The 56,911-nt window shown below is 67.2% G+C and carries 52 protein-coding genes and 2 pseudogenes (2 of these 54 only partly in view); 24 read left to right on the forward strand and 30 right to left on the reverse strand.

Features of this window, described 5'->3' with window-relative positions; translation table 11 throughout:
• Nucleotides 1-1,207 carry the 5' portion of a hydantoinase/oxoprolinase family protein gene (locus ACQY4Y_RS08755; RefSeq protein ID WP_428490162.1) on the reverse strand. Its footprint begins 818 nt before the window's first position, so 1,207 of the gene's 2,025 nt are visible here — the first part of the coding sequence; it begins with the start codon at nt 1,205-1,207; its stop codon lies off the left edge, out of view.
• A gap of 385 nt (nt 1,208-1,592) precedes the next feature.
• On the opposite strand from ACQY4Y_RS08755, the gene ACQY4Y_RS08760 reads away from it, so the two are divergent.
• From ACQY4Y_RS08760 to ACQY4Y_RS08810, 11 genes are all read left to right on the forward strand, one after another.
• A complete protein-coding gene (locus ACQY4Y_RS08760; RefSeq protein ID WP_428490163.1) occupies nt 1,593-2,807 on the forward strand; it encodes an ABC transporter substrate-binding protein in 1,215 nt (404 codons plus the stop codon).
• A 65-nt stretch (nt 2,808-2,872) separates the two neighbouring features.
• Complete coding sequence (locus ACQY4Y_RS08765) at nt 2,873-3,607, forward strand: ABC transporter ATP-binding protein (protein ID WP_428490164.1); 735 nt, start codon at nt 2,873-2,875, stop codon at nt 3,605-3,607.
• Entirely contained in the window at nt 3,604-4,368 is a 765-nt protein-coding gene (locus ACQY4Y_RS08770; protein ID WP_428490165.1) for an ABC transporter ATP-binding protein, read from the forward strand. Before ACQY4Y_RS08765 ends, ACQY4Y_RS08770 begins: the two co-directional genes overlap by 4 nt.
• Nucleotides 4,365-5,279 carry a branched-chain amino acid ABC transporter permease gene (locus ACQY4Y_RS08775; RefSeq protein WP_428490166.1) on the forward strand — a complete coding sequence of 305 codons (915 nt, stop codon included), beginning with the start codon at nt 4,365-4,367 and terminating at the stop codon, nt 5,277-5,279. Before ACQY4Y_RS08770 ends, ACQY4Y_RS08775 begins: the two co-directional genes overlap by 4 nt.
• Complete coding sequence (locus tag ACQY4Y_RS08780; RefSeq protein WP_428490167.1) at nt 5,276-6,355, forward strand: branched-chain amino acid ABC transporter permease; 1,080 nt, start codon at nt 5,276-5,278, stop codon at nt 6,353-6,355. The genes ACQY4Y_RS08775 and ACQY4Y_RS08780 overlap by 4 nt, the downstream gene beginning before the upstream one ends.
• Before the next feature lie 5 nt (nt 6,356-6,360).
• Nucleotides 6,361-7,293 carry an aminotransferase class IV gene (locus ACQY4Y_RS08785; protein ID WP_428490168.1) on the forward strand — a complete coding sequence of 311 codons (933 nt, stop codon included), beginning with the start codon at nt 6,361-6,363 and terminating at the stop codon, nt 7,291-7,293.
• A complete protein-coding gene (locus ACQY4Y_RS08790) occupies nt 7,290-9,311 on the forward strand; it encodes a hydantoinase/oxoprolinase family protein (RefSeq protein ID WP_428490169.1) in 2,022 nt (673 codons plus the stop codon). Before ACQY4Y_RS08785 ends, ACQY4Y_RS08790 begins: the two co-directional genes overlap by 4 nt.
• Nucleotides 9,312-9,332: 21 nt before the next feature.
• Nucleotides 9,333-11,030, forward strand: coding sequence for a hydantoinase B/oxoprolinase family protein (locus ACQY4Y_RS08795; protein ID WP_428490170.1), 1,698 nt, complete (start codon nt 9,333-9,335; stop codon nt 11,028-11,030).
• A 638-nt stretch (nt 11,031-11,668) separates the two neighbouring features.
• Complete coding sequence (locus ACQY4Y_RS08800; RefSeq protein ID WP_428490171.1) at nt 11,669-12,886, forward strand: hypothetical protein; 1,218 nt, start codon at nt 11,669-11,671, stop codon at nt 12,884-12,886.
• Between the two features lie 127 nt (nt 12,887-13,013).
• Nucleotides 13,014-13,238 (forward strand): hypothetical protein, encoded by a 225-nt coding sequence (locus ACQY4Y_RS08805; RefSeq protein WP_428490172.1) that lies wholly within the window; start codon nt 13,014-13,016, stop codon nt 13,236-13,238.
• A 465-nt stretch (nt 13,239-13,703) separates the two neighbouring features.
• Nucleotides 13,704-13,973 (forward strand): HU family DNA-binding protein, encoded by a 270-nt coding sequence (locus tag ACQY4Y_RS08810; RefSeq protein WP_428490173.1) that lies wholly within the window; start codon nt 13,704-13,706, stop codon nt 13,971-13,973.
• Between the two features lie 280 nt (nt 13,974-14,253).
• Here ACQY4Y_RS08810 and ACQY4Y_RS08815 read toward each other — a convergent pair whose 3' ends face one another.
• From ACQY4Y_RS08815 to ACQY4Y_RS08835, 5 genes are all read right to left on the reverse strand, one after another.
• A complete protein-coding gene (locus ACQY4Y_RS08815; RefSeq protein WP_428490174.1) occupies nt 14,254-14,583 on the reverse strand; it encodes a hypothetical protein in 330 nt (109 codons plus the stop codon).
• Nucleotides 14,584-14,681: 98 nt separating this feature from the next.
• Nucleotides 14,682-15,434, reverse strand: coding sequence for a TlyA family RNA methyltransferase (locus ACQY4Y_RS08820; protein ID WP_428490765.1), 753 nt, complete (start codon nt 15,432-15,434; stop codon nt 14,682-14,684).
• Nucleotides 15,431-15,640, reverse strand: coding sequence for an exodeoxyribonuclease VII small subunit (gene xseB, locus ACQY4Y_RS08825; RefSeq protein WP_428490766.1), 210 nt, complete (start codon nt 15,638-15,640; stop codon nt 15,431-15,433). The genes ACQY4Y_RS08820 and xseB overlap by 4 nt, the downstream gene beginning before the upstream one ends.
• A gap of 95 nt (nt 15,641-15,735) precedes the next feature.
• Nucleotides 15,736-16,668 (reverse strand): histone deacetylase family protein, encoded by a 933-nt coding sequence (locus ACQY4Y_RS08830; RefSeq protein ID WP_428490175.1) that lies wholly within the window; start codon nt 16,666-16,668, stop codon nt 15,736-15,738.
• Between the two features lies 1 nt (nt 16,669).
• Entirely contained in the window at nt 16,670-16,921 is a 252-nt protein-coding gene (locus ACQY4Y_RS08835) for a sulfurtransferase TusA family protein (protein ID WP_428490176.1), read from the reverse strand.
• Between the two features lie 138 nt (nt 16,922-17,059).
• On the opposite strand from ACQY4Y_RS08835, the gene ACQY4Y_RS08840 reads away from it, so the two are divergent.
• The 4 genes from ACQY4Y_RS08840 to ACQY4Y_RS08855 all read left to right on the forward strand — a co-directional run bounded on the left by ACQY4Y_RS08840 (nt 17,060) and on the right by ACQY4Y_RS08855 (nt 21,215).
• Nucleotides 17,060-17,959 carry an ROK family protein gene (locus ACQY4Y_RS08840; RefSeq protein WP_428490177.1) on the forward strand — a complete coding sequence of 300 codons (900 nt, stop codon included), beginning with the start codon at nt 17,060-17,062 and terminating at the stop codon, nt 17,957-17,959.
• 1 nt (nt 17,960) lies between these two features.
• Nucleotides 17,961-19,229, forward strand: a complete 1,269-nt coding sequence (locus tag ACQY4Y_RS08845; RefSeq protein ID WP_428490178.1) for a DNA polymerase IV — start codon at nt 17,961-17,963, stop codon at nt 19,227-19,229.
• 588 nt (nt 19,230-19,817) lie between these two features.
• Complete coding sequence (locus ACQY4Y_RS08850) at nt 19,818-20,228, forward strand: MarR family transcriptional regulator (RefSeq protein WP_428490179.1); 411 nt, start codon at nt 19,818-19,820, stop codon at nt 20,226-20,228.
• Nucleotides 20,229-20,891: 663 nt separating this feature from the next.
• Complete coding sequence (locus ACQY4Y_RS08855; protein WP_428490180.1) at nt 20,892-21,215, forward strand: NIPSNAP family protein; 324 nt, start codon at nt 20,892-20,894, stop codon at nt 21,213-21,215.
• A gap of 21 nt (nt 21,216-21,236) precedes the next feature.
• Here the strand turns inward: ACQY4Y_RS08855 and ACQY4Y_RS08860 are convergent, their stop codons facing one another.
• The 8 genes from ACQY4Y_RS08860 to ACQY4Y_RS08895 form a co-directional block, all read right to left on the reverse strand.
• The gene (locus tag ACQY4Y_RS08860) at nt 21,237-21,899 is read right to left on the reverse strand and encodes a YggS family pyridoxal phosphate-dependent enzyme (protein ID WP_428490181.1); all 663 of its coding nucleotides are present in this window, start codon (nt 21,897-21,899) and stop codon (nt 21,237-21,239) included.
• Nucleotides 21,892-22,335, reverse strand: a complete 444-nt coding sequence (locus ACQY4Y_RS08865; RefSeq protein WP_428490182.1) for a DUF6165 family protein — start codon at nt 22,333-22,335, stop codon at nt 21,892-21,894. Before ACQY4Y_RS08865 ends, ACQY4Y_RS08860 begins: the two co-directional genes overlap by 8 nt.
• Nucleotides 22,332-23,909 carry a tetratricopeptide repeat protein gene (locus tag ACQY4Y_RS08870; protein WP_428490183.1) on the reverse strand — a complete coding sequence of 526 codons (1,578 nt, stop codon included), beginning with the start codon at nt 23,907-23,909 and terminating at the stop codon, nt 22,332-22,334. The genes ACQY4Y_RS08865 and ACQY4Y_RS08870 overlap by 4 nt, the downstream gene beginning before the upstream one ends.
• Before the next feature lie 742 nt (nt 23,910-24,651).
• Nucleotides 24,652-26,553, reverse strand: a complete 1,902-nt coding sequence (locus ACQY4Y_RS08875) for a ribonucleoside-diphosphate reductase subunit alpha (protein ID WP_428490184.1) — start codon at nt 26,551-26,553, stop codon at nt 24,652-24,654.
• Nucleotides 26,554-26,960: 407 nt separating this feature from the next.
• The gene (locus ACQY4Y_RS08880; protein ID WP_428490185.1) at nt 26,961-27,641 is read right to left on the reverse strand and encodes a nitroreductase; all 681 of its coding nucleotides are present in this window, start codon (nt 27,639-27,641) and stop codon (nt 26,961-26,963) included.
• A 57-nt stretch (nt 27,642-27,698) separates the two neighbouring features.
• Nucleotides 27,699-28,271 carry a DUF1801 domain-containing protein gene (locus ACQY4Y_RS08885; protein WP_428490186.1) on the reverse strand — a complete coding sequence of 191 codons (573 nt, stop codon included), beginning with the start codon at nt 28,269-28,271 and terminating at the stop codon, nt 27,699-27,701.
• Nucleotides 28,268-28,903 (reverse strand): class I SAM-dependent methyltransferase, encoded by a 636-nt coding sequence (locus ACQY4Y_RS08890; protein WP_428490187.1) that lies wholly within the window; start codon nt 28,901-28,903, stop codon nt 28,268-28,270. Before ACQY4Y_RS08890 ends, ACQY4Y_RS08885 begins: the two co-directional genes overlap by 4 nt.
• A 69-nt stretch (nt 28,904-28,972) precedes the next feature.
• Entirely contained in the window at nt 28,973-30,013 is a 1,041-nt protein-coding gene (locus ACQY4Y_RS08895) for an alpha/beta fold hydrolase (protein ID WP_428490188.1), read from the reverse strand.
• 130 nt (nt 30,014-30,143) lie between these two features.
• On the opposite strand from ACQY4Y_RS08895, the gene ACQY4Y_RS08900 reads away from it, so the two are divergent.
• The 3 genes from ACQY4Y_RS08900 (at nt 30,144) to ACQY4Y_RS08910 (ending at nt 33,566) form a co-directional block, all read left to right on the forward strand.
• On the forward strand, nt 30,144-30,845 hold the full coding sequence (locus ACQY4Y_RS08900) for a M48 family metallopeptidase (protein WP_428490189.1): 702 nt from the start codon (nt 30,144-30,146) through the stop codon (nt 30,843-30,845).
• Nucleotides 30,846-31,022: 177 nt separating this feature from the next.
• A complete protein-coding gene (locus ACQY4Y_RS08905; RefSeq protein WP_428490190.1) occupies nt 31,023-33,119 on the forward strand; it encodes a molybdopterin oxidoreductase family protein in 2,097 nt (698 codons plus the stop codon).
• 165 nt (nt 33,120-33,284) lie between these two features.
• Complete coding sequence (locus ACQY4Y_RS08910) at nt 33,285-33,566, forward strand: DUF427 domain-containing protein (RefSeq protein ID WP_428490191.1); 282 nt, start codon at nt 33,285-33,287, stop codon at nt 33,564-33,566.
• A 175-nt stretch (nt 33,567-33,741) separates the two neighbouring features.
• Here ACQY4Y_RS08910 and ACQY4Y_RS08915 read toward each other — a convergent pair whose 3' ends face one another.
• Nucleotides 33,742-35,631, reverse strand: a complete 1,890-nt coding sequence (locus ACQY4Y_RS08915) for a chloride channel protein (RefSeq protein ID WP_428490192.1) — start codon at nt 35,629-35,631, stop codon at nt 33,742-33,744.
• A 239-nt stretch (nt 35,632-35,870) separates the two neighbouring features.
• Here ACQY4Y_RS08915 and ACQY4Y_RS08920 point away from each other — a divergent pair, with 239 nt between their 5' ends.
• Entirely contained in the window at nt 35,871-36,263 is a 393-nt protein-coding gene (locus ACQY4Y_RS08920; protein WP_428490193.1) for an ester cyclase, read from the forward strand.
• A 142-nt stretch (nt 36,264-36,405) separates the two neighbouring features.
• Here ACQY4Y_RS08920 and ACQY4Y_RS08925 read toward each other — a convergent pair whose 3' ends face one another.
• The 7 genes and pseudogenes from ACQY4Y_RS08925 to ACQY4Y_RS08955 all read right to left on the reverse strand — a co-directional run bounded on the left by ACQY4Y_RS08925 (nt 36,406) and on the right by ACQY4Y_RS08955 (nt 44,538).
• Nucleotides 36,406-38,031 carry a phosphoenolpyruvate carboxykinase gene (locus ACQY4Y_RS08925; RefSeq protein ID WP_428490194.1) on the reverse strand — a complete coding sequence of 542 codons (1,626 nt, stop codon included), beginning with the start codon at nt 38,029-38,031 and terminating at the stop codon, nt 36,406-36,408.
• Between the two features lie 275 nt (nt 38,032-38,306).
• Nucleotides 38,307-39,743, reverse strand: coding sequence for an amidohydrolase family protein (locus ACQY4Y_RS08930; protein ID WP_428490195.1), 1,437 nt, complete (start codon nt 39,741-39,743; stop codon nt 38,307-38,309).
• Nucleotides 39,744-40,196: 453 nt separating this feature from the next.
• Complete coding sequence (locus ACQY4Y_RS08935) at nt 40,197-41,279, reverse strand: hypothetical protein (protein WP_428490196.1); 1,083 nt, start codon at nt 41,277-41,279, stop codon at nt 40,197-40,199.
• Nucleotides 41,280-41,512: 233 nt separating this feature from the next.
• Nucleotides 41,513-43,426 (reverse strand): gamma-glutamyltransferase, encoded by a 1,914-nt coding sequence (ggt, locus tag ACQY4Y_RS08940; protein WP_428490197.1) that lies wholly within the window; start codon nt 43,424-43,426, stop codon nt 41,513-41,515.
• 7 nt (nt 43,427-43,433) lie between these two features.
• On the reverse strand, nt 43,434-43,727 hold the full coding sequence (locus ACQY4Y_RS08945; RefSeq protein ID WP_428490767.1) for a DUF29 family protein: 294 nt from the start codon (nt 43,725-43,727) through the stop codon (nt 43,434-43,436).
• Between the two features lie 16 nt (nt 43,728-43,743).
• A pseudogene (locus ACQY4Y_RS08950) lies at nt 43,744-43,938 on the reverse strand (DUF29 family protein); the annotation flags it as partial.
• Between the two features lie 72 nt (nt 43,939-44,010).
• A complete protein-coding gene (locus tag ACQY4Y_RS08955) occupies nt 44,011-44,538 on the reverse strand; it encodes a phosphate-starvation-inducible PsiE family protein (protein WP_428490198.1) in 528 nt (175 codons plus the stop codon).
• A 217-nt stretch (nt 44,539-44,755) separates the two neighbouring features.
• Between ACQY4Y_RS08955 and ACQY4Y_RS08960 the strand changes: the two genes are divergently transcribed.
• Entirely contained in the window at nt 44,756-45,025 is a 270-nt protein-coding gene (locus tag ACQY4Y_RS08960; protein WP_428490199.1) for a hypothetical protein, read from the forward strand.
• A gap of 12 nt (nt 45,026-45,037) precedes the next feature.
• Nucleotides 45,038-45,424: pseudogene (locus ACQY4Y_RS08965) on the forward strand (redoxin domain-containing protein); the annotation flags it as partial.
• Nucleotides 45,425-45,481: 57 nt separating this feature from the next.
• Here the strand turns inward: ACQY4Y_RS08965 and ACQY4Y_RS08970 are convergent.
• The 6 genes from ACQY4Y_RS08970 to ACQY4Y_RS08995 form a co-directional block, all read right to left on the reverse strand.
• A complete protein-coding gene (locus tag ACQY4Y_RS08970; RefSeq protein WP_428490200.1) occupies nt 45,482-46,843 on the reverse strand; it encodes an aspartate aminotransferase family protein in 1,362 nt (453 codons plus the stop codon).
• A 130-nt stretch (nt 46,844-46,973) separates the two neighbouring features.
• On the reverse strand, nt 46,974-47,258 hold the full coding sequence (locus ACQY4Y_RS08975; RefSeq protein WP_428490201.1) for an RES family NAD+ phosphorylase: 285 nt from the start codon (nt 47,256-47,258) through the stop codon (nt 46,974-46,976).
• 75 nt (nt 47,259-47,333) lie between these two features.
• Complete coding sequence (locus tag ACQY4Y_RS08980; protein ID WP_428490202.1) at nt 47,334-48,740, reverse strand: DUF2252 domain-containing protein; 1,407 nt, start codon at nt 48,738-48,740, stop codon at nt 47,334-47,336.
• A gap of 129 nt (nt 48,741-48,869) precedes the next feature.
• Nucleotides 48,870-49,334, reverse strand: a complete 465-nt coding sequence (locus ACQY4Y_RS08985) for a phosphatidylglycerophosphatase A family protein (RefSeq protein ID WP_428490203.1) — start codon at nt 49,332-49,334, stop codon at nt 48,870-48,872.
• A 173-nt stretch (nt 49,335-49,507) separates the two neighbouring features.
• Nucleotides 49,508-50,485, reverse strand: a complete 978-nt coding sequence (locus ACQY4Y_RS08990; protein WP_428490204.1) for an alpha/beta fold hydrolase — start codon at nt 50,483-50,485, stop codon at nt 49,508-49,510.
• The gene (locus tag ACQY4Y_RS08995) at nt 50,473-52,446 is read right to left on the reverse strand and encodes a transglycosylase SLT domain-containing protein (protein WP_428490205.1); all 1,974 of its coding nucleotides are present in this window, start codon (nt 52,444-52,446) and stop codon (nt 50,473-50,475) included. The genes ACQY4Y_RS08990 and ACQY4Y_RS08995 overlap by 13 nt, the downstream gene beginning before the upstream one ends.
• An 83-nt stretch (nt 52,447-52,529) precedes the next feature.
• Here ACQY4Y_RS08995 and dapA point away from each other — a divergent pair, with 83 nt between their 5' ends.
• Both dapA and smpB read left to right on the forward strand, forming a co-directional pair.
• A complete protein-coding gene (gene dapA / locus ACQY4Y_RS09000; protein WP_428490206.1) occupies nt 52,530-53,408 on the forward strand; it encodes a 4-hydroxy-tetrahydrodipicolinate synthase in 879 nt (292 codons plus the stop codon).
• A gap of 24 nt (nt 53,409-53,432) precedes the next feature.
• On the forward strand, nt 53,433-53,915 hold the full coding sequence (smpB, locus tag ACQY4Y_RS09005; RefSeq protein WP_428490207.1) for an SsrA-binding protein SmpB: 483 nt from the start codon (nt 53,433-53,435) through the stop codon (nt 53,913-53,915).
• Between the two features lie 49 nt (nt 53,916-53,964).
• On the opposite strand, the gene ACQY4Y_RS09010 is transcribed toward smpB, so the two are convergent.
• On the reverse strand, nt 53,965-54,657 hold the full coding sequence (locus ACQY4Y_RS09010; RefSeq protein WP_428490208.1) for an RES family NAD+ phosphorylase: 693 nt from the start codon (nt 54,655-54,657) through the stop codon (nt 53,965-53,967).
• 3 nt (nt 54,658-54,660) lie between these two features.
• Nucleotides 54,661-55,059 (reverse strand): MbcA/ParS/Xre antitoxin family protein, encoded by a 399-nt coding sequence (locus ACQY4Y_RS09015; protein ID WP_428490209.1) that lies wholly within the window; start codon nt 55,057-55,059, stop codon nt 54,661-54,663.
• 304 nt (nt 55,060-55,363) lie between these two features.
• Between ACQY4Y_RS09015 and ACQY4Y_RS09020 the strand changes: the two genes are divergently transcribed.
• On the forward strand, nt 55,364-56,911 hold the 5' portion of the coding sequence (locus ACQY4Y_RS09020; RefSeq protein WP_428490210.1) for a hydantoinase/oxoprolinase family protein. The gene runs 546 nt beyond the window's last position; 1,548 of the gene's 2,094 nt are visible here — the first part of the coding sequence; the start codon lies at nt 55,364-55,366; the stop codon falls past the right edge of the window.

Below are 56,911 nucleotides of genomic sequence, written 5' to 3' on the forward strand. Positions count from 1 at the left end.
CACCGAGTTGGTCGGCGACGCCGGTACGCACGGCCTGCTCGGCCAGTTTCGCATCTAGCTTAATGCTGCCACCCGCCAGGCCGGTTCCCAGCCGACCCAGCACGATATTGGCATCCGTGTTGGTCGGCACGGTATTGCCGCCACCGTAGCAAGCCGGACCCGGATGGGCGCCAGCGGATTGCGGGCCGTTCTTCAGCGCCCCGTCCTCGATGCGGGCCAGCGACCCACCGCCGGCGCCGATGGTCAGCACCTCGATACTGGGAAAGCGGATCGGGTAGCCGAACTCAATCCCCCAGTCCTTGGTCACGCGTGACTGGCCTTCATAGGCCAGTGACACGTCGCAACTGGTGCCGCCCATATCCAGGCCGATCGAGTTGGCGAAGCCGCACAGCCCGGCGATGTGGCGCGAGGCAATGGCTCCCGCCGCGATGCCGGACCCGGCAATCCTGGCGGCGAAGTCGCGCACGCTCGAGGGCGTCATGACGCCGCCGCCGCTGTGCAGCAGCAGCAGGTCGGAGGCATATCCGCCGGCCCGCAGGCGATCGCTCAGGCGCTCGACATAGGCCCCGGCAACCGGACTGAGCACGGCATTGACGACAGTAGTGGAAAACCGCTCGTGTTCGAAGATTTCTGGTAGCACTTCCGAAGAAATCGATATCGGAACGCCGGGCAGTTCGCGCAGCAGGATGTCGCGCATGGCGCGTTCGTGCGCACCGTTCATGAATGCGTTCATGAAGCAAACGGCGACCGCGGCAACCTGCCTTTTGCGCAATATGCGGGCCAGTTCCAGCGCTTCCGCCTGATCCAGCTTGGTCACGACGACGCCGGCCGCATCGATCCGTTCGGAAATCGGCAGGCGGTCGCGGCGTGGAATATAAGGCCGCGCGACATCCTTGTAGGCGTCCCACAGATCTTCCTTGTTGGCTCGACGAATTTCGATGACGTCGCGAAACCCGCGGGTGCAGATCATGGCGACGCGCGGCAGCCGGCGGGTGATCAGCGCGTTGGTCGCCACCGTGGTGCCGTGCGACAACAGTGCAATGTCGCGCAGTTGCACGCCGGCTTCGCTCAGTCCGGTCATGAAGCCGTCGATCGGATCCGGCGTGGTTGGGGTTTTCGCAACGTGCATCCTGCCGCTGACTTCGTCCAAGGCACAGACATCGGTGAAAGTTCCGCCAATATCGATTGCCACACGTAGGCTGCCCATCCGGTCCGCTCCTCCGCTGCCAAGCACTCTGCTTTAGCGCGATGCATTTGTATTGAAGGCGCGCAAACGGTCAACCGTCCCGTCCGAGCGACCCCGGCTGCTTACAACGACGGCAACTGCTTCAGCGACAAGCGCGCAAATGCCGCCAGGCGGTGCAGCATCGAAAGTCGCGTTTTCATAACGTATTGGTTGCGAAAACACGGCCGGCGCGGCTGCTTCGTCCTGGCGGCTGTTTGCACCCGCGACAAAACCATCCGGCAAACTTCGCCGGCCTGGCGGCCGCCGGCCGCCTGCATGGCACAGCCCTTGCAGCCCGTTTGATCAGGGAAGTGGCCTCCGCTGAAGCGCACCGCAACTTCTCAAAGACGTGTTGTAGGAGTTTGGCGTGAAACTATCACCGGTCCGCTGGGCAATGGCGATTGTTACTGGATCGATACTTGCGGGTTTGCCGGCCCGCCTGCACGCGGCGGATAATGATATCGTCCTCGGCTTCGCGGTTGCGCAGTCCGGCGGGATGGAGGCCTACGACGGCGACGCCACCAGAATGGCGGGGCTGTGGATCGACCAGACGAACGCCAAAGGCGGCCTGCTCGGAAAACAGCTGAAGGCGGTCTACGCCGACACCAAGAGTGACCGGGTCGAGGGCACGCGGGCCGGCCAGGAAATGGTGCATGACGGGGCAAAGGTGGTGTTTGTCACCGCCGATTATGACTACGGCGCGCCGGCCGCCCTGCAGGCCCAAAAGGCCGGTGTGATCTCGGTATTCCTGGGCGCATCCGACCCCAAGGCCGGCGTGATCGGGGTTGGCCCGTACTCCTTCACGGCGGAGAAGGCCGGACAGCTCGAAGGGGCCACGGTCGCGGAGTGGGGATACGAAAAGAAGGGTTACCGCACCGCCTACGTACTGCTGGATGATGCCATCGAATATGACAAGTCGGTCTGCGCCGGCTTCGACTGGGCGTTCGCAAAGGAAGGCGGCAAGATCGTCGGCCACGACACCTTCAAGAACGCCGATCCGTCCATCGGCTCGCAGGTGACACGGCTGTCCAACGCGATCCGGGACCACAAGGTGGATGCCCTGATGCTGTGCACCTACCAGCCCGGTGGCGCCAGCGCGGTGCGGCAATTGCGCTCCGCCGGCATCAACCTGCCGATCCTGAACGGCTCGTCGATGGACGGAACCTACTGGATCAGCGCGGTCCCCGGGCTGAAAGACTTCTATGTGCCCGTGCAGGCGCTGGCGAATGGCGATCCGCGGCCAGCGGTGGCGCAGTTGACGAAGGATTACACCGCGAAATACGGCAAGCCACCGACCACGCAGTATGCCTACCCGATTTATGCCTGGCTGCAGCTCTGGGCCAAGGCGGTGACCGAGGCGAAAACCACGGACGCCAAGCCGGTGGTGGCAATCATGGAAAAATTCCAAAACGAGCCGACCGTGCTTGGACCCCGCACCTTCACACCGAAGCTGCACATCCAGACCCGCATTCCGCTGACCATCACCGACACCGCCAACGGCAAGCAGGTTCCGGTGCAAGACTGGCGCATCAAGGAAGACATACCCCCGGCCGTACTGTACCGGTTGAAGAAGGCCTCCTGATCCTGGAAGACGGAACAACGACGCAGGATGCTTCGCTCAGCCTGCTGACCGACCGTCCCGACGTCGTGGGGCAACCCCAGGCGGCGGAGCTGACAGCGGAAAAGCTGGAAGTCCGTTTCGGCGGCGTGGCCGCGGTCTCCGACGTTACGTTGACGGTCAGGCGGCACGAGGTGTTCGGGCTGATCGGCCCGAACGGCGCCGGCAAAACCACGCTGGTCAACTGCCTGACCGGCTTCCAGCGCCCGACCGCCGGCCGGGTTCTGCTCGGTGGCGATCCGACCGACGGCTGGTCGCCGGACAAGTTCCGCAAGCAAGGCGTGGCCCGCAGCTTCCAGGCGGGCCGCCTGTTCCGCGACATGAGCGTACTGGAAAACATCGAAGTCACCGCCGTCGGCCTGGGTCTCAGCCGGCGCAGCGCGGCGGAGCGGGCGATGGCGATGCTCGACTGGATCGGCCTGGCCGAGCAGGCGCACCGTATCGCCGGAACCCTGGCCTACACCGATGAACGCCGGGTCGGCATCGCCCGAGCGCTGATCCTGTCCCCGGCGTTCATTCTGCTGGACGAGCCGGCGGCCGGCATGTCGGACGCCGAATGCGAAGGTCTGGCCGAGTGGGTCGCCACCATCCCGCGCCGCTTCGACTGCGGCGTCCTGCTGATCGAGCACAACATGCACGTCATCATGGGCGTGTGCGACCGCATCCACGTGCTCGACGGCGGCCGCACCCTGGCCGAAGGCCGGCCCACCGAGATCCAGGACAACCCCGAGGTGATCGCCGCCTATCTGGGGATGGAGCCATGAGCGCGATGCTGGACCTGCACGACGTGGAGGTGCGCTACGGCCGGCTGGTGGCACTGCGCGGCCTGACCATGGAGGTGCGCCAGGGCGAGGTCGTCTGTCTGATCGGGCCGAACGGCGCCGGCAAGTCCACCACCCTGGCGGCCATCGCCGGCGGTGTCGCCCGAACCACCGGGTCGATCCGCTTTCACGGCACCGAATTGCCGGCGCGCAAGCCGGAGCGGATTGCCAGGTTGGGTCTGTCGCTGGTGCCGGAAGGACGCCATGTCTTCGGCACCCTGAGCGTCGAGGAGAACCTGCGGATCGGCGGCTACATGCGGCCCAGCGCAAAGCAGGCCTCTGCCGCGCTGGAGCGGATAGCCAACTATTTTCCGCAACTGAAGGAGCGCTGGCGCTCGCCCGCAGCGCGGCTGTCGGGCGGCGAGCAGCAGATGCTGTCGATCGGCCGCGCCCTGATGACCGGGCCAAAGCTGATGATGGTGGACGAGCCTTCGCTCGGCCTGGCGCCGCGCATTGTCGATAGCGTTTACGAGATCCTGCTGGAACTGCGACGCCAGGAGGGACTGACCCTGCTGATCAACGAGCAGAGCTCGCATCGCATCCTGCGCTTCGCCGACCGCATCTACGTCATTCGCAACGGTGGCATCAAGCTGCACGGCGCTGCCTCGGCGCTGCAGGACGGGGAAGCCATCAAGTCGGCCTATTTCGGCTTTGGTGTGGCCCCGACGCCGGTTGGTGCCAGCGAAGAGGAAGCGACGGCTTGATCGACTTCGTGCAGAACCTGATCGACGCATTGAGCCTGGGCAGCCTGTATGCGCTGGTGGCACTGGGGATCGGACTGCTGTTCGGCATTCTGCGGCTGGTGAATTTCGCGCATGGCGATTTCATCACGCTGGGCGCCTATGCACTGATCATCCCATCGTCGAATGTGGTGGCAAAGATGTTCATCGGCGCCTGGAATTGGGCTTTGCTGATCCCCGCGGTCTGCGCCATCGTTGTTCTTGTGGCGTTGTTGACCGACGTGCTGGTGTTCCGGCCGTTGCGACGCACCAGCGCGCCGACGTTGATGATCGCATCATTCGCGGTCAGCTACATGATCCAGAACGGCGTGCTGATGGCCTATGGCGCCCGACCCAAATCGGCCAACCTGTGGCCCGGGCTGACAGCGCAAATCATGATGGCTGGCCTGCGGGTGCCGCTGCTGCAGGTGGTGACGATCATCACGACACTTGTCCTGATGGGACTGCTGACATTGTTCCTCTACCGCACGCGCTGGGGGGTGCAGATGCGCGCGGCGGCGGAGGATTTCCGCATGGCCCAATACCTTGGCGTACGCGGCAATTTCGTCATCGGGCTGGCGTTCGCGGTCAGCGGCGTGCTGGCGGCGGCTGTGTCGCTGCTGTTCCTGGCTCAGACCGGGTCGCTCAGCAACGTCATGGGCGTGCCGCTGGCGCTGTTCGCCTTCGTGGCCGTCGTCGTGGGCGGCATGGGCAGCCTGCCGGGCGCGGTGGCGGGTGGCTTCCTGGTGGGATTCGTCATCATCATGCTGCAGGCCTACCTGCCGTCCGATCTGCGGGTGTTTCGCGACGCCTTCGCGTTTGCCTTCGTCATCCTGGTGCTGTTGCTGCGGCCGTCCGGCCTGATCCCGTCCCGCACCCTCGTGGAGCGGGTGTGAGAGGCGTCCTGCGCGGGCTGGCGACGCCGCTGCTGCTGATTGCGGCGGTCGCCGTGGTGACCCTCATTGGCGTGCTCGGTGGCGACCAGATCCAGACCTCGTTGGTCGAGATGCTGATCCGCATGGTCGTCGTGGTTGGCATGTGGGTGTTCATCGGCAACTCCGGGGTGATCTCGTTTGGCCATATCGGCTTCATGTGCATCGGCGCCTATGCCGCGGCGTGGGCGACAGTGGACCCGAACTGGAAGAGCATCATGCTGACCGGGCTGCCGGATGCGCTGCAGAACAACCAGTATCCGATTCCGGTCGGCATCGCCGGCGCTGCCGTATTGGCTGCCGTCGTGGCGTTGCTGCTGGGGGCGGCGATCATGCGGCTGTCCGGCATCGCCGCCTCGATTGCCACCTTTGCATTCCTGATGATCATCAACAGCGTCTACTCGAACTGGGATTCGGTGACCGCCGGCACCAGCTCGATCATCGGCATTCCAACAGTGGTCGGACCGTGGCTGGCATTCGGCTTCGCCGCCGCCGCGATCCTGGTGGCGCATCTGTTCGCGGTTTCCAGGATCGGGCTGATGCTGCGAGCCTCCCGCGACGACGAGGTTGCGGCCAAGGCTTCGGCGGTGAACGTCCTGCGCGTCCGGCTGCTGGCGTTTGTGCTGAGTGCCGCCATCGTTGGCGCAGGCGGGGCGATCTGGGGGCATTTCCTGGGTATTCTGACCGCCGACACGTTCTATCTGAGCCTGTCCTTCATTACCTTGGCGATGCTGGTCGTGGGAGGGCTGGGGAGCCTGAGCGGCGCCGTCCTGGGTGTGGTTTTGGTTACCGTCGTGGTGGAAGTCCTGCGCCGGCTCGAGCAGGGTGTGCCGATCGGGTCCGCCACCTTCGTGCTGCCGGAGGGCAGCCAGGAATTGGGGCTGGGTCTGGTGCTGGCGCTGATCATGATTTTCCGCCCCAACGGAATAGCCGCGGGTCGGGATCTGGTCTGGCCGCGCCGCTGGACACGCGCCGGGCGTGTCAAGCCGCGGGTCGTGCCGGAAAGGCGAACGGCCGAAATAGAAGCGAGCGGGCATTGATCGCGATGGCGCAATCGCGGTTCGCCAGTGGGGTGGCTTATGTGGATGGCCGGGTCACGCCGCTGGCCGAGGCCTGCATTCCGCTGACCGACTACGGCTACCGGCGGTCCGACGCGACCTATGATGTTGTCAGCGTCTGCAACGGCGCGTTCTTCCGGCTGGACGACCACCTTGCGCGGTTTCGCGCCTCGATGCAGGCGCTGCGGCTCGATCCCGAACTGAGTGACGGCGATATTCGCGCCATCCTGATCCGGCTGGTGCGGCTGTCAGCCCTGCGCGAGGCCTATGTCGCGATGGACTGCCTGCGCGGTGCGCCAAAGACCGGATTGCCGCCGCATCCGTTGAACTGCCGGAACTACCTGGCGGCATTCGCCCGCCCCTATGTGTCGGTTATCTCGCCGGAGGCGCAGGCGCGGGGCGCGCATCTGATCGTCGCCGAGGTGCCGCGGATACCGGAGGCCTCGATCGACCCGACGGTGAAGAATTTCCACTGGGGCGACCTCACCCAGGCATTGTTCCAGGCGCATGATTGTGGCGCGGACACCGCCGTGCTGGCGGACTCGGCCGGAATGGTCACCGAGGGTCCGGGCTTCAACGTGTTCAGCGTCACCGACAACGTCGTTTCTACACCGGATCGTGGTGCGCTCGCGGGCATTACCCGAATGTCGGTCATCGAGCTATGCGCCGAGCTTGGGCTGCGCTGCGAGGTTCGGCCGGTGGCGGTGGCTGAATTGCGCGCCGCCGATGAGCTGTTGATCTGCACCACGGCGGGCGGCGTGATGCCGGTATCGCGGCTGGATGGTCGTATCATGGGCAACGATCGTCCCGGCCCGATCTCGGCCACGCTGCGGGAACGCTACTGGAAGCGCCGAACCGAGGGCTGGCACGCCACGCCCGTCGATTACACGCCAGCCGATTATCAGGAGGCAGCGTCATGATGCGGCTGGGAATCGATGTCGGCGGCACCTTCACCGACTTCGTTGCTTACGACAGCACCACGTGCACATTGCGGGCCTGGAAGAACATGTCCACGCCGGCCGATCCGACCGAGGGCATCCTGACTGGTCTGAGCGATGCCCGGTCCGAGCAGCTGTCCGAGCTACGGCTGGGCACCACGGTGGTGACCAATGCTTTACTGGAGCGCAAGGGTGCGGTGGTCGGCTATGTCACGACCGAAGGCTTCCGCGATATTCCGTTCATCGGACGCGGCAACCGGCGCCATCACTATGACCTGGCCTGGGTCAAGCCGAAGCCTTTCCTGAAGCGCCGCCACGCCTATGAGGTCGCCGAACGCATCGGCGCCAACGGCGCGGTGCTGACGCCGCTGAACGAGGACAGCGTGCGGGCCCTGGCGCGGCGGATGCGCGACGAGAATGAGGTCCAGGCGGTGGCGGTGATGCTGATGCACTCCTACATCGAACCGGCGCACGAGCGGCGCATCCGCGATATCTTCGCCGCCGAGATGGCAGACGTGCCGGTGTCGATCTCCTATGACGTGCTGCCGAAATGGAAGGAGCATTTCCGCTCCTCGACCACGCTGTGCGACGCCTACGTGAAGCCGATCGTTCGCCAACAGTTGGGATCCTTGCGGGCTCGGCTGGATGGTGCCGGGATCGCGGCGCCGATCGTGGTCATGCGGTCCAACGGCGGGGAGATGACGTTGGACGCGGCAGCCGCCTCGCCGATCCAGATGGCGGTGTCGGGGCCGACCGGCGGGGTCATCGCGGCGAAGCGGGTGGCCGGGCTGCTGGGGATCGAGAACGTGGTCACCTTGGACATGGGCGGCACGTCTACCGACGTCTCGACCATTGTCGGCGGGCAAGAGCGGTTCACCACCGATTTCGAGATCGAATGGGGCCGTCCGGTGCAGATCCCGATGATCGATATCCGCACCATCGGCGCCGGCGGCGGGTCGCTGGCCAGGGTCGATACCGGCGGGATGCTGGTGGTGGGGCCGCAAAGCGCCGGCGCGCGGCCCGGGCCGGCCTGCTATGGGCGCGGCGGCACCGAACCAACGGTGACCGACGCCAATGTCGTGCTGGGGCGAATCGCGGCGGACAATTTCCTCGGCGGCAGCATGAAGCTCGATCCGGCCGCGGCACGTGACGCTGTCGCCGGGCTGGCGGCGCAGGTGGGCATGGGCGTGGAGCAGACCGCGCTGGCGATCGTGCGCATAGCCAACAACACCATGGTGGGGGCGCTGCATACCTCGCTGACCGAGCAGGGGCTGGACCCGCGGGATTTTACCATCATGCCGTTCGGTGGAGCAGGGCCGCTGCATGTCTGCGACCTGATGCAGGAGGCCTCGGTCCGGCGCGCGGTAGTGCCGAACTTCCCCGGCCAGTTCTCCGCTTTCGGCTTCATCCTGGCGGACGCTCGGGTTGACCGGCACCGCACCGTGCAACTGTCGTCACGCGCCTTCGACGAGGCTCGTGCCGAGGCGGCGATGACGGACCTGGTGGCGGAGTGCCTGGACGACCTGCGCATGCAAGGACATGGCGATGACGTGACGATCCTGCGCAGCGTGGACATGCGTTATGCCGGGCAGAACTACGAGTTGAGCGTGCCGGTGAATGCCGGCAGTTTTCACCAGGACGACCGGGCGGCGTTGTGGGAGGCGTTCCACTCCCAGCATGCCGCGCGGTTCGGGTTCCGGCTGGGTGACGCGGTGGAAATCATAACCTTCATCGTCACCGCCACCGTTGCCACCGGCGCGGTCGAATTGCCGACCATCGCGAAGGCTTCGGCAGCGCCGGCGCAGGGGCAGCGGCGCAATGTCTGGTTCGAGGCGGGCTGGATCGAAACCCCGGTTTATGACCGAGGCAGCCTGCTGCACGGGCATGAACTGTCCGGACCGGGACTGGTCGAGGAGACCGCTTCGGTAACCGTGGTCGGGCCGGGTCATCGGCTTACCGTGGATGCCTACGGCAACCTGCACATTCTTGATGCTCGCTGATACTGGCAAGAGGTTCCTGGCATGGATATGGTCGCGCTGAACATCGCCGGCGGCATTCTGGTTTCGATCTGCCGCGATATGGGGGTGACGCTGATGCGCACGTCCTATTCGACCATTTTCAGTGAATCGCTGGACTTCACCTGTGGGCTGGCGCTACCGACCGGGGAGCTGATCGCGACCGGGGATTTCTGCCCGTCGATGATCGGCGGCCTGCCGCTGCTGCTGCGCTCCTGCGTGCAGGAGATTCCGCTGGATACGCTGCGACCGGGCGATGTGCTGGTGCACAACGATCCGTATCGCGGCGGGCTGCATACGCCGGAGCACACGTTCTTCAAGCCGGTCTTCGTCGACGGCGAGATCATGGGGTTCGCGGTATCCATCGGCCATGTCTGTGAAATCGGCGGCATGGCCCCCGCCGGCTTTGCCGGTGAGGCGACGGAGGTTTTCCACGAGGGATTGCGGGTGCCTCCGGTAAAGCTGATCCGCGAAGGCGTGGACGAGCCGGATATCTGGCGGCTGCTGCTGGCGAATGTGCGCACGCCCCGCTACAATTACGGCGATTTCCGCGCCTTGATCGCGGCCACCGATCTGGGCGAGCGGCGGATGGCGGACCTGGTGCGCAAGCACGGCAAAGCGCGGTTCGTCGAGCTCGGTCGCGAGTTGATGGCCTACTCCGAACGACGGATGCGGGCCGAGATCAGCAAGATTCCCGATGGCAAGTACGTGTTCGAAGACTTCATGGAGGATGACGGCATCGAAGACCGCGCCTATCGCATCCGTGCCACGGTTTTCGTGCAGGGTGACGAGCTGATCGTCGACTACAGCGGTAGTGACAAGCAGGCGAAGGGACCGATCAACGCGACGCTGGGGGTCGCGTGGGGTGCGTCCTACAATGCGGTATTGCAACTGACGGATTCGACGATCCCGAAGAATTCCGGCTGCTTTCGTCCGATCCGCGTGCTGGCCCCAGCCGGTACGATCGTCAATGTCAATTTCCCCGGGCCTTCGGTGGGTGGCAACACCGAGACACACTGCCGGATTGCCAATGTGGTGATGGGCGCGCTGGCGCCGGCGATGAAGGACCGTTCGGCGGCAACCGATGGGGCCAGCCACAGCAACTTCCTGTTCGGCGGCAACGATCCGGACACCGACGAGTTCTTCTGCTGCTACGACCTGACTCCGGTCGGCTGGGGCGGGCGCAGCTTCGCCGACGGCAACGACGCGGTGGGTGGTATCAACGGTAACTGCCCGCATACCCCGGTTGAGGTGTTCGAATACCGCTATCCCTGGCATGTCGAGGAATTCCGGCTGGTGGACGATTCCGGCGGGGCCGGCACGTTCCGCGGCGGTCTGGCACTGACCAAGACGGTGCGCGCAACGACCGCGCCGATGACGTTCTCCTACATGAGCGACCGGCAGAAGCTGAGTCCCTGGGGGCTGCATGGCGGACTGCCGGGGGCGAAAGCGGAGCTGCTGATGGCGCGCGACGGCAGCGAGGCGTGGCTGACGGTGACCCAGGCCTTCAACAAGACGTCACCGAGCAAGTTCGCGAATGTGCCGATCCGGCCGGGGGATCGGATCCGTATTGTCTCGCCCGCCGGGGGCGGCTGGGGGCCGCCGGAACACCGGGACCCGGCACGGGTGCTGGAGGATGTCCGGGAAGGATATGTCTCGGCCCAGCAAGCCCAAGCGGTTTATGGCGTGACGGTGGGCGATTAGCGCGCGATCGCTTTTGGTGGTACCACCAAAAGCGTGAATCGCCCGCTAAAACAATCGTTTGCTGGGCATTAGCGGTTCAACCTGAAGCGATAATGCCCAAGGGGGCGGCAGGATGCGATTTTCGCCGGAAGGGTATTATGTTGAACGTTACGTTAAATGTATGAATTGCGGGCTGTTGATCTACGACCAGGGCGTTCATGGGGCCGCCGGGAAGGGGCTGTTCTGCTCGGCATGGTGTGTGGCGTGGGATGAACAACGCCAGGCTGGGGTTGAGCATCCCATGCTGAAACTGCCGACAGACTGATTTCGGCGCGGTCCGCGACCTGATCTGGCCTTTTTTGGTCATGCGGCTCGCCGCCCGTCGCTAGGCTGGCGGGTAGCTGGGCTGGCGGGTCGCGCTGGAAATTCGGCGCGGTGGCTGGCGGCTGCTGCCGGCGGGTGCTCTGATCGCCGGGGCAACGGCCCCGCAGTCATCCCTGGAACACCCAATCCGCGACTGGATCCAGACCTGGAATTGGAAAACCCAACACAAGCGCTGACCTCTCGCACGCGTGATGCCGCACTGCGCAAATACCCAGCTTGACGGTCGGCTATAATACGGGGTGAATAACTTCCCTGTTATTGAGTTTCGATCTGAAATGGCCGCGCGCCCCGCTGACCCGGACTATCCCCCACTGAACGGTTTCCTGGCGCTGCTGGGCGGTCGAAGGTGGCAGGCGCGATTGACCGAGATCCGCGACCTCGCGGCGTCGGGCCGGCGGGCTGGTCAAGCGGTGCGCCAGCGGCACGCGGTGGAGCTCAGCCTGGAAAAGGTGCGCCGCCAGCCGGACGCCCCGCGATCCGCCGCTGAGTTGCTGCTGACCCGGATTGGTGCCGAACTCGCCGACATCGCCGCCGACCTGACGCCGCGCGGGCGCGATCGGCTGATCGAGCGGCTGCAGTTGGGGTTGTGCGGCGAGAATACGCTGATCCCGGTGTTCCACCTGGCGCGCACCGCGATGCTGCAGCGGTCGCGCGGGTTCAGCGTCAGCTTTCCGGGCCTGGACGAGGACGCGCCGCACGATCTGCTGATCCGGCGTGACGCGGTCGAGGCCGAGGTGGCGTGCGACGTTGTCACCGCCGAGGACGGCCGCGAGGTGCATCGCGGCGCCTGGTTCCGGCTGGCCGATCGAGTGGATCCCGATCTGCAGACCTGGCTTGCCGCCCATCCCGGCCGCTATCTGCTGAAGATGACGCTGCCGCTTGGCCTGCGCGGCGGTCTGCAGGACGGCCAGCCCGACGGCGAGGCACTGGGGCGGCTGCACCAGCGCATCCGCACCATGCTGACGACCCAGGCGCGGCAGGATCATGACGCGGCGATCGTGTTGCGGCTGGATCCGCTGCTGCTGGCCGGCGCCCAGGCCGAGGACATCGGCCTGGTGTCCTCGTTGCGCCAGGAGTTCGGACCCGAGGCGCACCTTTCGGTGACCACCGCGGGGACCGGGATCTTCGTGATGGCGGCGCGCGCCGGCCGGGAGAACGAGGTCGCGATCGCCATCCGCCGACGTTTGGCGGCGTTGTCGCCCACCCGGCTGACCGGCACCCGTCCCGGCATTCTGTCGGTGTTCGTGGAAGACACCGATCGATCCGAATGGCGCGGCCTGCGCGAACGGCTTGAACTGGAGGGGGAGGCCAGGCAGTTCTTGGTCAATCCCGAGGGGCGTCCAGTGGTCGCGGTCAGCTTCGTGTCCCGGCTGGAACTGTTCGGCGTCGGCGAACCCGACGCCGCGCCGGGCGGGGAGTTGCGGTTTCGCAATCCGGCCCACCCCGCGGCCGGGGTGGCGGCGCTGGCGCCGGCGGTGTTGTCGTCAGTGTGATCGGTCAAGCGATACGGAACGCCCCATGCCGCCTCATATCCCAGATAGCGCCCCGGTTGCGCCAGGATTGGAGTGATGATTGGCCTCGAGGCGCTGCGCGGTTAAGCGGGTTTTGACAGAGGTGAGCATGTCCAGTGCGGAATACAGCCAGAAACTCGACGAGCTGGACCGACTGTTGAATGACCCCGACGTGCCGATGCAGCCGGACCGGATCTGGTCCTTGCTGGCCGACGTATCCCGGCCCGAGACGACGGCGGTGACGGCGGTGGGCGGGTCCGCGATGGGCGAACCGGCGGATCGCTTGTTTCGTTCGCGCCGGCTCGATAAGCCATCTGAGCGAAATCTGACCTAAGCTTCCTCATTCCTTCAGCATGATGGCCGCTTGAGCGGAACGTTGTCCGCCGGGTGCGTCATGCGACAGGCAAACGGCCAGGCTTGGCCGGTGATCGCGCGCCCTGGTCCGTGGCGCCGGGACATCCGTGGCGACGGCCGCCGCAATGAGCCGCTGGCGCCGGGGCGCCGTACAGCGGTCTTGGTGACGCCGCGATTCCGGCCCATGCGCGCGCCAACGCCCGGTAGCCCATGGGCCGGCCGGTGCTGCAAAAAGCACTGCTGGCGACGCGGCGTTTTAGCATCGATGGGGTTTGGATAAGAGCCGGTCTGCGAAAAGATCACGATCTCGGAAATTTGCACACAAAATCCCAGATAAATTCGTTGTTCACGTGTAAATTTGTTGACCGATCGGCTAGTTCATTGCGAAAAACGATCCTTAGACAGATCAACGTCAGGTTTGATCTCGCACTCATAAGGAACGTGGATGTCAAAGGCATTTATCGCCAAGGTGCTTCAGCAATCGACCGAAGTGACCGGTGCGGCGGCCAATCGCGCGACCAATGATCTGATCCGCGAAATCGTCGGGCAATTGAAACGGACCGGGAAATTCACCCTTCCCAGCTTCGGCACGTTCACCGTGCGCAAGACCAAGGCGCGCAAGGCGCTCAACCCGCGGACCGGTGAATCGATCAGGGTCAAGGCCGGCAAGACGGTCCGGTTCAAGGCCTCGCCAGTGCTGAAGCGGGCGGTTTGACCATCGGGTCGTTGCATGCTGCGTTTGCTACCGGGTTGTTTGCCACCAGGACGGTGACACGCCCGCCGCAACCACGACTTGGTGTTTCATCGCTAGTAAGTAACGAGTCTGACTTTGTGCGCTAGCCCCGACATCGGCGTTGCCGAGGCGCCGCCAAGCAAGGCTTCCCCCAGGTGGGCATTGGCATTTCACAAAAGCCCGCTGTGCCACCGCATCCTTCTCGGGCGGCGGCTGCAATCAATCTCACGGCTCGTGCCGCTTGCCGCATCGGCAGGCCCCGTCACGGCGGCTCAAGCATCTCGTCGCCGATGATCAGCGGTCGCCGCTGCCGCAGAAATTCCGGCAATCCTGGAATATCCGAATAGGGCGGGTTCTGCCAGCGATGCGCCGCCCGCAGGCTCCCGACAACCTGGCAGAGCTGTATTTCGTACCCGGCTTCGTCCGCAACGCCCGCCCCCCGCAGCAGCGCGGCCAACTCGCCCGATGCTCTCTCATAAGCCTGATCCCCGTCTCCCCGTTGCCCGGTGACATGGCAATCAAGCAGCACCGCCCAAGCCTCGATCACGCGCTCCTGCGCAGCACGGAACCGCATCATCAGCTCTTCGCTCATGGTCCACCTCCACCATCACCGAGAGCATCACGGAAGACAGCGCAGCGCCAGGATTGACCGCCAACAGGAGGCTTTGGGACGACGACCCAAGGGGCGCGCTACCCCGACCCAACGACACCGAACCGAGCCCCCAGCAGGAATTCCTTGTTGCCCTCCGGTCCGGTGATCGGACTCTCGACGATCCCGGCGACCGACCAACCCGCCAGCCCGGACCACCATCGCAGCAGGCGCTCGCAGACCGCCCGATGCACCACCGGGTCGCGCACCACACCCTTGCCGCCAACGGATGCGGCGCCAGCCTCGAATTGCGGCTTGATCAGCACGATCGCCCAGGCACCGTCCGCGCACAGACCCAACGGGGCCGGCAGCAGCGTGGCGAGGCCGATGAAACTGGCATCGCACACCAGCGCCCCGATCGGGTCGGCCACTGCCGAACGGTCCAGATACCGGGCGTTGGTCTTCTCGTGCACCACCACCCGATCATCGCCGCGCAACTTCCAGGCAAGCTGCCCATGGCCGACATCGACCGCGTGCACTCGGGCCGCCCCGTTCGCCAGCAGAACGTCGGTGAACCCCCCGGTCGAGGCGCCGATGTCGAGGCAGGTCCGCCCCGCCGGCGAGAACCCGAAATGGGCCAGCCCGTGCGCCAGTTTCAGCCCGCCGCGCGACACCCAGGGATGATCCTGCCCGCGCACCCGCAGCGGATCGTGTTCGCCCAGCAGGTCACCGGCCTTGCCGACCCGCTGCTCGCCGCGAAACACCTTGCCGGCCAGGATCAGCGCCTGCGCGCGGGTGCGACTCTCCGCCAGGCCGCGCAGCACCAGCAACTGATCGGCGCGCTGCTTCACTATTCCAGCGGCCGGGTCCCCAGCGATCCGTCCGACCGCTGCACCAGCGCCTCCACCCTGGCCTCGACCTCGGCCAGCTTGGCCTCGCAATGCCGGCGCAGCCTGACGCCGCGCTCGAACGCCTGCACCGCGGCCTCCAGCTTCAGGCTGCCGCCCTCCAGGCCGCGCACGATCTGGTCGAGCTCGGCCAGTGCATCCTCAAACGACAACTGGCTGACATCGTCTTGCGGCCTGTTCGGCCCGCCTTCCGGAGCATGATCCCGGCCGGACGGAACGTTCGAGGCGCGTGCGTCATGCGACAAAGCTAGATCCTCATCAGGCCCCGGACATGCACCCTGACCGAGGCAGCCAACGCACCCAGGTCATAGCCGCCTTCCAGCACCGAGACCAGACGTCCGCCGCAATGCTTGTCGGCCACGCCCACCAGTTGTTCGGTGATCCAGGCGAAGTCGGCGGTCTCCAGCCGCAGCTCCGCCAGCGGGTCGGCGACATGGGCGTCAAACCCGGCGGAGATGATCAACAGACCCGGCGCGAACGCGTCCAGCGCCGGCAGGATGACGTTCGACCAGGCGGCCCGGAACGCCGCACTGCCGTCGCGCGGCCGCAGCGGGGCATTGACGATGTTGTCGGCGACACCGTGCTCCCACGCCTCGCCGGTGCCCGGATAGCAGGGACTTTGATGCGAGGATGCATAGAACAGCTCGGGATCGGCGGCGAACATCGCCTGCGTGCCGTTGCCGTGGTGGACGTCGAAATCGACCACGGCGACGCGGCGCACGCCCCAGCGGGCGCGGGCGTGCAGCGCCGCAACCGCCACGCTGTTGAACAGGCAGAAGCCCATAGGACGAGCCGGTTCGGCGTGGTGGCCAGGCGGCCGGACTGCTGCGAACGCGGCACGCGCCCAACCTTCCATGACCGCATCGACCGCCATGCAGGCGGCGCCGGCGGCGCGCGAGGCGGCCTCGGCGCTGCCGCTGCTCATCAGCGTGTCGGCGTCGAGCCGCACGGTTTCGCCAGCGTCGGGACGGATCGACAGGATAGTGTCGACATAGTTCGCCGGATGCGCCCGCGCGAGCTGCTCGACCGTGGCCAGCGGCGCCGATTCGCGCAGCAGTTCGGCGAATTCCGGCGCCTCCAGCGCAGCCAGAACCGCGCGCAAGCGGTCCGCGGTTTCCGGATGGTACGGCCCGGTGTCATGCTCCAGGCAGGCTTGGTGGGTGATCAGCGCGGTGGTCACGTCAGCCGGCCTTCTGTTCGGGATCGTCCGCACGGCGGCGAATCACGAAGCTGAATACGCCGGCTTCCTCGCTCCAGGCCAGCAAAGGGTGACCGGTTTCGCGGCAGAATGCATGGAAATCGCCGACCGCGGCGCGATCGGTCGCCAGCACCCGCAGCCGCTGTCCCGCCGCCATCGCGCGCAGCGCTCGGTTGGCCTTCAGCACCGGCAGCGGACAGTTCATGCCTTTGACGTCGAGCAAGGTCTCGTTCATGGCGGCAACATGCGCACGACCCGGTCATTGGGCAAGTCGGGCGGTTGGACAAGCCGGGCCATGTGGCGAGCCGGGCCATTTGGCAAGCCGGGCTTGAGTTGGCCCGACCGCCGGCGCCATGATGGTGCGACGGAGCCCATGACCCATCATCGCATCGGCATCGACCTGGGCGGCAGCAAGATCGAGATCGCGGTGCTGGCACCCGATGGCGGCGAGGCATGGCGCCAGCGCGCGGCCACCCCGTCCGGCTACCAGGACACCGTGGCGACGATCGCCGAGCTGGTGCGCGGCTGCGAATCCCGCCTGGGCACCAGCGGCAGTGTCGGGATCGGCATCCCCGGCGTGATCAGCCCGGCCACCGGCCTGGTCAAGAACGCCAACTCGATCGCGCTGAACGGCCACCGCTTCGACCACGACGTCAGCCAGGCGCTGGGCCGCGAGGTCCGGGTCGAGAACGACGCCAACTGCTTCGCCCTGAGCGAGGCGGCCGATGGCGCCGGCGCCGGGTTCGGCGTGGTGTTCGGGGTGATCCTGGGCACCGGCTGCGGTGGCGGCATCGTGGTGGATGGCCGGCTGCAGCCGGGCCCGCACCGGGTCGCCGGCGAGTGGGGCCACACCCCGCTGCCCTGGCCGCGCGGACCGGAAGTGCCCGGCAACCTGTGCTGGTGCGGCAAATATGGCTGCCTGGAAACCTATGTCGCCGGCCCCGCTTTGGCGCGCGACTGCGACGGACCCGGCGCGCACGACGCTAGCCCGCTGCCCGACCGCGCCGCCGCCGGCGAGCCGCAGGCCACCGCGGCGATCGCACGTCACGCCGACCGTCTGGCGCGCGGACTGGCGGTGGTGATCAACTTGCTGGACCCCGACGTCATCGTGTTGGGCGGCGGACTGTCCAACATGGACCATCTCTACGCTGAATTGCCCCGGCTGATCCCCGGGCATGCGTTCAGCGACGTGATCGCCACGCCGATCCTGCGCAACCGGCACGGCGATTCCTCGGGCGTGCGCGGCGCCGCCCGGCTGTGGCCGGTGGCCTGAGATGACCGATCCGGTGGTGGCGACGATGTGCCGGGATTGCACTTTTGTCGCCGAGGCGATGGCGTCGCGCTGCCCGCGCTGCGGCGGCGCCCGGCTGGCGCGCCACCGTTCGCTGCTGCGCCTGGGCATCGCTCATGTCGATTGTGACGCGTTCTACGCCAGCGTCGAAAAGCGCGACCGCCCGGAACTGCGCTCGCGCCCGGTGATCGTCGGCGGCGGCACCAGGGGTGTGGTCACCGCGGCCTGCTACGTCGCGCGCATCCACGGCGTGCGCAGTGCCATGCCGATGTTCAAGGCGCTCAAGGCCTGCCCCGACGCGGTCGTCATCAAGCCCAACTTCGAAAAATACACCGCCGCCTCGCGCCAGGTGCGCGCGCTGATGAACGAATTGACACCGCTGGTGCAGCCGCTGTCGATCGATGAGGCGGTGCTCGACCTGGCCGGCACCGAGGCGCTGCACGGCGCCCCCCCGGCGGTGGTGCTGGCGCGCTTCGCCGAGGCGGTGGAGCGCCAGGTCGGCGTCACCGTCTCGATCGGTCTGGCGGCCAACCGGCTGATGGCCAAGATCGCCGCCGGTCGCGGCAAGCCGCGCGGCTTCACCGTGATCGACGCCGAGGAGGCCGTCGCCCTGCTGGCCCCGGAACCGGTTCGCCTGCTGCCCGGGGTCGGCGCGGCGCTGGCGCGGCGACTGGAAATCCTGGGCATCACCCGGCTTGGCCAGTTGCAGGCGCTGGCCGACCGCGACGCGCGCAGCCGGCTTGGCGACGACGGGCCTGCCTGGGTGCGTCGCGCCCGCGGCGAGGACGCCCGCATCGTCGATCCGTCGCGCGAGGCCAAATCGATCAGCGCCGAGAGCACGTTCGATGCCGACCTGTCGGCCGTCGCCGATCTGGAACGCCCGCTCTGGCGGCTGTGCGAGAAGTTGGCGCGGCGTCTGAAGCAGCAGGGACTGGCCGCTGGCGGCGTGGTGCTGAAACTGAAGACCACCGATTTCGCCTCGCGCACCCGATCGGGCCGGCTGTCCGGCCCGACGGTGCTGCCGGACCGGTTGTTCGACCTGGCGCGTTCGCTGCTGGTGAAGGAAGCGACCGGGCCGGCGTTTCGCCTGATCGGCATCGGCGCCCATCCGCTGGTCGACGGATCGGGCGCCGATCTTGGCGATCTGGCCGACATCGTCACGCCGCGGCGGGCGGCGGCGCAGGCGGCGATCGACGCGCTGCGCGGCCGGTTCGGCGAGGCCGCGATCGGCCGTGGCCGTTCGCTGCGCTAAGTAACCGTTCCGGATTCCGTAGCGGGCCGAGCGAAACGATCGGCTGAGGACCGGGACCCGTCGCTGTTCGGCAATCTCGTTCGCCAGAGCCGGGCTCAGAAACCGCGACAACCTCTTAGTCCGTGTTTTAATTGATAAATTACCCTTCATTCGCGGGATACGTATTAGCAATAGTAACGACTTTATGGCGCAATCGTTCGACCGATCGCTGCCGGCGCGCGGATCAGGACCAGCGTTTTGCACCGGCCGCCCAAGATCGCGGCAGCATGGCGGGGATCGGTCCCGGATTCCTTGGTCCGCGAACAAAATGGATGCAGTAGCAGTAACCGGCGTGCTCGGCTGGATCGAGCGGCGCGGTCTGGCGAACCCCGACCGGTGCGGCGCAAGAGCCAGTGGCCGGAGGACTTAATGCATCGACGCACTATATCAATCGAGGGTATTATTGCGGAACTACAATTTAATCACCGGAACAAATACGTTTGGTACACCGCTTCGTTACGCGACAGGATTTCGGCCGCATGACAACTATCGACTGGCGGCCGTCGCCTGATCCGGGACGACCGCCGTTGACATGAAAGGTGTAGGGGTATGATCACAAACGAGGTCAGCGACGGTCTGGCCGGCATCCTGCGAACCGCGATCGTGGAACTGGTCCGCCGTGACGGTCCCGATCTGTCGGCTCGCCAACTTGGCGTGTTCCTGACTTGCTATCTGGAAACCGAGGCACAGACCGTGCGCGGCCTGGCGGCGAAACTGGGTGTGTCGAAACCGGCGATCACCCGGGCGCTGGACCGGCTGTCGGAGTTCGACCTGGTGCGCCGCAAGACCGATCCGCTGGATCGCCGCAGTGTCCTGGTGCAACGCACCGCGACCGGGATGGCGTTCTTGCGGGAGATGCGGACAATTCTTCGCGATGCCGCCTCGACACTGCGGATCACCGCCGAACCGGCCCAGGCCCGCGGACGCACCGGCAGCGAACCGGTCAGAGCCGCGCACTAAGCACCGGGCCGCACGTTCGCGGCCCGGCCGTAGCCAGGTGCTGGGCCCCCGGGTAGTGGGCCCCAAATCGTGGGCCCCATCACTGGCCGGCCTCTAAGTCGCTCGGAAATATTGACCCTGGGGCGTTTCGTTTCTCCGGGGTGTTTTGGCGTGCGATCGAGACGACCCAGATGTAGTATTATCGGTAGCGAAACGATTACTACCGAGATCGAATCTCCGGCGAGGCTCTTCCAGGGCCTCTGAATGAATGCGCGCCCGGCGAATCGCGTCGCTGGCATGGGCCTGAGTGCCGCCGGCGGATGGCGGTCGCCCGATCCTGGCGGGCGCTCGATTCCAGCGGGCGCTAATCTGAGCGGGGGCCCGATCCCGGCGGGCCGCGGCAGCTCCGGCAACCCGGTTCACCTGCGCCTTGGTCCGGAACCCCAACAACCGGAACCCCGACAACCGGAACCCCGACAGCCGGAACCTCGAAAGCCGGAACCTGGACAGCCGGAACCTGGACAGCCGGAACCTGGACAGCCGGTCGGCGGAGCGCTTGGATACACCGCTCCGGCCATCCGTGAAGGCTCGCCGGCTGCCAGACGCCACGCAATCCCGCGTCTCCTGCGGCTCGTCTAGTCCGCGCCGCATCCATCAGCCACATCCATCAGGGGGACACCAAAGATGCTCGTCGATCACCGCACCTATACCGTCAGGCCCGGCACCATGACCCGGCAGATGGCGCTGTACCAGGAATACGGTCTGACCCCGCAGAAGCGCCATCTCGGAGAGCCGCTGGCCTACCTGATTACTGAATCCGGGGAGGTCAACAGCTTCGTCCATATCTGGGTTTACCAAGACGCCGCCGATCGCGCCGCCAGGCGGGCGGCGATGAGCGCGGACCCGGAATGGCAGGGTTATTTGCGGAAAACCGCCGAGGCCGGCTATTTGGTCGGCCAAAGAAACAACCTGATGATCCCGGCGGAATTCGCCCCGATCAACCGATAGGACGCCCGGCCGGTCCGGCCGTCAGCGCGATCCGAAGATCGCGCTGCCCACCCTGACCCAGGTGGCGCCGCAGGCGATGGCGGCCTCGAAATCGGCAGACATGCCCATCGAGACCGTCGCCAGACCATGCCGCGCCGCTCGGTCGGCCAGCCAGGTGAAATGCGGCCGCGGGTCCTGGCCTTGCGGTGGAACGCACATCAACCCTTTCAGTGCGTTTCCGAAACGCCCTTTGCAGTCGGCGATGAAGCCATCGGCATCATCGCGCGCGATGCCCGATTTCTGCGGCTCCGACCCGGTGTTGACCTCGATCAGCAGCTCAGGCGTGCGGCCTTCCCCGGCGATCGCCGTGGCAATCGCGTCCGCCAGCCGGGGGCGATCCAGCGCTTCGATCACGTCGGCGATGCGCACCGCATCGCGCGCCTTGTTGGTCTGCAGGCCGCCGATCAGGTGCAGGCTCAGCGTATGCGCGGCGCGCAGCGGCGGGAACTTGGCGGCGGCTTCCTGCACGCGGTTCTCACCGAACACCGCCTGGCCGGCGGCGAGGGCGGCGGCAACCGAACCGATCGGCTTGGTCTTCGACACCGCCACCAGGGTGATGGCCTCGGGCTGGCGGCCGGCCGCGATCGCGGCGCCGGCAATGCGGTCCTGGACACGGCGGAGGTTGTCGGTGATCGAATCAGTCATGGGGTGTCTTCCGCGGTTCGGCCGGGATCGCGCCGGCCAGGGTCGCGCCGGTCGGGCGTTGATACGCCGAATACTGCTTCTGTTCCACCAGCGCCGAACCCAGCCGCCGGTTCAGCGCCTGCTTGATCCGCCCGCGCTCGTCGTTCTCGCGATACACCGCCCTGGCCAGCGCAACGAATTCGGGTCCGAAGTCAGCGGCGGCGTCCCTGGCCCTGATCAGATCCTCGATCCGCCACAGCCGCAGGTTTACCGCATCGAGCCCGGCAATCAGCTCCGCGACCCTCGCCGGCGCGGCCGCGGCCCGGCGTAGCAGGTCCAGTTCCCGCGCCGCGTCGGCACGGGCGGCAGGCCCGTCCAGCCGGCGCGTCTTGATCCGAAGGATGGCGATCTTGTCGAGCAACTCACCCCACGACACCGGTATGTGGGGGATCGTCATGGCGGATCGCCAACCCAACCGGCGAGCGCGGCGCCAGCCGACGCGCCGGCCAGCGCCTCGGCTATCGCTGCGAACACCGAGCCCCAGTCGCCATCGCGGCTCTGGCGGAACAGCCGCATCGTCGGATACCAGGGACTGTCGGTGCGATCCAGCATCCAGCGCCAGTCCGGCACCCGCCGCAGCGCTACCCAGACCGGGCGGCCGAGTGCGCCGGCCAGATGCGCGATCGCGGTGTCGGAGGTGATGACCAGGTCCAGCGCCGCCATCACCGCCGCGGTGTCGAGAAACCCATCCGGCCCGTCATCCAGACCATCCAACGTCCGCAGCACAAAGCCGGCCGTCGCCACCTGGTCCTCGCCGTCGCCCTTTTGCAGGCTGATCAGGCGCACGCCACGGACCTCAGCCAGGCGTCGGAACAGCGTCAGCGGGAACGACCGGCCGCGGTCTTCAAGCCGGCCGCGAAAGCCCTGCCAGTTGATGCCGACGCGGAAACCGTCGCCGCCGATCCGCTTGGCCCAGGCAGCGACTCGGTCGGGTTCGGCGAACAGATAGGGCGGGTCGGCGGGCACCAGGTCGGTGCGCGCCGGCAGGCTCATCAGCGGCGCCACGGTATCGGTCAGCAGCGGTGCCGCGTCGGCGGCGACCATCGGCGGCATTGCCTGGTTGCCGGACAGCAGGCGGATCAGCCGCGCCGGCGCCTCGAAGCGGACCGGACCGCCGATCCTCGGGCCGCGCAGCGCCGGCAGATAGCGGGCGAACTGGATGACGTCTCCGAGGCCCTGTTCGGTATGGATCAGCAGGCTGCGTCCGCCCAGCGGTTCGCCCTGCCATTGCGGCTGGGTGAACGGGCGCGAGGGGGTGGCGCCGGCACGGAAGCGATGCTCCCAGCCGGGCCAGGCTTCGGCGGGACGGCCCAGCAGCAGCATCAGCAGCGACCAGTTGTAGAGCAGCGCGGCGTCGGCTGGGGCGATCCGCAAGGCTTGGCGCAGGGTCGCCTCGGCCTCGGCGAAGGCGCCGCGTTCCTTCTGCACGCTGGACAGGTTGACCAGCGCCTCGGGCTCCGGCGGGGCCTGGCGCAATTCTGCTTCCGCCTCGGCCAGCCGGCTCGCCTGGCGCAGGGCCATGCCTAGGTTGTTGCGGATGTCGGGTAGCTCGGGTTGCAGCCCGAGCGCGGTGCGGTAGGCGGCGATGGCGGGTTCCGGCTGGCCGGCGTCGCTGAGCGCGTGACCCAGAACCTGGTGCGCCGGGGCGCTGCGTGGACGCGCGCGCAGCACGAGGCGTGCGGTCTCGGCGGCCTGTTCCGGCCGGCGCAGTGCCAGCAGCGCGTGGGCCCGGGTGAACTGGAAGTCGGCGGCGGGCTTCTGTGCGATCGCCTCGGTGACCATGCGGTTGGCGAATTCGGCGTTGCCGCACTGCAGGGCCAGCGCGCCGATCGCGTGCAGCGCCTCGGCGTGTCGGGGCATCGCGAGAAGCACCTGGCGGTAGGTGTTCTCGGCTTCTGCCAGGCGGCCGGCACGGTGTAGGTGCTGGCCTTGGCGGAACAGTGCCTCGATCTGTTGCGACCGCTTGCTCATGCGGGCGGGATTAGCGCCGGGTGGGCGGGGGGCGCAATGACCGCACCGCTCGGCTGCTGATGAACCTGGTCCTTATCCGGGGCGGTTACCCGCCAGTCGCTGTGCGACCTCAGGCCAGGGCCGATCTTGCGTTCAATGTAATCACATATGCGCGGCGGTATATTCGTCAAACATTTGCCCACTTTCTCAAGCTCGCCACGAGCCTTCGTCTCACGCGGAGGTAACGTGCCAAGCGAAGTCGAAAACCTACCGCTATCTCCCTCAATGATGTTACCACTAATCGTCGCTTGTACCTAGAAGCGGAATAAACTGAGGTGTCTTGATCCAAACGTAAACGCCATTTTCATAAAATTCGTCGTTACTTCGCTTCAGATACTCGAATGAGCTTACACCGGCCGATAAAGGAGAAATCCAATATTTACCTGACAGATTACGATGCAGGCATGCCCACTCCCGATTGAATGTGGGGCAATTATCAATAAAACATCGAATCGAATATTCAAGGTACGTTACAGAACTCGTGTAGACGGCGGCGGTCGGCGCTCCGTGTCCGAGTATCGCGCTCGCTCGTTGTCGCCTAAACACGCAACAATGCCGAGTATCGCAAGTTTAAAGACAAACTCCCCCAACAGCATCAAATCACTAAACAAGGCAGTATCAGACTCGCTGCGGCTCGCCTCGATTCTTTCCAACAGCTTTCACGAGCGGTTTAAAAGCCAAGTATCATCTGCTCGCATTCCCCCTACTGACAAGCCAGACACTCCTCATAATCCGTCGCATTCCCCCCCGCCATCGCCACCAGCGGCAAGCTCCCCTGCTCGTCGTTCGCCGGCAAGCTGGCCCCCAGCATCAGCCCAGTGAACGCCGCCGGCGCCACGCCCCGGTCGCTGACGGTATCGGCGCGCGCGATCGACAGGCTGCGGCAGTAGTACAGCGACTTTACCCCCCGCTTCCACGCCATGAAATGGATCTGGTGCAGATCCCGCTTATGCACATTGGCCGGCAGGAACACATTCACCGACTGGCTCTGGCAGATGAACCCCGCGCGATCCGCCGCATGCTCCACCACCCAGCGCTGATCCAGTTCGAATGCCGTCTTGTAGACCGCCTTCTCCTGCTCGCTCAGGAACGCCAGATGCTGCACGCTGCCCTTGGTCGTGGTGATCGAGGACCATACCTCTTCCGTATCGAACCCCTTCTCCGCCAGCAGCTTCTGCAGATGGCGGTTGCGCACCGAGAAACTCCCCGACAGCGTCTTCTGCAGGAACACGTTCGCCGCGATCGGCTCGATCCCCGGCGAGGAATTCCCCGCAATGATCGAGATCGAGGCCGTCGGCGCCACCGACATCTTGTGCGAGAATCGCTCCTTTACCCCATACTCCGCCGCATCCGGACATGCCCCGCGCTCGCCGGCCAACTTGACCGAGGCGGCATCCGCCTGGGCGCGGATATGGCGGAACATCTTCTTGTTCCACACCTTCGCCACCACGCTCTCCCAGGGCACGTTAAGCGCCTGCAGAAACGAGTGGAACCCCATCACCCCAAGCCCGACCGAACGCTCCCGCATCGCCGCGTAGCGCGCCTTTTCCATGCCCGCTGGCGCGCGATCGATGAAGTCCTGCAGCACGTTGTCGAGGAACCGCATGATGTCCTCGATGAACGTCGGATGGCCCTCCCACTCCGACCAGTTCTCCAGGTTGAGGCTGCACAGGCAGCACACCGCGGTGCGCTGCACGCCATGCTGGTCCTCGCCCGTAGGCAGGGTGATCTCGCTGCACAGGTTGGACGTCCTCACCTCCAGCCCGGCTAGTTTGTGGTGTTCGGGCCGGGCGTTGTTCACATGATCGGAGAACACCAGATACGGCTCCCCGGTCTCGATCCGCGCGGTCAGGATCCGCACCCACAGCGCGCGGGCCGAGATCGAGCGCACCACCGACTTGTCCTTCGGCGACAGCAGCGACCAGGGCTCGTCGTTCTCCACCGCGCGCATGAACGCATCGGGGATCTGGATGCCATGGTGCAGGTTCAGCGCCTTGCGGTTCGGATCGCCCCCGGTGGGGCGGCGGATCTCGATGAATTCCTCGATCTCGGGATGCCACACCGGCAGGTAAACCGCCGCCGATCCGCGCCGCAGCGACCCTTGCGAAATCGCCAGCGTCAAACTGTCCATCACCCGGATGAACGGGATCACCCCCGAGGTCTTGCCGACCGCGCCGACCTTTTCCCCGATCGAGCGCAGATTGCCCCAGTACGACCCGATCCCGCCGCCCTTCGACGCCAGCCAGACATTCTCGTTCCACAGCCCCAGGATGCCGTCCAGGCTGTCGCTCGCCTCGTTCAGGAAGCACGAGATCGGCAGTCCGCGATTGGTGCCGCCGTTCGACAGGATCGGCGTCGAGGGCATGAACCACAGCTTGCTCATGTAGTCGTACAGCCGCTGTGCGTGGGCGTGGTTGTCGCCATACTGCGAGGCGACGCGGGCAAACAGGTCCTGAAATTCCTCTCCCGGCATCAGATAGCGGTCGGTCAGCGTGGCGCGGCCGAAATCGGTCAACAACGCGTCGCGCGCCCGCTCGACCCGAACCTGATAACGACCTGGCATCTGAACGGCATCGAGCACGGCGGTCTCTCCTGGCAACGTCATGTCGCGAATGACCTTTCTCCTCCAGGCGGTTGGATTCGCTGCAAACTATATATGGGCGAACCAGGCAGATTGACCACTATATAGAGCGTTTGTGGCCCCATTACCACGACTCGATGCCGCAAAAACGGACGCTGCCCCAGGCGGGTGAACGGCGCTCACGACGCAAGACAGTTGCCGCATCAGAAGCACGCGCGTTCACGTCATGTTCCAGAAACCGAGGGGTCAGGTCAATCTAAATCGGAGCCAACCCTCACGCCCGACCGACCCTCACGCCCGACCGACCCTGGCGCCCGACCGACCCTGGCGCCCAACCGACCCCGGCGCGACCAGCCCTCGCGCGACCGGCCCTCCCGGCCGACCGAGGGTGTGACCCCAGCGCTTCGAAGCGCGGCCGGCTCGACATCCGGCTATTCGTCGAACCCGGCGAACCGCATGAACGACCGTGCCGGCGCCCGAGCCGTAATCAGGCCGTTCTCTGGCCCGTCCGGGTCGGCGAACCCCAAGGCCATGCCACAGACCACGGTTTCCTCCTCGCCCAGTCCGAGCACCGAACGAATCACACTGTGGTATTGCGTCCAGGCGGCCTGCGGACAGGTATCCAGGCCGCGGCCACGTGCGGCAGTCATGACGTTCTGCAGGAACATGCCGTAGTCCAGCCACGACCCGGTCGCCAGCCGGCGGTCGATGGTGAAGATCATCCCGACCGGCGCATCGAAGAACTGGAAGTTGCGGCGATGCTGCGCCTTCATCTTCGCCGCCTCGCCCTTGGCGATGCCCAGCAGCCCATAAAGGTCCCAGCCCACCGCCCGGCGACGCGACAGATAGGGCTCGAAGAAGCTGTCGGGGTAGTACTGGACCTCCTGGCGGTGACCCGCTTCGCCGCCATCGTAAGCCGCCTGCACCGCCGCGATCAGCGCATCCCTGACGCCTCCCGCCAGCACATACCCGCGCCACGGCTGCATGTTGGTGCCGCTCGGGGCGCGCGCGGCGGCATCCAGGATCGCCTCCACCGTCGCCGCCGGCACCGCGGTCGACAGGAACCGCCGGACCGACCGGCGGGAGGTGATCGCGTCGTCAACTTTGTTCATATCGCAAGCTTTCAGTTGGGCGAAGCCATGCCGGCGCCCATTGGTGGCTGTCGGTCATCATCGGGCGGAAGACCCGTTCAGCGCCGCGGCAGCGCGCATCAGCGCCTTGAAGGCATCCCCATCGATCTCTTCGCCCTCATGCAAATCAATCGCGCGCCGGGTGTTGCCTTCAAGGCTGGCGTTGAACAAGCCCGAGGGGTCCTCGAGCGCCGCTCCCCTGGCGAAAGTCAGCTTCACGACGCTCTTGTACGTCTCGCCCGTACAGAGGATGCCGTTGTGAGACCACACCGGAACGCCTCTCCACTTCCACTCCTCGACCACCTCGGGGTCCGCCTGCTTGATCAGGGCGCGGACACGGGACAGCGTCTGGCCTCTCCAGTTGTCCAGTTCCTTGATCTTGGCGTCGATCAGCCGAGACGGCGACAGGCCCGTGGCCATTGCGCTTTTCCCCATTTTGTTCGCAGCTCCTCTCTCGGTTTTTCGATCCCGCGACGGCCCCGCGACGATCGGCCCCGCGACGATCGGCCCCGCGACGATCGGCCCCGCGACGACCCGCCCCGCGACGATCGGCCCCGCGACGACCCGCCCCGCGACGATCGGCCCCGCGACGATCGGCCCCGCCGCACTCATTCCGCCTTGTCCAGGGCAAGCCACGTCCACCGCACGCCAGTGGCTCGATTCCCCGGCTGCACCGAACCGGCTTCGCACCGCCGCGTCAGCCGAAACCCTGCTTGACGCGCCCACTCGATGGTTTGCTCCGCCACCACGGGAAACACGCCACGGCCCACCACGCCCGGACCATGACGCAGCGACAGGATCAAGCGGCCTCCCGTCGTCGTCACGCGGGCAAGGTTGCGGATGGCGACAGCGCGGTCGCCGTCAGCCAGGTGGTGCCAGACCGCGCAGAGGGTCACCAGGTCAAACTGGCCCCATGCCTGGACCCGCGCCAGCGCCGGAAGGCTATCGTCCAGCCACTCGATGTTGGGCGAGCCATGCAGCGCCGCGCCGGCCTTGCGAAACTCATCGACCGGCTCGACTGCCAGGACCGTATGCCCACGTCGAGCAAACCATGCCGCGTCCCGGCCCGTTCCCGCTCCGATATCGGCGACACGAACCGGCCGTTTGGGCAGCAGCTCGGAAACCGGCGCGTAGATCTCCGCCGGCGACAGCGCATCAAACCGAGCGATCAGCTCAGCATTCGCCGCGGCCGCGTATCCTTCCAGACTATCGCCCATCTCGCCACCGCTGAACGTCGGCTTCACGAACTTGCCCGCTCAATCAAGAACCAGCACGCTTCGCTGATCCGGCTGATTGGGTCGCATTTAGCTATCTCAAGATCCGCCTGTTGCCTCCAGCCTGGCCACGAACGCGCGCAACGCCGGTGCCCATTTGCCCCCGTCCGCGCCCGAAGCCAAATGCCCGTGCTCGCTATCGATCTCGAAATAATCCGCCTCCACCCCGGCTCCGTGCAGACCCGCCATCACCCCCGGCGCCAGGCTGGGCGGAAACAGCGCATCGGTGCGCGACAGCACATACAGCACCGGCACCTTGATGCGGTGGAAGTCCTTCGCGACGTCGTAACGACCCATCGCGTCCCCCAGGATGAACAGCGAGTTCGCATCGAACCCATCGGCCCATTCCGAGGCGATCCGTCGCAACTCTGCATCGCGCGCCGCCGGGTCGGGAAACTGCCCCGCCAGGCTGTCGGCCAGCCCATAGCGCGCCAGCGTGTCCACCCGCAGCGCGGTCAGCGTGCCGTGCACGCCGCCCCGGTCGTAGTAATCGCCACCGTTCCAGTTCGGGTCCTTGTCGAACCATTGCAGCAGCCCCTCCACCCGGTCCGATGCCGGCGGCAACGGCGACGTCACCACCGGCGCCACCCCGTCCATGAAATCGGGAAACGTCACCGCCCACTGGAACGCCTGGAACCCGCCATAGGACGGCCCGACCACCAGCCGCAGATGCTCGACCCCCAGATGCTCCAACAGCCGTTTCTGCGCAGTTACGATATCCACAACCGATAGCTTCGGAAACCGAGACCCGTACGGCTTGCCCGACCGCGGATCGATCGAGGCCGCGTTGGTCGACCCAAAGCTCGACCCCAGCATATTGCTGCACACCACGAAGTAGCGCTCGGTGTCGATCGGCGCGCCGGGCCCGACCAGCGTGCTCCACGCGCCCTCCGACGATCCCGCACCCGGCTCGATCATCCGCGGCCCGCTGGTGTAGCCGTGGGTGACCAGGATCGCATTGCGCCGATCCGGCGCCAGCCGGCCGCGGGTGACATAGGCCAGCGTCACCTCGGGCAGGCTGCCGCCGCCGCTCAGGGCAAAGTCGGTGAATGTGAAACTGGCATGTTCGGCATCGGACATGGCGGCTCTCCGGGTCTGCTCCCGATCAGGTTGCCATCGACCGCCCGGGCAGGCGAATCAGCCCCCCGATTCACCGCCATGCCGCTGCCGCCCATTGACGAATCGGCCGGACTCCTGCGCATTCACCGCCATGGACGATCTCCAGCCTGAGATACTCGCGCTGCCGTCCGGGCCGGCTCGGGTCGAATGGCGCCGCAGCCTCCGGGCGCGCCGGGTGTCGCTGCGGATCGACCCGACCGGGGGCGCCGTCGTCGTCACCTTGCCGAGGCGAGCCAGCCGCAAGGCCGGCATGGCGCTGCTGATGGGGCACGCCGATTGGGTCTCCGACCGGCTCGCCGCGTTGCCCGCTCCGGTCGTCTTCGGTGATGGCGCGCTGGTGCCGATCTGCGGCGTGCCGCACCGCATCCGCCACGATCCGGCGGCGCGCGGCGGCGCGTTCCTGCTGGATTGCGAGTTGCACGTCGCCGGCGCCGCCGAATTCCTGCCCCGCCGGGTGCGCGATTTCCTCCGCCAGGAGGCCCGCAGCCGGCTCGGCGCACTGACCCTGGCCAAGGCCGGGCTGATCGGTGTCATGCCGAAGCGCATCACCATGAAGGACACCACCAGCCGATGGGGCAGCTGCGCCCCGGACCGCGCCCTGGCGTTGAGCTGGCGGCTGGTGATGGCACCGGGCTTCGTTCAGGACTACGTCGTGGCGCACGAGGTCGCGCACCTGCGCCACATGAACCACGGCGCCAAGTTCTGGGAACTGGTCGATGAACTGACGCCGCACACCCGGACCGCGATCCCCTGGCTGCGCACCGAAGGCCCCGGACTGCTGCGCGTCGGCTGACCGGAGCGCGATAGCGGCTTCGGCGGACCGTTCGTCGTCCGAGGGACGCGCTGGGCGAGACGTCCGAAGGACGCGTTGTTCGCGAGACGCGTGAATCGCGCCCGCATCCGAGAAGCGTGACACCAGCCGCGATACCGGTTGTTCCAGTACCGCCGAAGATGCTCTACCGTGGCCGCCATGAGCAGCGCCATCAAAGCCTCGGCCATCAAAGCCTCGGTGTGCCCGCATGACTGCCCCTCGACCTGCGCCCTTGCGGTGGAGGTGATCGACGGTCGCCAAATCGGTTCAGTGCGCGGCGCCGAGGACAACGACTACACCGCCGGCGTGATCTGCGCCAAGGTTTCCCGCTATCGTGAGCGCATCCATCACCCCGACAGGCTGACCCAGCCATTGCTGCGCACCGGCCCGAAAGGCGCGGGACAGTTCCGCCCGATCGCCTGGGATGAAGCGCTCGACCGCATCGCCGAACGGTTCGCTGCCGATACGGCGAAATGGGGCGCCGAAGCGGTCTGGCCGTTCTACTACGCCGGCACCATGGGCCTGGTGCAGCGCGACGGGATCAACCGGCTGCGCCACGTGATGCGCTACTCGCGGCAGAAATTGACCATCTGCACCTCGCTGCCCGATATCGGCTGGCGTGCCGGCGTCGGCGCCACCCGCGGCGTCGATGCCCGCGAAATCGCCAGCTCCGACCTGATCGTGGTGTGGGGCGGCAATCCGGTCGCCACCCAGGTCAACGTCATGACGCACGTGGCGCGCGCGCGCAAGGAACGCGGCGCCAAGCTGGTGGTGATCGATCCCTACCGCACGCCGACCGCCGCTGCCGCCGACCTGCACCTGGCCCCGCGCCCGGGCACCGATGCCGCGCTGGCCTGCGCGGTGATGCACGTCGCGTTCCGCGATGGCTGGGCGGATCGTGACTACATGCGCGACTACGCCGATTGCCCCGACACGCTGGAGACGCATCTGCGCGACCGCGGACCGGCCTGGGCCGAAGCCATCACCGGCCTGCCGGCAAGCCAGATCGAGGCGTTCGCAACTTTGTATGGACAGACCAGGCGCAGCTACATCCGCTGCGGCTACGGCTTCGCGCGCAGCCGCAATGGCGCAGCGGCGATGCACGCGGTCAGTTGCCTGCCGACGGTCACCGGGGCCTGGCAGCACGAAGGCGGCGGCGCACTGTGGTCGAACCGCAGCATGTACCACTGGGACAAGACGCTGATCGAGGGGCTGGACGCACTCGATCCCTCGACCCGGGTGCTGGACATGAGCCGGATCGGCAGCGTGCTGACCGGCGATCGTTCCGAACTCGGCTCCGGGCCCGCCGTGCATTCGATGCTGATCCAGAACCAGAACCCGCTGACCGTGTGCCCCGACAGCAACCGGGTGCGCCGCGGCTTCGGGCGCGATGACCTGTTTGTCGCCACCCACGAACAGTTCCTGACCGAAACCGCGCGCTGGTCCGACATCGTGCTGCCGGCGACGATGTTCATGGAGCACGACGACATCTATCAGGCCGGCGGCCACAGCCATATCCAGATCGGCGCCAAGCTGATCGAACCGCCCGGTGAGTGCCGGTCGAACCACGAGGTGCTGCAGGGCCTGGCATCGCGCCTCGGCGCCGACCATCGCGGCTTCGCAATGACAGCGATGGAACTGATCGACGCCACCCTCGCCGCGTCGGGCTATCCCGACGCCGAGACCGTGCGGCGGCTGCGCTGGATCGACGAGATGCCGCCGTTCCGCACCGCGCATTTCCTCGATGGCTTTCCCACCCCGGACCGGCGGTTCCATTTCGCTCCCGATTGGAAAACGCTGGGTGATCGGCACGCCGTGATGCCGGCGCTGCCCGATCAGCTCGACAACACCGAGACCGCCGGCGCCGATGCCCCGTTCCGCCTGGTGACCGCGCCGGCGCGCAGCTTCCTGAATACCACGTTCAGCGAAATGAACTCGGGGCGCAAGCGCGAGGGCCGGCCCACCGTGCTGATGCACGCCGAAGACGCCAGGCGCCTCGGGCTGGTCGACGGTTCGAAGGTGCGGCTGGGCAACATCCGTGGCGAGGTCATCCTGCACGCCAGGATCGCCGACGGTCAGCAGCAGGGCGTGCTGGTCGCGGAAAGCATCTGGCCGAGCGAATGTTTCGAAGGCGGTATAGGGATCAATGCGCTGACCAGTGACGACCCCGGTCCGCCGTGGGGCGGCGCGGTGTTCCACGATACCGCCGTCTGGATGCGCGCCGAGGTGTCCGAGATCGCCCTGGCGGCGGACTGAACCCAGCGGAGGAAACCCGTCGAACGAAACCCGTCGAACGAAACCCGGCGGATGGAACGCGGCCGGGCTGGGTCCAGCTGCTTAAAGAAGGTTTTAGCCCGGAGGCTCCCTGGCGCAACCCCGTCCGCGTCCCTATCTGCATCCGCACATCAGGAGGTCGAACCTATGCAAGCTACCCTCAGCGGACACGTCATCGCCGACAGCAGCGACATCGTCGAGAGCGGCGGCTACGCCTACTTCCCGGCCGGCGCGACGCGGCTTGAATGGCTCGCCAAGGCGCCGAAGACCGCGTCCGACCTGGAATGCCCGCACGGCGTGCAGTTCTACGACGCCACCATCGACGGCCAGCGCCACGAACGCGCCGCCTGGTCGTATGAGCGTCCGCAGCCGAAGATGCAGGCGGTCGGCGGCCGCTTCGGGTTCTGGAAGGACGTCAAGGTCGCCTGATCCGGCGCCATATCTTCGACGTTGCTGGCGCGGCGTCGGACCGGCGCTGGCAACATCGGCGGCTGCAGGCTGCCCAAAACCGGGCTGCCCAGGACCGGGCTGCCCAGGACCGGGCTGCCCAGAACCGGGCTGCCCAGGACCGGGCTGCCCAGGACCGGGCTGCCCAGAACACTGATCACCCGGGATAAATCTGCACGCTGCGGGCGACCGTGTCGGCGACATGTTCCTTGGTCACCACGCCGACCACCCGTTCGGTGCCGCCGTCGCGGCTGACCACGATCGCCATCGAGGCGTTCTGGTTCCACATCGTGGTGATCACGTCGAATGCGACCTCGGTCTCCCGTACGACGGTGAACCGCGGCTGCACCAGATCACCCAGCGACACCTCGCTGGCGGCGACGCCCAGGGTGCGGCGAAGGTCGGTGTTGACCCGGATTCCACCGATCACCTGGTTGTCCCTGGTCACCACCACATGACGCAACCCACCGCCCTCGGCCGACAGTTCCAGGAACCGCGAGAACGGCGTCGCCTGGTCCAGCACCAGCACATCGCGCTCCATGATGTCGGCCGCGCCCCGCACCAGGAACATGTTGGCGTGCAACGCCTTGGGGATCGGATGGCCGCGGCGGACCAGCTTCAAGGTGTAGATGTTCTCGTTCGACAGCATGCGCCGGATCCCGAGGCCCAGCGCGACCGCCAGGATCATCGGCAGCACGATCTGGTAGTCCAGCGTCATCTCGAAGATCATTGTCACCGCGGTCATCGCCGCGCCGGTGCCGGCGCCGACCATCGCGCCCATGCCGACCATGGCGAATGCCGGCACGCTGATCGGCACCCCCGGCATCACGATCTGCACCAGGGAGGCAAATGCCGCGCCGAACGCCGCGCCCATGAACAATGATGGTGAGAAGATGCCGCCCGACGACCCCGATCCCAGGCTGATCGAGGTCGCCAGCAGCTTGCAGACGAACAGCAGCAGCAAAAAGCCGGCGCCGCCAATTTGCCCACCGCCGATCGGCCCGACGCCGATCTGGTTATGCAGCATGGCCTGGATCGAGGAATAGCCGACGCCCTCGATGTAATAGTGGCCGGCCTTCGACCACAGCACATACATCAGGATACCGACCAGCAGCATGCCGAGGATGTGGCGAAAGTAGGATCCCGGAACCAGGTCGAAGCCATCCTCGATCCAGTGCAGACCGCGAATGAAGCCGGCCGCGGCGATCCCGGTCAGCGCGCCCAGCACCCCGTACAGCAGCAGCAAGGTCAAGGCGGAGCCGACGTCGTTGGGGATCGCGATCAGGTTGTGCGGCACGTTGAACGCCGGCTGGTCGCCGAAGAACAGCCGGCCGACGAACGTCGCGGTGCCGGTCGCCACCGCCACCGGCAGGAAGGTGTTGACGCTGATCTCCGGCAGCATCAGTTCGGTGGCGAACAACACCCCCCCGATCGGTGTGTTGAAGGTCGCGGCGATTCCGGCTCCGGCGCCAGCGGCGACCAGGGTGATGCGCTGACCGGCCTGCATGCGTAAGATCTGGCCCAGCGTGGACCCCAGCGCCGACCCGATCTGGATGATCGGACCCTCGCGCCCGACCGCGGCGCCGGTGCCGATGGCGAGCGCCGAGGCGATCGATTTCACCACCGCCACCACCGGGCGGATGATGCCCTGCTGGTAGTAGATCGCATCCATCACCTCGGGCACGCCGTGGCCCTTCGCCTCGGGGGCGAAGTTCGACACGATCCAGGTGACGCCGATGCCGCCGATCACCGGCACCAGGATGATCGCCGCGCCCCACGGATTGAACGGGGTGAAAAGACTGGAATCGTAGACGAAGGAGAACTGACCCAGGAAGAATACGTTGTGCACCAGCCCGATCAGGTCGCGGAACACCACGGCACCGATGCCGGTGACGATGCCGACGATCAGCGCCAGCAGCGACAGCACCAGCAGGCGCATCCGCCGAGCCGACTGTTCCGGCGCCTCGGTGGGGCCCTGCGGGGCTCGGGTGGCGGTGGCAACCCTCGGCCTGGCGTCGGGTTCCGCGGAAGCTGCATCAACCGCCATTCCGTCCCCTTTTGGTTGGCTGCGTCAGATAGTCTCGCGGCGCTGCTCCGCACCCGCCCGGTCGCGCGAACATTTCCCGAGGGTATCCCCTTTGGGGCACCCCCGGGCAAACCCCCTAGGCGCGAATTCAGGGAAACGCCGGCCCCATTCATGGCCAACGTGACCCGCCGCCCTGTTTCGTTGGTCGTGATGTTCTGTGACATCCTCGGACGCGGATGTCTATCCAAGGAGAGTTCCCGGTGCCCGCTGCGTCTCTTGCCGATCTCTATCGTGCCTACATCGATTGTCTGAATCGGCAGGATTGGACCCAGCTTGGCAGCTACGTAGACGACGAGGTCGAGCACAATGGCCGACCGCTCAGGCTGTCTGGCTACCGAGACATGCTCGTGAAGGATTTCGATGACATCCCGGACCTCCGCTTCGACATCCAGCTCCTGGTGTGCGACCCCTCGCGTGTTGCAGCCCGCCTCGGCTTTAAATGCTCTCCGAAGGCGGAGTTCCTTGGCATGAGCATCAACGGTCGCACGGTCTCGTTCACGGAAAACGTCTTCTACGAGTTCAGCGGCCGAAAGATCGCATCGGTCTGGTCGGTTATCGAAAAGGCTGCGATCGAGGCTCAGCTTGTGCGATGATGCGCAGCGTCCGCTCTCTGGCCGCTCAGCGCGGCGCTTGCCAATGCCAGCGGCGACCCGGTCGCGACCTAATCGAATCCAGATGAACTCGCGTCGGGTCCCGCCTTAAGCGGAGGCATAGTGTCGGGGCATCCCCCGCGGGTCAGGCCGCGGCGCGGATCGCCACGGCCTTGACGTCGTCGCCGACGCCGGCTTCGAAGCCGGCGAAATTCTGCTCGAACCGCGCGATCAGGTGCTTCGCCATCTTGTCGTAGGCCGCCTTGTCGGCCCAGGACTTGCGCGGGTCCAGCACGTCGTCGGGGATGCCCGGCACGTGTTCGGGAATGGCCAGGCCGAAGAACGGGTCCTTGTGGAACGCCACGCTGGTCAGCGACCCGTCCAGGGCGGCGCGCAGCAGGGCGCGGGTATGCTGGATCGACATCCGTTCGCCGGTGCCGAACGGGCCGCCGCTCCAGCCGGTGTTGACCAGCCAGCAGGTGGCGCCGTGACGCGCGATCAGGTCGGCGAACATGCGACCGTAGACCTCGGGCCGGCGCGGCAGGAACGGGTGGGCGAAGCAGGTGCTGAAGGTGGCGTTCGGCTCGCGCCCCATGCCTTTCTCGGTGCCGGCGACCTGGGCGGTGTAGCCGGACAGGAAGTGATACATCGCCTGCGCCGGGGTCAGCCGGGAGATCGGCGGCAGCACGCCGAACGCGTCGCAGGTCAGCATGAATACGTTCCTGGGCTGGCCGCCGCGGCCGGACAGATCGACATTCGGGATGAACTCGACCGGGTAGCAGGACCGGGTGTTCTCGGTCAGCGAATCGTCGGTCAGGTCGAGCTTGCCGTGGCGGTCGCCGACGACGTTCTCGAGCACCGAACCGAACCGGTTGGAGGCGGCCCAGATCTCGGGTTCGGCTGCCTGCGACAGGTTGATCACCTTGGCGTAGCAGCCGCCCTCGAAGTTGAAGGTGCCGTCGGGGCCCCAGCCGTGCTCGTCGTCGCCGATCAGCCGGCGGTCGGGATCGGACGACAGCGTGGTCTTGCCGGTGCCCGACAGGCCGAAGAACAGCGCGACGTCGCCGTCCGCGCCGACATTGGCGCTGCAGTGCATCGGCATGACGCCCTTGGCCGGCAGCACCCAGTTCATCACCGTGAAGATCGATTTCTTCACCTCGCCGGCGTATTCGCTGCCGGCGATCAGGATCATCTTCTGCTCGAACGACAACGCGATGGTGGTGGACGACCGCACGCCGTCGATCGCGGGGTCGGTGTGGAACAGCGGCGCGTGCAGGATGACGTAGTCGGGCTGGAAGGTGGCGAGGTCGGCCTCGGGCGGGCGGAGGAACATGTTGCGGGCGAACAGCGCGTTCCAGGCCTGGGTGGTGACCAGGCGGACGCGCACCCGATGGTCGGGATCGGCGCCGGCGTAGAGGTCCTGGGTGAACAGTTCCTGGCCTTGCAGGTAGGCCTGCATCCGGTGCTTGATGGTATTGAACCGGTCCGCCGGCATCGGCTGGTTGACCTTGCCCCACCAGATATCGGCGTGGACCGAGGCCTCATCGACCACGAACTTGTCCTGCACCGAACGGCCGGTGTGCACGCCGGTCTGCACCATGAAGGCGCCGTCGACCGACAGTCGGCCTTCGTCGCGGCGCAGCGCCTCGGCCACCAGGGCGGGCGCGGCCTGGTTGGCGTGTACCGGTCGGGAGGCGTACACCCCGGTGCCGGCGAGTGCCTTGGCGGCTTGTTTCTTCCATGCGGTGCTGTTTGCGGGGGCGTGAGTCAAGGGTCTGTTTCCTGCCTTCGTCAACGTTCAGCCGGCCATCCGGCGGCACGACGACACCTGTCCCGGCCTGGGTCGGCCGGGCGGCCTGTGCGCCGATGGCATTGTTAAGATGGATTATAGGCAAGCCGAGCCGAATGACAAAGGCGCTAGTGTCTCGAGTCCGAAGCTCGCCATAGCGGGCGAACATCAGCCTCGCGGCACTCGCTCTTTGTTTTCAGTGGCCTGCTGATCCCAGGCGTCCGCGGTGAAATGCGGCGAACTTCTGGGGCAGGATACTAGGTGAGCATCGGCAGGCTGCGCGGGGTGATCCGGTCGGCGTCGCGATGCGCCCAGTCGTGACTGGGGACGGCTGCGATCATGCGGCCTTGGGCCTCGGTCAGCGCCGCCAGCGCGCCGGCGTGGTCCAGGGTCAGCACCTTGCCCCGGTCCACCACCAGGCGGCCATCGATGAACACTTGCTCGATCGCCCGGTCGGCGGCGGTGTAGACCAATGAGCGTAGCGGGTCGTGCGCCGGCATCATCCAGGGGTTGGTCAGATCGACCACGACCATATCGGCCTTGGCACCGGGTTGCAGCCGGCCGATATCGGTCCGCCCCAGTGCCTGGGCACCGCCGGCGGTGGCGGCATGGAACACATCGTTGAGAGAGGTTGCGGTGATGTCTTGCGCCGCGATCCGACCGAGCGTGGCGGCGAGGCGGATTTCCTCGATCAGGTTGTGGGGGGCGACGTCGGTGCCGATGCCGAGGTTGACCCCGGCGCGGCGGTAGCGGCCGAAATGTTCCAGGGTCTGGCCATAGCGGGCGAACGGCGAGGGGCAGTGGGCGACATTGGTTTCGGTCTCGGCCAGGAGCGGCAGGTCGCGTGTGGTGTGCCAGCGCGTCCAGGCGTGTTGGTCGATGAAGATGGCGTGGCCGAGGATGGTGTTGCGGCCCAGGATGCCGAGCTGGTTGGCCCACTGCACCGGGGTGATGCCGTGGCGGCCGGTCATCTCGTTGAATTCGTTTATACTTTGTGAGCAGTGGGTGGTGAAGGGAAGGTTTCTTTCGAGCGCGGCGGCGTGGCTGTCGCGCAGCAGGTCGGCGGTGCAGGTATCGATCTGTGCCGGCGAGACGATGCCGGACAGACGGCCACTGGGGTCGGCCTGGGCCTGTTCGATCAGCGTCAATGCGGCGTCGAGGCCGGCGCGGCCGGCGGCCTCGTCCCAGGCGTATCGCAGTTGCCAGTGGTTTTCCAGGTGCCAATGGGCGGAGGCGAAGCTGGGGGCCGCGAACACCCGCAAGCCGGAGCGGGCGGCGAGCTCGATCCAGCCCTGGTCGATGCCGGACAGGTCGGCCACGGCGGTGGTGCCGCTCAGCAGCAGCTCGGCATAGGCGACGGTCTTGGCGGCGTGGCGGGCGGGCGCGTCGGGGCGGAAGGCAACGCCGCGTTCGTAAAGCCCGGTCATGAACATGCTGGGCAGGCCGTGTTCCTCACGCAGGCCGCGGAACAGGGGTTCGGTGCTGGGGTGGGCGTGGATGTCGACCAGCCCGGGCATGACCATGCGGTCGGTGCCGTCGATTTCGTTGTCGACCGGGCCGGGATAGCGTCGGCCGATGAAGAGGATGCGATCGGCCCCGAACGCGAGATCGGCGTTGCGCAGATAGCCGTGCCGAGCGGTCGAGGGGTCCCAGGCGATGATCCAGGCGGCGTTGCGGATGCAGGTTGTCGGCATGGGTCGGGTCCTGGCGGCCTTGGGGGATCATGGCAGGGCTGTCGGGGGCGGTGCAAACCGGTAGGTGGAGGAGGGTGGCGCGGGCACAGCCGGCTGGCCGACTTTGCGTTGGATTTATGGTGCGAGCGGTGAATGGCGGATGGTTGGCGCCTGCCGGGGGTGGGGTCGATCGCGCGGGATTGTTGTCGCCGTTCGCCGGGTTGTCGGTGCGTTATCAACACAAAGACACGGAAACACGAAGGCGGACCGCTGGACCACACCCTGTCCGTGGGACGGTTGGTTGGCGTGAGATTTCGGCGGTGGCGGGCGGGCGGGGGGGTCGGCCTCATCGGGCGCGGTGGGGGGTGATCGAATAATGCGACGCACTTCCGGGCCGGTTCGGCGGCCGGGGGGCGCCGGGGTCAGTTGATTTGCCAGGCGATTGGAGTTTCCGAGGTCCGGCTCGGCCTCGTTCTACGCGTTGCCGGCGTGGGGCATGGCGCCGTTGCCGGCGTGGGGCATGGCGCCGTTACCGGCGCGGGGCATGGCGCCGTTACCGGCGCGGGGTATGGCGCCGTTGCCGGCGCGGGGTATGGCGCCGTTGCTGGCGTGGGCGGTCTTAGCTTGCAGCATGGCATGTCGTGCGATCGCTGCCTGAAGTGTCGCGGGTGCGGCGTCCTCGCCCAGGGCCTGCAGGTCGGCGAGCATTGCCTGGGCATTATGCATCATCACCGCGATATCGGTGGTCAATTCCGGGTCGCCGATGACGGCTGAGTTCGGGTATGGCGATGGCGGCACGGCGGATCGCCGGCCCGGGCACGGATCCGCCGCTGATGGCGCCGCCGAAGCTGCCTGCGCGGTGATCGATGATTTCGCTGGCCGGCCGGACGGGTCCGGTAATCCGGGTTCGGGCTGGCTTCGGAATTGGGTCGGGGTTTTGGCCGCGGGGGTGGGGTTAGCGGCCGCCGCCTGGACTGGCGCCGAGGCGGTGCTCGCCGGCGGGTGCGGCTGGGTCGGTGGCGCCTGACGTGGTGGCGCGGCGGGGTGTGGCGGCGCGGCGGGGCGTGGCGGAGCGTCTGGCGCGGGCCTCGGCGCGGTCGCGAAAGCCGGGGCGGAGGCGGTGGCAGGGGCTTGGGCGGAAGCAGGGACCTGGGTGGAGGCTTGGACTTGGCCGGAGGCTTGGAGTTGGCCGGAGGCTTGGGCGGTCTGCTTCTGGCGTTTGCTTCGGATCACTTCCAGCGTCTTGCGGCACTGATCGGCGGAGCGGCCGAGGGCGATGGCATTGCGGCGGTATTGCAGGATCAGCGAGTCGGTCAGATTCGGCTGCATCGACAATCTCAGGCTGTCCATCGCGGCGGCGGCGTATCCGAGCGAGCGGCCGGCGAGGTCGTATTCCTCGGGGGCGGCGGGGCGGCAGGCCTGGATCAGCTCGCCGATCGCGTTCAGGGCGAGGGTCCTGTCGCCGTTGAAGCCGGGGGCGTGAAACGGCAGCAGGCAGCCGAGGGCGGTGATGAACAGCGCCTTGGTGGCATCTCGGTTTGGTTGTGGGTGGGACATGCGGCGGGACCTTTTTGGCGTTGGGTGGTGAGATTCCGAGGGCAATATTTATGATATGTTCTTTTTATTCTACCTTAAGTTGCAAAAGAACACAACAGGAAAGTCGGCGGTTGGCGGGTTGGTTCTGGGCGTGGCGCAGCTTGGGCGACGCCTCGCGGGCGGGCGATGCCAGGGTATGACAACGGGCAGGCCCCCGGCCGGCCGGGGGGGCTCGGGCGATGCTGGCCGGACGGTCAGGGGGCCAGAGCAACCCCGGCGGGACGGCGGGAGTCGTTGGCGCCGAAGAACACGCGGGGCGGCGGCGGATGGCTGGCGACGGCGTCGGCAGCCGGCGCCATCGGTTTCGCCCCGGTCGGTTTCGGCCCGGTCGGTTTCGCCCCGGTCGATTGCATGGCCATCGCTTCTCCGGCCATCGATGCTTCCGGGGTGAAGGCGCCCGAGGCGATCAGTTCGACGGCGCCGGAGGGTTGCTGGCGGCGGATCCGATAGCCCATCTGGAGCAGCAGCGCCCTGGTGTCGGGCGACAGCGCGAAGCGTTCGGCATAGAGCAGGTCGGGCAGCCATTGCTGGTGCAGCCGAGGCGCGTCCACCGCCTCCTGCGCATTCATCCGGTAGTCGATCACGTTCAGGATGGTCTGCACGACGGCGGTGATGATGCGCGGGCCGCCGGGTGAGCCCAGCACCATCTGGACCCGGCCGTTGCGCAGCACGATGGTCGGCGCCATCGAGGACAACGGGCGCTTGCCGGCGGCGATGGCGTTGGCCTCGCCCTGCACCAGGCCGAACTGGTTGGCGACGCCGGGCTTGATGGTGAAATCGTCCATCTCGTCATTGAGCAGGAAACCGGTGTTGCCGGCGATCACGCCGGCACCGAAGCCGCCATTCAGCGTATAGGTGACCGAGACCGCGCCGCCCGACTTGTCGAGCACCGAGAAATGCGTGGTTTCCTGCGCCTCGCCGGGCGCCGCGACAGCCGGTCCCAGGCTGGCCGACGGCGTCGCTCGGTCGCCGATCATGCCACGCAACCGGGCGGCGTAGTCGGTGGACAGCAGGCGGTGCAGCGGGGCGTGCACGAAGTCCGGGTCGCCCAGGTAGGTGTTGCGGTCGAAGAACGCCAGGCGGAACGCCTCGGCCATGACGTGCACGGCCTCGGCGGAGTGGAAACCGAGTTCGCCGAGGTCATAGAACTGCAGGATGTTGAGGATCTGGCAGACCGTCGCCCCACCGCCCGGCGGTGGCGCGGTCTCGACGACGTAGCCGCGATAGGTGCAGGCGAGCGGCGCGGATTCGGCAACCCGATAGGCGGCGAAATCGGCGGCGGTGAGGATGCCGCCGCCGGCGCGCGAGGCGGCCTCGACCTGGCGCGGGATGTTGCCTTTGTAGAAGGCGTCGGGACCGTGGTCAGCGATGGCCTGCAGGGTTGCCGCGAGGTCGGGCTGGCGCAGCCGGTCGCCGGCCCGCAGCGGGGACCCGTCGGGGCGCAGGAAGATGTGGGCGGCGATTTTGTTGCGGCGCAGCAGCGGCGCGCCTCGGGCCAGGATGTCGGCGTCGGCGGTGGTCAGGATGAAGCCCTGGCGGGCCAGGCGGATTGCCGGGGCCATGACAGCGGCGCGGGGCATGGTGCCGTATTTCACCAGCGCGGTATTCAGGCCCAGCACCGAACCGGGCACGCCGGCGGCTTTCCAGCCGCGCAGGCTGGCGCCGGGGATCGGATTGCCGTCGGCGTCGAGGTACATGTTGCGCGAGGCGGCGGCGGGGGCGGTTTCGCGGAAGTCCAGGAAGATGTCGCGGCCGTGTGGGTTTTGTCCCTTTGGGTCGTGTCCCTTTGGGTCGTGTCCCGCTGGGTCGTGTCCCGCTGGGTCGTGTCCAGGTGGGCGGCCATCGGGCAGGTGGGCGGTCAGGAAGCCGCCGCCGCCGATATTGCCACAGCACGGGTTGACCACCGCCTCGGCGTAGCCCACGGCGACGGCGGCATCGATGGCGTTGCCGCCTTGGCGCAGGATGTCGGTGCCGGCCTCGGCGGCCAGCCGCTGGGCGGAGACGACGAGGCCGGTGGTGGATTCGGTGGGTGGCGGCGACGCGGCGTGCGCGGCGACGGCCAGCAGGCCGAGCGCCAGGGCGGCGAGCCGGATGGCGCGCTGGGTCACGCCTGGATCATTGCGGGCGCTTGCCTCTGGGGGCGGGGTCGGGGGGATCGAAGCCAAGCGCGGCGTCGAGGGTCCACGCCGATGTTGGGGGACAGCGCTGGGCCGGCAGCTTGGTTTCGCGGGCGGCGCGCCGGATCGCGTCGGGCCAGGCGTCCGCGGCGATGGTTTCGGCTTGCCGTCCCAGGCTGGGAATGCTGTCGATCAGCGAGCGAATTTCGCTCTGCTGGTCGAGGATGGTGCCGATCCAACTGCGCGTCAGCCGTTCCGGCTGGACCTGAAGCTTCGCCAGCTGAAGCAGCAGGACAAACGAGCCGGGATCGCAGTTCCCGCCGGTCGCGAATGGTCATCTCGGTCAGGTATTCGATCAGATTGGTTCGGTCGAGGCGGTTCAGTTGGCCGTCGGTCAAGGCTGCAATCTGCTCCGCGATCCAGGCGTGCTCATCCTGCTGGTAGAGCTCGTGGCCGGGCGGCGGGCCGGCGGTTGCGGCCGGCAGGGACCTGGTTTTCGACATCGGACACCTCGCGTGCGGGAGATAGGCGGAAACGCGGTCCAAGCCAACCGTTGCGGCCGTGCTGGGATGGGGTCAGGTCTTGATCGAGGTGTCGTCGGAGCCGTGTTCGGTTGAGACCGGATCGACGCGGCGCAGCATGTAGATCGAGGTCACCATCACAAGGATCAGCACGGCGAGCACGCCAAGCTCGATCATCGAGGTTTGGAACACCAGTTCCTTCTCGTGCGACATCGGGCCCTGCTGGGTGGTTTGCGAGGTCTCCAGGGTGATAACGAGAATCCGCCGGATCGAGGCGATCAGGCCGACAATCAGGAACGGCTCGCAGGTCAGCGCGCCGGAGCGGACCGAGACCAGAACGGTGTGCAGGATCTCGACCAGCATCAGCACGACCAGCAAGTGGTCGATTACGACAAACACGGTGTTGGTCGCGGTCACGTCGCCGAGGCCGCTCCACAAGGTGACCGCGGTGCCGATGATCACCACGACGCTGGTGGCGCAAAGCAGGAACGCCAGCGCGACATAGAGGCCGTGCTCGGCCTGCACGAAAACCCGGGTTGAGATCGGCCGCCAGGTGACTTTTTCGGATACTTCATTGTCCATCAGGCGGCTATGTCCTCTTCGCTTGGGGGTGTAAATGCCTGACCGTTGGTCTCATCGTGCCACACAAGGATTTTTCGACCGTGCTGGCGCCGGGAGGCGAACCGCCGGGGGTTGGTGTCGCGTGTCCTGGGCTCGTGCGATCCCTTGCGACATTGGTTCTCGGTTTGCACGCCGTGACTGGATCACTTAGCTTTGGCGCAGTGGAAAAGGAGCGCTGATGGCCTCGCTCAAGGAGTCACTCGATAGCACCCGCGCCGTGGCTGAAGGCGCTGGCGGCAAGCCGGGTCGGATACCGCCCGATGCCCTGAAGATCATGCATCGCGTCACCGCGGAGCAGCGCGCGTCGGGCTTTCAGGTGGGTATGCCGAAGCCTGGCCAGCCCGGCCCGGCGTTCACACTCGCCAACCAGGACGGTGTCGACGTGTCCTCAGCTTCATTGGTGGCGCGCGGGCCGTTGGTAATCTCGTTCTTTCGGGGTCGATGGTGACCGTACTGCCGACATGAGCTGTCAGCTCTGAACGCAGTAGTTCCGGATATCCACGCTCTTGGCGCCGAACTGGTGGTGATTTCGCCGCAGCTGCCGGCAATCTCGCTGGAGATGCGCAAGCAGATGAAGCTGAATTTCGACTTGCTGTTCGACGTCGGCAACAAAGTCGCCGAAGCGTACGGCATTGCCATGCGGCTTCCCGACGACCTTATCAAGCTTTATGTCGGATTCGGGATCGATTTGCCGAAATTTGACGGCGACGACAGCTGGCGTCTGCCGGTCCCTGCCCGCATTGTGCTGGCGACAGGCGGCGCGGTGCTTGGGATCGAGGCGGACCCTGACTACACGCGCCGGCCGGAACCGGAGGACACGCTTTCGGTGCTGAGACCATCGGCCTGACCGGCTCGCCAGTCAGGCCGTGGACGTTCCCTTTATTTCGATCCTGCTCCAGCGAGTCTAGGTCACGGCTTGGATCGCATCGGCGATGATCTGCACGATGCGGTCCAGGGTTGCCTCCGGTGTCGGCAGTGGCGGGGCGAGGCACAGCGTGTCGCCGCTGGGGGGCGGGCCGTCGGCGGCGGCGCGCAGGCGCAGGATCAGGCCGCGGTTGGCGGCCTCGGCGACGATGCGGGCGCCGATCCCCTTGGCCGGGGTCTTGGCGGCCTTGTCGGTGACCAGTTCGACAGCGGCGAGCATGCCGATGCCGCGCACCTCACCGACAGTGGGCAGGGTTCGCAGGGTTTGCAGGTTGGCACGGAACCGGTCGCCCTGGACTTGGGCGCGTTCGACCATGCCCTCGCGGTCGATGATGTCGATGTTGGCGAGGCCGACGGCGCAGCACACCGGGTGGCCGGAATAGGTCGCGGCGTGCATGAATTTCTCGTCCGCCGGGGCGTCGAGCATGACATCCTGCATGTGGCGCGAGATGACCACGCCGCCGAGTGGCAGGTAGCCGGAGGTGACGCCCTTGGCGAACGACATCAGGTCGGGCTTGGTGTTCCAGTGGCCGAGGCCGAACCAGGCTCCGGTGCGGCCGAACCCGGTGATGACCTCGTCGGCGATCAGCAGCACGTGGTGGCGGTCGCAGATCTCGCGCAGGCGGGGGAAGTAGGTTGGCGGGGGGACGATGACGCCGCCCGAACCGATCACCGGTTCGGCGATGATGGCGGCGACGGTGTCGGCGCCTTCGGCCAGGATGGCTTGTTCGACCGCGTCGGCGGCGCCGATGCCGGGGTCGTCGTTGCCTGCCCAGCGGTAGGGGTAGGGCGGCGCGACCTGGAGGAACTCGGGCACCAGGGGGCCGAACATCTTGTGGTAGTTGGGCAGGCTGGTGGCGCTCATCGCCGCCAGGGTGACGCCGTGATAGCCGTAGCGGCGGGAGATGATCTTGACCTTGTTGGGCTGGCCCAGGCGCTTCCAGTGGTAGCGGGCGAACTTGAAGGCGGACTCGTTGGCCTCGGCGCCGGCGGTGGTGAAGTAGACCGCGGCCATGTTGTCGTAGGCCAGGCCGACGATGCGTTCGGCGAGCCGGATCGCCGGTTCGTTGGTGAAGCCGGCGTAGGCCGAGGCGTAGGCCAGGGTCTGCATCTGGGCGGCGGCGGCGGCGGCGAGTTCGTGGCGGCCGTGGCCGATGTTGACGTTCCACAGCGAGGACAGGCCGTCGATGTATTCGCGGCCATCGGCGGTGCGCAGCATGGCGCCCTGGCCACTGACGTAGAGTTTTGGGTTGGCGTGGTCGGCGGCGTGGTGCAGCGAGTGGATCAGGTGGCGCTGGTCGGTTGCGACCAGGCGGTCGCGGGGGGGCGGAGCGTTATCCATTGAGCGCGTCTTTCCTGTATGCGGCGATGGTAGGGCATTCGCGGTGGGGTTTGAAGCTGCTCTTTGTTTTGTTGCATGATTCACGCGGCTTGAACGTTCCGCCGAAGCCGCGATCATGCGGCAGTCCAGGCTACGGGAAGAGTAGCGTGTCCCACCAGCATGGCCGGTGTAGACTCGACTGAAGTCGGGGGAACTCTGGATGATGCGGATTGATCAGAAAGTTACGTTCCATACTTACAATGAAACTTGGCACGATCAACAGCAAAGAGCGCCTGCTCCGTTGCCATGCTTTACCGAAAGCCTTGGACTCGAAGGCGCTCGGATTCGCCCAGGTGGGCATGTGGGCGGGCTCGAGAGTTTCGTACGTGACGCCATTTGGAATGGTGATCTCGTTGAAACGCTGGTTGGGCGGCATGGCGCCGTGATTGCTGGCAATACGGCTGTTCGGGCTTGAGTTTTTCTGGTGCGATGACGGTCGAGCCGTTGGGTGTCAGACTAGGCTGGCGTCGATCTGGCCGGCCTTGATCGCTTCCAGGAACAGCCGCCAGTCGGCCTGGGTTTGCGCGGCGTAGGCCATGGCAAAGCCGGCGATGGCGGATTCGAAGGCGGCGCTGGTGCCGATGTAGCCGGCGATGCGGGCGGCGTCGCCGGAGCGGGCGTGGGCGCGGGCCAGGGTGACGCCGCACAGCGTGGCGTGGAACGACAGCGCGCCCTCGGCGAGGTCCTCACCGATCAGCGCCAGGCGGCTGTCCTTCAACCGGCGGATGTAGCATTGCTGGTCGTCGCCGTGATCCTCGGTCCAGCCCAGGAAGATGTCGGGCAAGGTCTGCATGATGCGCTGTCCGACCACGACGCGCTGGCCCTGGTTGCGATAGACGCTGGGTCCGGCGTACGGCGCCAGTGCCGAGGTCTGGGCCTCTTTCAGTTGCAGCAGCAGGGTGTGGTCGTCGCGGGTGACGAACAGGCCGATGGCGCAGAACGTGCCGACGCTGCCGACGCCGACCACCTTGAAGGCGACATCGGCCAGGTCGTAGCGGTCGAGCAGGATGCGGCGTTCCTCGGGCAGCGACAGCTTGTAGGAATCGAAGGCGGTGCGGGCGACGATTTCATGGGTGTCGTCGCGCTGGCCGGACAGCGGGACGATCAGCGGCGGCTTGTCCTTGATGCGCCATTGGCGGTTGGATTTTTCGATCAGCTTGGGGTAGCCGGCGTGACCGGCCTCGACCGCGGCGTGCAGCCGCTTGAGTTCGCGGTCGCGCAGTTTCGCCTCAGCGATGCCACCGATCACGTCAGTGACATCGACGCGCGAGCGCCAGGCGTCGAGCGGGGCGAGGCGGACCAGCTGCTGCATGTGGCGGCGGTAGGCCTGCGCCGCGGCGGCGGCGAGGTGTCGGGCGGCGCGGTCGCCGAGGTTGCGGGTCTGGGCGCTGACCGCGAAGCTGGCGGCGAGGCGCTTGAGGTCCCACTCGAACGGCGCCGGCAGGGTTTCGTCGAAATCGTTGACGTCGAACACCGGGGTGCCCTCGGGCGAGGCGAAGGTGCCGAAATTGGCCAGGTGGCAGTCGCCGCAGGCCTGCACCCAGAGGCCGGTGGTCGGGGTGTCGGCGAGGTCGGCGTTCAAGATCGCGGCGGCGCCGCGGAAGAAGCCGAACGGTGAGGCTCGCATGCGGTCGTAGCGGATCGGCAGCAGGCTGGCGATGCGGTGGCGGCCGGATTCGATCAGCAGGTCGATCGGGTCGCGGCGGGTGGCGGGGGGTTTCCAGTGGGCGTGCGCGCTGCGTGGCACGATCTTGCGCAGGGCCTGGCCGAGCTGACGGCGCTCTGCCGCGGGCAGCACGGGTGCGGGCGGGGCGGGCGCGGGCAGGACACCCGCGGGCAGGATGGGCGCCGTCGGCATATGCTCCAAGGGCACTGGGGCGTTCCGGAGGTTTCAGAATATCACATCGCGGGGTGGATAAATCGCAAGTGTTAAATGCGCGCAGCGGCACTATTTGCGCGGTCATCGGGATGATACGTCTTGGTTTTGTCACATCAACCATTCTGGGCGTAACAGTCGCACAGCGATCAGCAGCGCGGCGGCGATCAGGCCGGCGATGACGTCGTCGGCCATGATGGCGAAGGCGCCGTGGCGGCGATCGGCCCAGCCGACCGGGCCAAGCTTGGTGATGTCGAACAGGCGGAACAGCACGAAGGCGGCGAGCAGGCCGGGGAGGGTGGGCCGAGCCAAAGCGAGCAGGGTGATCCACTGGCCGGCGAATTCGTCGACCACGACCCAGCCGGGATCGCCCTCGATGGCGGCTTTGCGGATGGCAAGGGCGCCGCCGATGGTGGCTGACGCCGCGGCGATGGCCAGCAGCCAGGGCGAGACCAGCAGGAAGGCCGCGCCGGTGATGACGGCGGCGGCGGATGCGACGGTGCCGGCGGCGAGGGGGGCATGGCCGGTGCCGAAGCCGGCGGCGATGAAGCGGGCGAGTTTCGTGCGCCGGGTCATAAGTTGCCGTCGGGGTTGCCCGTGGGGTTGCCGGTGGAGTTGGCGGTGGGGTTGGCGCTGGTCATGGGCTTTTGGTGGTCACCGGTTGCCGGACGGGTTGGGGTCGGTTTTGCGGATGTTCCCGGTTTTGCGGGTGTTCCCGGTCTTGAAGATGTTCCCGGTCTTGCGGATGTTCATGGATTGCGCGCCAGAAAATTCTGGATGGCGGCGAGGGCGGGGGGTTCGGTCAGGATCGGGGCGTGGCCGATGCCGGGTAGCGAGACGACCTCCATGTCGGGATGGACGGCCTGCATGCGGCTGACGGTGCCGGGCAGCAGGATGTTGCTGACGGCGCCGCGCACGAGCAGCACGGGAAGATGCGCCAGCGCGCCGAATATCGGCCACAGGTCTGGCGGCGGCCGGTTCAGCAATTGGGCGATGGCGGTGTCCCAGTTGGGGTGCCATAGGCCGTCGGGGCCGGCCCGATAAGTGAGCTCGGCCATGCGGCGCCAGGCGGCGTCGGTGTGCAGCGACATCGGCGGCAGGCTGGCGCGCAGCAGGGCGGCGCCGGCCTCGAGGCTGGGCAAAGCGGGGTCGTGGCCGACGAAGTCGCGCACGAAGTCGGCGCCGTCGCCGGCGATGTCGGGGCCGATATCGTTCAGCACCACGGCGTGGACCAGGGCGGGACGAGCGGCGGCGAGGCCCATGGCGAGCAGGCCGCCGAAGCTGGTGCCGATGATCACCGCGCGGTGGACGTGCAGCGCGGCGCAGACGTCCATGACGTCGCGCAGGCAGGCCTCGGGGGCGTAGCGGTTGACATCGCGTGAGCGGCCGGAGTCGCCGCGGCCGGGGTAGTCGAGGGTGACGACGCGGCGGTCGTGGCCGATCTCGGCGGCGAGGGTTTCGAAGTCGGCGCCGGTGCGGACCAGGCCGGGCAGGCAGAGGATCGGTGGCGGCGGGTGGTGGCGACCGGCTGGCCGATGCGCGCCCGAGCCGGCGTTCGGTTGGGCGTTCGGGCGGGTGTCCAGGCCGGGGTTTGACTGGGGGACTGGGCCGCCGTCCGGTTGGGCGCCTGGGCCGACCTCCGGTTCGGCGTCTGGGGCGACGTGCCATTGGCGGACCTGTAGCGGCAGGCGGTCCCAGGCGCTGATGTGGTGGATCAGCGTGTCCAAGGCGTGGCGGCCAGGATCGAGGTCGGGTCGTGGCGGGCGGCGCGATACATCACCACGTTTTCGATCACTCGCTGGACGTAGTTGCGGGTCTGGCCGACGGGGATCAACTCGATCCAGTCGACCATATCGATCGGGCCGGTGCGTGGGTCGCCGTTCTGGTCGAGCCACTCGGCGACGCGGCGGGGGCCGGCATTATAGGCGGCGGCGGCGAGCGGCAGGCAGTTGTCGAAGCGGGTCAGCATGTCCCCGAGATAGGCGGTACCGAGCCGGATGTTATCGCTTGGGTCGAGGGTGAGGCTGGCCGTGGAAACGCCGATGCCGAGTTGCCTGGCGACCTCGGCCGCGGTGGGCGGCATCAACTGCATCAGGCCGCGCGCGCCGGACGGGCTGAGCGCTGCGATGTCGAAGCTGCTTTCCTGGCGCATGATGCCCAGGGAGAACGCCGGGTCGGGGGGGCTGGGCACGTCATAGGGCATCGGCCAGCCGGCGTGGGGCAGCGCCACTCCGTCGTGGCCCATGCGGCGGGCGACGAACACCGCTGCGTCGGGCAATCCGGTTTGCAGCGCGAACACCGCGGTGAGGGTGCGTTCGGCCGGGATCGGGGCGAGTTGGTCCATGCGCACCAGGAAGGCGCGGGCGCGGCTTGGGTCGCCCCAGGCGATCAGCCAGGCGGCGGCGCGCAGCACCTCGTGTTCGGTGAAGGCGAGCGCGGTGTCGCGGGTCCAGGTCGGGTCGCTGAGCCGGGCGATGCGGGCGGCCGGTTGCTGGCCGAGCGCGAGGGTGGCGAGCTGGCCGTAGAAGGTGGTGGGGAAGGCGGCGGCGGCGGTGAACTCGGGCTTAGGGTCGCGCCCGGCGGCGGCGGCGGATCGCGCCAGCCAGTAGTGTGCCCGGGCCTGAGTGATGATGGCGCGGGCATTGGCGAGGGCGCGGAAGTGGGGTTCGGCCTGGGCTGGGTCGTGCAGGCCGCGCAGGGCGATGAAGCCGGCGAGGAACTCGGCCTCGGCGTGGGTTTCGTCCCCGGTCGGGCGGTGCGCGGCGGCGGCGTCAGTGGCGCGGCCGGCGGCGGCGTCAGTGGCGCGACCGGTGGCCGCGACGGCATAGGCGGTGGCGGGGTCGGCGTCGTGCAGCAGCTTGCGGGCGAGCAGGTTGCGTTCGGCCCAGAACGCGCCGGGGTGGCCGATATCCTGGGTGTGGATCAGCAGGGCGGCAGCTTGGGCGTCGTGGTTGGCGTGGCGCAGCGCGCGGGCGCGGTCCAGCGTCAGGCCGGGGTCGTCGCGCTGGTCAGGGGGAAGGGCGGCAACCAGAGCCTCGGTGACCGGGTCGTCGCGCTTGGCGGCGAGGCGGGCCTCGGCGGCGGCGTGGTGGGCGGCACCGAGGCGGGTGATCTGGCGGGCGGCGGCGGCGGGGTCGGCGAGCCAAGCGAGGCGTTGGAAGCGGGCCCATTGGTCGTCTGCGGTGGCGATGCCGGGCCAGCGGGCGAGGAAGTCGGCCTCGGCGGGGACGGTGTCGATGGCGCGGATCCAGGCGCGGCGGGCCAGGGCGTCGGCCTCGGCGGTGCGCCCGGTGTTGGCGGTGGCTCGGGCGCAGCGCAGCAGGGCGGCGGCGAGGCTTGGGGGCGGGGTGCACTGGGAGAGAACGGCGGCGTCGTCGGGGTCGGCTGCGAGGGCTTCCTGGCGGCGGCGTTGCAGCGTGGCCTGGTCGGGCCAGTCCGGGTTTTGGGCGATGAAGTCGGCGATTTCGGAGGGGGTGGCGGCTCCGGGGGCGCGCAGGCGGAGGTAGAGGATGAGCTTTTCGGCCACCGGGTCGGCGAATTGGGCGGCGTCGGCCTGGGCGTCGGTCCAGCGGTCGGCGCGGACCGCGGCCAGTGGGTTGGCCATCGGCGGGTTCGGTGGTTGGGCACCGGCTTCGGCCGCCGGCCAGGCCGCGAGCAGGACGAGGACGAGGCGAATCGCGTGGCGCATGGCCGCCTTCTAGCAAGGCCGGCCTTGCGGCGCATCAATCACGCGCCTAGTTTCCGCGGCCTTATCCGTGGTGGGAGAGGGATATGTTCAAGGGATCGCTGGTCGCGCTGATCACGCCGATGCGGGATGACGGGTCGGTCGATGAGAAGGCCTATGCGGCGCTGGTGGACTGGCAGATCAAGGAGGGTACCCAGGGCCTGATCCCGGTGGGCACCACCGGCGAAAGTCCGACGCTGTCGCACCAGGAGCACCGCCGGGTGGTGGAGATCGCGATCGAGGTGGCGCACGGGCGGGTGCCGGTGATCGCCGGGGCCGGGTCGAACAGCACGGAAGAGGCGATCGCGCTGACCCGGCACGCCAAGGAGGCCGGGGCGGATGCGGCGCTGGTGGTGACGCCCTACTACAACAAGCCGACGCAGGAGGGGATGTACCTGCATTTCCGCGCCATCGCCGAGGCGGTGGAGCTGCCGATCATCATCTATAACATTCCGCCTCGGTCGGTGGTGGACATGAGCGTGGAGACGATGGGGCGGCTGGCCCAGCTGCACAACATCGTCGGCGTGAAGGACGCGACCGCCGACCTGAAGCGACCGCTGCACACGCGGCGGGCGTGTGGCGAGGATTTTTGCCAATTGTCGGGGGAAGATCACACCGCGCTGGCGTTCAACGCCGCGGGCGGGGTGGGCTGCATCAGCGTGACCGCGAACGTGGCGCCTCGGCTGTGCGGGGAGATGCAGGCGGCCTGGGCCGAGGGAAAGGTCGCGCGGGCGATGGCGGTGCAGAACCGGCTGCTGGCGCTGCACGACGCGCTGTTCGCCGAGACCAGCCCGGCGCCGGTGAAGTATGCCGCTTCATTGCTGGGCAAGACGTCGGAGCGCTGCCGGCTGCCGCTGGCGCCGATCAGCGAGGCCACCCGGGCGCGGGTTGCGGCGGCGATGACCGAGGCGGGGTTGTTGAACTGAGGGGTCGGGTGCTGAGGTCTCCTGATGGCTGAAGCCAGGAAGAAGGGGCTGATCTCGCACGGGGTGGCGGCGCAGAACCGCAAGGCCAGGTACGACTATACCATCAAGGATACGGTGGAGGCCGGGCTCGTGCTGAAGGGGCCGGAGGTGAAGTCGCTGCGGCTGGGGCGGGCGACGCTGACCGAGGCCTGGGCGGGCGAGCGGGAGGGCGAGATGTGGCTGTTCAGCGCCTATATCCCGGAATACCAGGGTGGGGTGCTGTCGCGTTTCGAGCCTCGGGCGCCGCGCAAGTTGTTACTTAAGAAGAAGCAGATCGTGCAGCTGCTGGGGGCGGTTTCGAAGCAGGGCGCGACGCTGGTTCCGTTGCAGATCCATTTCAATGACCAGGGGCGGGCGAAGGTATTGCTGGGTGTTGGGGTGGGGCGGCAGAAGCAGGACAAGCGCGAGGCAATCAAGGATCGGGATTGGAAGCGGGACAAGGCCAGGCTGATGAGTACGCGGGGTTAGCGGTGGTTTTGTTGCGTTTGGTGGCTGACTGGGCGATCGCGGGAAACACCTATAAATCGATCCATGTGTCCCTGGAGTAGTCGAAGTAGCGGGCAATCCGATCGCCGTTCCAGTGGTATTTGAGGTGTCGTTCCTGGTGGGGAATGCTGACGGCACGGGGCCGAAAGGCGCCAACACACGTACCACCGGTGCGGCGCACACTGGGGTAAACCACGCCCATCGACCCGGTGTCGCGGAGTGATCGGGCAAAAGCCTGGGCAGCGGCGTAGTGCTCGGGATCGAGCAGCCGCGAGCGCTGGGGTTCAGGAAGGGCTGCCACATCCTCGAACTGTTCCGCCACCGCTCCCACCAGCACGCGCATATCCTCCATGCGTGGCGGGTCGTTGCTGTCACGAGCATACATCTCGAAGTGAAAGACGGTCTCGGCGATGGCGGTCTCAAGTTCTGCCGCGGCGTAGTATACGCCGAAGGTGGCGTCGCTGAAGCGTGACCGAATGCGGTTGATATGGGTGAACGCGGCCATGACGTAGCTGGCGCCGGGACCGGACACGCGTTGTTCCGGCGGCACCAAGGCAATTTCCCCGACCTCGTCGCGAACCCTCGGGTTGGTGAGTTGTTCGAGGACGAGCAGTGCCTCCCAAATCGCGGGGTCCGGGGTGAGGCGCTCGAACAGGTTGATGGGTGGATAGCGCGAGGCAATGATCCGCCACGCCTTCGGCCAGTCGATCCGGCGTGTCGACAAAGGTCAGCTCCAGGGTGCCCGGGCTGCATCGAGATAATCCCGCACGGCGGCCAGGTCCGTGACGTCGCTGGCGCACATGCGTTGCAACGGCGTCTGCCCGCCGAACGCGCCGTTCGGCCGCTTGACCCAGCCATCCGCCAGATGCGGATCGGAGTAGAGGATTTGCAGGGCTTTGTAGATGCCGGCGACGTAGCCGATCCGGCGCAGCGTGTCGGGCGGGACCCGCACGGCGTTGCCGGCACGCCATGCGTAGTAGGTGCGCTCCGCCGGGGCACCGAGGATGATGCGGGTTTCGTCGGCGGTGGCACCCCAGGCGTCCATGATGTGGAAGCAGCCGCGGAGCGCGGCGATGGGGTCGACCCGAGGTGGAGCGACGCGGGTTTTTTGCTGGGTAAGCGGCATGTGCGGGTTCCTGTTTTGCAAGATGTGGGGTGTTTGCTGCAAAATTGCAATTCCGGATCCGCGCGCACTCCCCGTGGCCGCGCCGTGATCGTTGCCCTTGGCCCGACAGTGCCGCGATGGACGCCATCAGGGCGTTTGCCGGCGATCGGGGCGCCCGCTGATGGTCACAGGTGCCGGTCCGGGCGGCTTGGAGCGAGCCGCAAATCGGGGCAACCATTGCTCCTGGGGGGAATTGCGGCAGCGGCCATGACACCGGCGGCCGCCCCGTGGCACGATCGCGGTCTGTACTGGCTACGGGGGCTGCATGGCTTGGCGTATCGGGGTCGATTCCGGCGGGACGTTCACCGATGTCTGCTTGTTCGATGACCAGAGTGGGACCGTACTGGTCTGGAAGGTGGCCTCGACGCCGGACGATCCGTCGCGGGGGATTGCGGGTGGCGTGGCCGATGCGATCGAGCGGGCCGGTACCGATGCCGCCTCGGTCGGCTATTTCGGCCACGGCACCACGGTGGCGACCAATGCGCTGATCCAGCATCGCGGCGCCAGGACCGGGCTGATCACCACCGACGGGTTCCGCGACCTGCTGGAGATCGGGCGGCAGAAGCGGCCGGACCTGTATGACATTCATGTGGACAAGCCGCCCACGCTGGTCAGCCGCGACCTGCGGCTGGAGGTGGCCGAACGCGTGCGCCACGACGGCCGCGTCGAGGTGGCGTTGGACCAGGCGGCGGTGCGGGCGGCGGTGCGGCGGCTGCGCGACGAGGGTGTCGCCGCCGTGGCGGTGTGCTTTCTGTATGGCTTCGTGGCCGAGGCGCACGAGGCGATCGCGGCGCGGATACTGGCGGAGGAATTTCCTGACGCGTTCGCCTCGGTCTCGCACGCGGTGGCGCCGGAGTTCCGCGAGTTCGAGCGGATGTCCACCGCGGTGGTCAACGGCTATCTCGGGCCGGTGATGCAATCGTATATACAAAAGCTGGGCGACCGGTTGGCCCGGCTGGGCGTGGTCGCGACGCCGCACCTGACGCAGTCCAACGGCGGGGTGATCAGTTTCGAGCAGGCGGCCCGGTTGCCGGTGCGCACGGTGCTGTCGGGACCGTCCACCGGCGTGGTGGGCGCGGCCGAGGTCGGGCAGCAGGCGGGATTTTCCGACCTGATCACGTTCGACATGGGGGGGACCAGCACCGATGTGGCGCTGCTTTCGGGCGGGGCGTGCCGGCTGGCCAGCGAGGCGGTGGTGCATGGCTATCCGATCAAGGCGCCGATGCTGGATATCCATACCGTGGGTGCCGGCGGCGGTTCGATCGCGTTTATCGACAGCGGCGGATTGCTGAAGGTGGGGCCGGCCAGTGCCGGAGCCGATCCGGGGCCGGTTTGTTACGATCTTGGTGCGACGGCGCCGACTGTGACCGATGCAAACGTGGTACTGGGGACGCTGAATCCGGGGTTTCTGCTGGGTGGGCGGATGGCGGTGCGGCACGACCTGGCGCTGGCCTCGATCGCCGGGCTGGCGGAACGGCTGGGGCTGGAGGCGATGCCGACGGCGCAAGGGATCGTTTCTGTAGTGACGGCCAACATGGCCCGAGCGATCCGGGTGATCTCGGTGCAGCGCGGCTATGACCCAAGGGACTACGCGCTGATCGCGTTCGGCGGCGCGGGGCCGCTGCACGCCGCCAGGCTGGCGCGGGAGTTGGAGATCGGGCGCGTGCTGGTGCCGGTCTCGCCCGGGGTGCTGTGCGCGATGGGGCTGCTGCTGACCGATTTGCGCTGCGACTTCGCGATGACCCGGCTGACCCCGCTGGATGCGGCGGCGGCGGCGCTGGCGGATGCGTTCGGCGTGCTGACGGGCAGGGCC

It is taken from the genome of Rhodopila sp., assembly GCF_965277165.1.
Taxonomy (GTDB): domain Bacteria; phylum Pseudomonadota; class Alphaproteobacteria; order Acetobacterales; family Acetobacteraceae; genus Rhodopila.

Bases quoted from the DNA above. Each gene is read 5' to 3' on its own strand.
- ACQY4Y_RS08995 (WP_428490205.1), bottom strand. From the start codon at position 52,446: ATGCGCCACGCGATTCGCCTCGTCCTCGTCCTGCTCGCGGCCTGGCCG.
- ACQY4Y_RS08975 (WP_428490201.1), bottom strand. From the start codon at position 47,258: ATGCCGCCCAACCAGCGTTTCAACGAGATCACCATTCCAAATGGCGTC.
- ACQY4Y_RS08955 (WP_428490198.1), bottom strand. From the start codon at position 44,538: ATGGACAATGAAGTATCCGAAAAAGTCACCTGGCGGCCGATCTCAACC.
- ACQY4Y_RS08970 (WP_428490200.1), bottom strand. From the start codon at position 46,843: ATGGATAACGCTCCGCCCCCCCGCGACCGCCTGGTCGCAACCGACCAG.
- ACQY4Y_RS08985 (WP_428490203.1), bottom strand. From the start codon at position 49,334: ATGACCCGGCGCACGAAACTCGCCCGCTTCATCGCCGCCGGCTTCGGC.
- ACQY4Y_RS08865 (WP_428490182.1), bottom strand. From the start codon at position 22,335: ATGACGATCCCCCACATACCGGTGTCGTGGGGTGAGTTGCTCGACAAG.
- ACQY4Y_RS08930 (WP_428490195.1), bottom strand. From the start codon at position 39,743: ATGCCGACAACCTGCATCCGCAACGCCGCCTGGATCATCGCCTGGGAC.
- ACQY4Y_RS08905 (WP_428490190.1), top strand. From the start codon at position 31,023: ATGAGCAGCGCCATCAAAGCCTCGGCCATCAAAGCCTCGGTGTGCCCG.
- ACQY4Y_RS08935 (WP_428490196.1), bottom strand. From the start codon at position 41,279: ATGTCCCACCCACAACCAAACCGAGATGCCACCAAGGCGCTGTTCATC.
- ACQY4Y_RS08910 (WP_428490191.1), top strand. From the start codon at position 33,285: ATGCAAGCTACCCTCAGCGGACACGTCATCGCCGACAGCAGCGACATC.
- ACQY4Y_RS08845 (WP_428490178.1), top strand. From the start codon at position 17,961: ATGACCGATCCGGTGGTGGCGACGATGTGCCGGGATTGCACTTTTGTC.
- ACQY4Y_RS08885 (WP_428490186.1), bottom strand. From the start codon at position 28,271: ATGAGTGCGGCGGGGCCGATCGTCGCGGGGCCGATCGTCGCGGGGCGG.
- ACQY4Y_RS08770 (WP_428490165.1), top strand. From the start codon at position 3,604: ATGAGCGCGATGCTGGACCTGCACGACGTGGAGGTGCGCTACGGCCGG.
- ACQY4Y_RS08805 (WP_428490172.1), top strand. From the start codon at position 13,014: ATGTCCAGTGCGGAATACAGCCAGAAACTCGACGAGCTGGACCGACTG.
- ACQY4Y_RS08895 (WP_428490188.1), bottom strand. From the start codon at position 30,013: ATGTCCGATGCCGAACATGCCAGTTTCACATTCACCGACTTTGCCCTG.
- ACQY4Y_RS08810 (WP_428490173.1), top strand. From the start codon at position 13,704: ATGTCAAAGGCATTTATCGCCAAGGTGCTTCAGCAATCGACCGAAGTG.
- ACQY4Y_RS08860 (WP_428490181.1), bottom strand. From the start codon at position 21,899: ATGACTGATTCGATCACCGACAACCTCCGCCGTGTCCAGGACCGCATT.
- smpB (WP_428490207.1), top strand. From the start codon at position 53,433: ATGGCTGAAGCCAGGAAGAAGGGGCTGATCTCGCACGGGGTGGCGGCG.
- ACQY4Y_RS08850 (WP_428490179.1), top strand. From the start codon at position 19,818: ATGATCACAAACGAGGTCAGCGACGGTCTGGCCGGCATCCTGCGAACC.
- ACQY4Y_RS08800 (WP_428490171.1), top strand. From the start codon at position 11,669: ATGGCCGCGCGCCCCGCTGACCCGGACTATCCCCCACTGAACGGTTTC.
- ACQY4Y_RS08815 (WP_428490174.1), bottom strand. From the start codon at position 14,583: ATGAGCGAAGAGCTGATGATGCGGTTCCGTGCTGCGCAGGAGCGCGTG.
- ACQY4Y_RS08915 (WP_428490192.1), bottom strand. From the start codon at position 35,631: ATGGCGGTTGATGCAGCTTCCGCGGAACCCGACGCCAGGCCGAGGGTT.
- ACQY4Y_RS08855 (WP_428490180.1), top strand. From the start codon at position 20,892: ATGCTCGTCGATCACCGCACCTATACCGTCAGGCCCGGCACCATGACC.
- ACQY4Y_RS08835 (WP_428490176.1), bottom strand. From the start codon at position 16,921: ATGAACGAGACCTTGCTCGACGTCAAAGGCATGAACTGTCCGCTGCCG.
- ACQY4Y_RS08795 (WP_428490170.1), top strand. From the start codon at position 9,333: ATGGATATGGTCGCGCTGAACATCGCCGGCGGCATTCTGGTTTCGATC.
- ACQY4Y_RS09015 (WP_428490209.1), bottom strand. From the start codon at position 55,059: ATGCCGCTTACCCAGCAAAAAACCCGCGTCGCTCCACCTCGGGTCGAC.
- ACQY4Y_RS08880 (WP_428490185.1), bottom strand. From the start codon at position 27,641: ATGAACAAAGTTGACGACGCGATCACCTCCCGCCGGTCGGTCCGGCGG.
- ACQY4Y_RS08840 (WP_428490177.1), top strand. From the start codon at position 17,060: ATGACCCATCATCGCATCGGCATCGACCTGGGCGGCAGCAAGATCGAG.
- ACQY4Y_RS08785 (WP_428490168.1), top strand. From the start codon at position 6,361: ATGGCGCAATCGCGGTTCGCCAGTGGGGTGGCTTATGTGGATGGCCGG.
- ACQY4Y_RS08790 (WP_428490169.1), top strand. From the start codon at position 7,290: ATGATGCGGCTGGGAATCGATGTCGGCGGCACCTTCACCGACTTCGTT.
- ACQY4Y_RS08870 (WP_428490183.1), bottom strand. From the start codon at position 23,909: ATGAGCAAGCGGTCGCAACAGATCGAGGCACTGTTCCGCCAAGGCCAG.
- dapA (WP_428490206.1), top strand. From the start codon at position 52,530: ATGTTCAAGGGATCGCTGGTCGCGCTGATCACGCCGATGCGGGATGAC.
- ACQY4Y_RS08960 (WP_428490199.1), top strand. From the start codon at position 44,756: ATGGCCTCGCTCAAGGAGTCACTCGATAGCACCCGCGCCGTGGCTGAA.
- ACQY4Y_RS08875 (WP_428490184.1), bottom strand. From the start codon at position 26,553: ATGACGTTGCCAGGAGAGACCGCCGTGCTCGATGCCGTTCAGATGCCA.
- ACQY4Y_RS08980 (WP_428490202.1), bottom strand. From the start codon at position 48,740: ATGCCGACGGCGCCCATCCTGCCCGCGGGTGTCCTGCCCGCGCCCGCC.
- ACQY4Y_RS08900 (WP_428490189.1), top strand. From the start codon at position 30,144: ATGGACGATCTCCAGCCTGAGATACTCGCGCTGCCGTCCGGGCCGGCT.